Genomic DNA, 48,489 nt, shown 5'->3' on the forward strand with positions numbered 1-48,489 from the left:
AGCGTGCGCGAGCTGTGCGCGGCGGCGGCCGAGGCGGCCGAGCGGCGCGGCTATACCCCCATCCTCCTGACCGATCAGCTCGACTGTGAGGCGCGTGAGGCGGGGCGCTTCCTCGCGGCGATTGCCCGTACGCACGCGCACGCGGGCTCGTTTGCCTATATCGCGGGCGGTGAGACGGTGGTACAGCTGAAGGGCATGGGGCGTGGCGGCCGCAATCAGGAGATCGCGCTCGCGGCGGCGGACGGTATTGCCGGCATCCCGAACGTGGCGGTGTTCAGCGTCGGGAGTGACGGGACGGACGGCCCGACGGATGCAGCGGGCGGCTACGTGGACGGCGGCACGGCGGCGGCACTCGCGCGGGAGCGGCGGAGTGCGGCGGAGGCTCTCGCGGAGAACGATGCCTATCCCGCGCTGAACGATGTGGGCGGGCTGATTGTGACGGGCCCGACGGGGACGAATGTGAACGATGTGTCGGTGCTGCTGATTCGCGGCTGAGAGCAGAAAGGGGGCAGTATGACGGCGTTTGAGGAGATCCTGGCGGCGCGCGCGGCCGAGGCGGGCATCCCGCTGACGGCGGAGCAGATTGGGCAGTTTTCGGTCTACCATGAAATGCTCCTCGACTGGAATACGCGCATGAATCTCACGGCACTCACCGCGCCCGAGGATGTCGTGGTCAAGCATATCATCGACAGCCTGATGGCGTACGACGCCGCACGCTTTGATGGGGCACGGACGCTGATCGATGTGGGGACAGGTGCGGGACTCCCCGGCATCCCGCTCGCGGTCTATGCGCCGCATCTCACGGTGACGCTCCTCGACTCGCTCAACAAGCGCGTGCGCTTTCTCACGGAGGTGACGGCGGCGATGGGGCTCCAGAATGTGCGCTGCATCCACGCGCGCGCGGAGGAGGCGGCACGTACGGCGGAGCACCGTGCGGCGTACGATATCGCGGTGAGCCGCGCCGTGGCACGGCTGCCCGTTCTCCTCGAGTATACGCTGCCGTTCGTGCGCGTCGGCGGCACCCTGCTCGCGCTGAAGGGGCGCGCCTATGCCGCGGAGCAAAAGGAGGCGCGGCGCGCGGCGGAGGTGCTCGGCGGCGGCCGCATTATGGCGCGCCCCGTGCATCTGCCCGGGCTCGACGATGTGCGCGTGGTTCTCACGGTGACCAAGGAGCGACAGACGCCCACCGCCTATCCGCGCGGCGGGGGAGCACCGACGCGGCGACCAATTTTATAGTGTGACTGCTGTACGAAGTTGGAAAATAACGTGCAGCAGTATCTTTTTATATTGAGGTGTGATACAATACCCGTACTTCTAGGGAATCGCTGATAAAATGAAGTCCGTCAGATTGGCGTAGATTTTTTCGTCCGATTGAGGAGGCAAACCGGACGCATAGCCAAAGCTATGTGGAGGATCGCGGGCAAAAAGCGGGCAAAAAAGATGCGCTAAGATGGCGGTGCTGAATTTATCAGTGCTTCCCTAAAAAATCCTGCCTTTTTTATAAAGGGTTTATGCAGTTCGTGTCGAAAATAATTAGAATGACATAAATAAGCTGATGCACCATGTACGCTACCCGTGGGGACGGGCACGGCGGACACGATGATGAATGATGACAGGAAGGGCGGGACGACGAATGACGAGATATTGGAAGGGAATCGCGCTCGGGACGCTGATGGCGTTTGCCGTCGGCAGCGGCGTGAGTGCCGCCGCGTCAGGGGACGCACAGGCTGTGGCAGCACAGGCGCAGGGCACGGCGACGGCAGAGACGGCGGATGCGCCGATGGGGCTGTCTGCGCGCCTCGCGGCGAAGCGCTCCGCAGCGGACGCCAAGGCGGCGCAGAAGGCGGCGCGTGACGCGAAGAAAGCAGAGGAAAAACGCGAGAAGAAGGCACGCTACAAGACCCTCTTTGTGGACAACGGCTTTACCTATTATCTGGATTCGAAGAATTCGCGCTGGGTTCTGCGCCCGAACAGCGGAAGGGAGCGCATGATCGAGGCATGGGTGCGTCTTGTGGAGAACACGACGGGCAGCACGGTTTCCGAGGATGGCAAGGTACGCCCGAACAAGTACTTTTTGGAGCATTACTACATCAGCCCCGAGCGGCGCGAGATTATGTTCATCTCCGAACTTGAGGTGACGGGACGCCCGGAGAACGCTGTTAAGGAGCGCCCCTATGATGCCGCAAACTGGGAGCAGCTGGTGCCGGGCTCGATTGAGGACGATCTCTTTGACGCCATCGTCGCCAAGATGAAGCAGGCTCCAGGGGAACGCTCGGGCGTGCTCAGCGGCACGAGCGGCATGAGCCTGCGCGACATGGTCGAGGAGTTCGCGCGTATCTCGCTCTGAGAAATCACAGATCCAGACTTTCCCGTTCGGCTGCTGCATCATACCGGGCATATCGCCGCAGCCGGGCAGCGACTGCTGCACAGAAAACGGGGAAAGACGACGTGGGGGTGACCGTGATTCCTTAGAGGGGTAGGTGAGGTGAATATGGGAACAACATTACTGGAAAACTATAGTAAAAAAGAGGCCTGCCCTGTGACCGGCCTTCTCAATATGATGCAGTTCATGCGGCATGCGTCGCTCCATCTGCAGGATCCGATGACGCGGCCGCTCACGTTCATTTATTTTGATATTGAAAATTTCAAGAGCTTTAATCAGCGCTACAGTTTTCAGCAGGGCAACCGTTTCCTGCGCTATGTCGCGGATCTCCTGCGGGAGACGTTTCCGGGGGATCTGCTCTCACGGTTCAACGACGATCACTTCGTCGTGGCGACGCCGATCGAGCAGCCGGATCGACAGGTGCAGTTCATCCACGATCACGTCCGCATCTACGATACGCATCTTCCGCTCGAGCTAAAGGCGGGCATCTACCGCCCCGATGCAGATGTGACGGATGTCGCGCGCATTGTGGATCGCGCCAAGATCGCCTGCAACACCATCAAGAACACCTATGATCTCGTGTGGGCGGTGTTCGACCCCTCGATGGAGGAGGAGCTCAACTTCCGCAGCTACATCGTCCGCAATTTTTCCAAGGCAATTATGGGCGGGCACATCATGGTCTATTACCAGCCCGAGATCCGTACGATGACGCGTGAGATCTGCGGATTCGAGGCACTCGCGCGCTGGCATGATCCCGTCTATGGTGTCATCTCGCCGGGCGTGTTCGTCCCTGTGCTGGAGGACGCGCATCTCTCGCCGCAGCTTGACCTCTGCATCATTGATCAGGTCTGTGCATCCATCGTACAGATTCAGCGTGATATACCGGATTGGAGCCTTCTGCGTGTCTCGGTGAACCTCTCTCGGGCGGATTTTCGCCTGATGGATATGGTGCAGGCGGTCGAGGATGTCCGCCTGCGCCATGGCGTGGCACGGAAGATGCTCAACATCGAGGTCACGGAGGGCGTGCAGGGCGACGATGAGACGTTCCTGCAGGGCGAGATCGCGCGCTTCCGTGCGCTGGGCTACGAGGTCTGGATGGATGATTTCGGCAGCGGTTACTCCTCGCTGAACAACATCAAGGACTATGTCTTTGACGTACTCAAAATCGACATGAACTTCCTGCGCTCGTTCGAGACGAACCCGAAGTCGGCGATTGTCATCCGCTCCATCGTCAACATGGCAAAGGAACTCGGGATGCACACGCTCGCCGAGGGCGTCGAGACCGAGGCGCAGTTCGAGTTTCTGCGGGAAATCGGCTGCGAAAAGGTGCAGGGATATCTTTTCAGCCCGCCGATTCCGTATGCAGAGGCGATTGCCTACTGCCATGGCCCCACGGCGCGGGTCAAGGTGGAGCCGTTCCGTCTCGGCAGCTACTACGCGCGCGTCGGCGCGATCAATGTGCTCTCGAACACACCGCTTGAGCGGCGCGGCTCACCTGAGATCGGCGACTCGCTCGCGCTCGCCATTCTCGAGGACTGCGACGGCTCGTTCAAGTACCTCTATCAGAACCACATGTTCCGCCTGTTCATGAAGAGCATCGAGCTCGACGATGGGAGTGTCGACACACCGCACTACGAGCGCCGCCTCGAGCAGAACCGGCGCATGATCGCGCGCATGATCGAGGAGGCGGACCGCACAGAGCGCGAGGTCTATACGGATTTCGTCACGCGCAACTCCTTTAACAGTGTCCGCCTGCGGCTCATCGCACGCGACGCGGACGACACGCGCGCCGTCTTCCTTATGGCGACTGTGAATATCTCGCGCTTCAGTGCCGAGGCAGGCTCCACACAGGAGGCGATGAACCAGATCATCGAGCTCTACGACCGCGTCGATCTTCTCGACCTCAATCGGCGTCGGCTTACGCAGGTGTACTGCTCCGTCACCGAGCCGAGCTATCTCAACAAATTTGATCCATTTGAGGAGTTGCTCGACCGCTACGGCAAGGCGATGGTGCTCCCCGCCGAGCTGCCGCTCTATCAGCGCTTTTACAGCACAGCGCATCTGCAGAGCCTCCTCCTCCACGCGGATGCGGAGAGTACGATCCTCCTGCACAAGCGCCTGCCCGATGGCACGCGCGTCCTGCGGCTGCACCACCTCATCCCGTTCCACATGGAGAACCGTGACTACATCATCTCCTGCATCCAGCAGGTCGACGAGAACGTCATCAGTGCATCCCTTGCGTCGCTCGCGGCGCCTGAACTGCCGTAAGAAAATTTTGCGTATGCTGCATGGGTGAAAAAACCCATCGAAAAAATATCTGCCGCAGAGAAATCTGCGGTTTTTTCTGCCATCACAGGGATGATGCTTTTGCAGGGCGTTCATCGAGCTGATATACTCCAGATAACAAAACAAATGTTTGAAGGAGGAGTATCAAATGGTATTCGATGGAAAACGAAGGTACGCGCCCCTAACGAAGGTGGAGGAAGACGCTGTCATCATGCGCGCCGTGCGCGGTGAGGCGGGCGCCATGGCGGAGATGACGGTGCGCTACCGCGGGCTGATCGTTGCGGAGGCGTATGCGCCGTATCTGCGCGGGACATCGCTCGCGGCAGAGGCGGAGAACGTCGCGGCGCTCGCCTTTCTCGAGGCACTACATGACTACGACGCACAGCAGGGTGTCCCGTTTGCGGGCTTTGTCAAGGCGCGCGTCCACCATGCGCTCATCGCGGAGTTCCGCCGTGAGCTGCGGCGGCGGGCGCGCACCTGTGCACCGCCGGAGGAAGCGGACGGTCAGGAACTGTGGCGGGGGTGTGCCGCCGACCGTCCGATGGAGCGGACGGAGGAGCGGCTCCTCGCCGAGGATATCCTCACGCGCGCGATGCACCGCCTCACGGCGCGAGAGAAGGAGGTGCTCGATCTCCACTACTTTCGCGACCTCACCCTGCGCCGTATCGCAGTGCTCCTTGGCACGAGCGCGGGCGCACTCTCCAAGAGCAAGGCAAATCTCCTGCGAAAACTGCGTGCCTGTGCGGCTCTCCCTATTGCAACGGCGCACGAAATATGATATTCTTAGAAGAAAGTGTGAACTTGTAAAGGGGATGGCATACATGGCACAGACCAGCATTAGTATCCGCATGGATGCCGAGCTCAAAAAGAGCTTTGAGCAGTTCTGTGGTGCGGTCGGGATGAATATGTCGACGGCGATCAATATGTTCGCTATTGCGTGCGTGCGCACGCAGAAGATTCCGTTCGAGATTTCCGCGCAGCGCGCCCTGCCCGGAGAGTCGCTCGATCTCTTCACGGATACCTCGTGGGGGGAGAGCGAGGAGTAAGAGGCGACGAAAAAGCACCGATCAAGAGATTCTTGATCGGTGCTTTTTGCTGCGGAAGCGTGCGTTATCCATGAAAACAATAAATAACGATAAATATAAATAAATTACGATAAAATCAAAACAATTAGGAAAAATAATCCAAGCCCTGTACGCTATTTTTTGCACGGCGCTCCGTCAGCCATGCCTTCAGCCGTGCGGGATCATCGTTGAGCGCAAGCTCTGTGGGGAATCCGATCTCATCGAGAATGGCGTGTGTATAGCCGTGTTCCCCGACGTCTGCGTCGATGTGCGCATCACTCCCGAGGAGGATATGTGCGCCGTGACGGCGGCAGGCGGCGAGCAGATCGCGTGCGAGGCGATCACTGCCGGGGCGGCTGCCGTGCGGGTCGTGGGAGGAATTGTTCATCTCGATGAGGACGTGCTCCGCTGCGGCAGCACGCGCCAATGTGTCAAAGTCGACAGGGTAGGAGGGATTATCGGGGTGACCGATGATATTGACGTAGGGATTTTTCATTGCGCCGACGAGCGCCGCCGTATTCTCCGCCGTGCTGCCGGGGGCGATCACGAGATCGTGCAGGCTCGCAATGCCGTAGTGGAGCTTTTTCAGCACCTTTTCGGGGAGATCGACGCGCCCCGTCTCATCCATGACGTTCAGCTCTGCCCCCATCATGATCTCGACGCCGTACGAGGCGTGACCGATCACCTTGAAGTTGTGAAAGTAGATCTCATGGAACGTCCCGGGCATGGCGGGCGCGTGGTCGGAGATGCCGAGGAGGGAGAGACCCTTCTCCTTTGCGGCTGCAGCCATCTCGCGGATGGTGCTGTATGCGTGCATGCTCGCGACGGTGTGGGTGTGCAGGTCGATGATATCCGTCATAGGGCTTCCTTTCTGCGGTGAGATTTGTCTTGCGTGCAGGTGCGGGGTCTGTTATAATAACAATAGAAAGAACGCCCCAGGCGGTGTTTTTCCAGTATCATAGGTTATCTTTTTCTAACCGCTCCACCGGTCAAAGCAGGGGCGGTTATTTCTTTTTGTTTATCGCAAGAATGTAGCCTGTTGCCACGACAAGAAATAAGATCGCGCCAATCTCGCTCATTATTGCTCATCCCCTTTCGGGGGAAAAGACACCGCCGTTTGTCTGGGGTCGTTCTGTGGTTATTATACCGTGAATTCGGTGAAAAGCAATTGTTTCTTACGAAAAGAGGGCTGTTGCACGAAGTTTGCAGCTTCGCGCAACAGCCCTTGTTTCATGCGGGATTTAGAATCTAAACTTCTGCGTCGTATTCTGCAGGTCGGTGGCGAGGGTTGCGAGTGCCTGTGAGGCAGCGGCGATCTCCTCGCTCGATGCGGACTGGCTCTCCGAGGCGGAGGCGATGGTCTGCATGTGTGTCGCCGTGGTCTGGGAGATGTCGTCGGCGGCATCAGTGGCGCTGACCACATTCTCCGCACCGCCTGTGACGTCCTGCATCGCCGCATTGATCGCTGCCATCTCCGTATTGATCGCATCGACCTTGTGCATGATGCTGTCGAACTGCTCACCGACGGCGTGGATCGCACCTGCACCGACCTGTACCTCCTCAGTGCCTGTATGCATGGCAGTGACAGCATGCGTCGTGTCGCTCTGGACGGAGGTGATGCGCTCCTTGATCTGGTCGGCGGCGTCGCGTGACTGTTCCGCCAGCTTTCTGACCTCCTCGGCGACGACAGCGAAGCCGCGTCCCGTCTCGCCCGCGCGTGCCGCCTCGATGGCAGCGTTGAGCGCGAGGAGATTCGTCTGCTCGGCGATGGCGGAGATGGTCTCGACGATCTCGCCGATCTGCTGGGAGCTCTCGCCGAGTTTCTCGACAACCTCCGCCGAACGCTGGACGCTCTGCTCGATGGCAGTCATTTTGTCCATGGCGTCGTTCATCAGGGATGCGCCCTTCTTGGCGGCTTCGGCGGTCGCAGCGGACTCATCTGCGACGGAAGCAGACTTCGCAGACATTGCTCCGATATCGTCCGATACCTTGTGGATGCTGCTGCGCGCTGCAGAGAGTGAGGTGAGCTGTTTCTCTGTGCCGTTCGCGACGGAGGAGACCGTGCCCGCGATCTCCGTGGCGGACTCTGCCATCTGATGTGCACCTGCCGTCAGCTCCTCGGAGGAAGCGGCGAGCTGCTCGGCGGTCGATGCGACCTGTTTGATGAGATCACGGATGTTCTTCGTCATGGTGTTGAAGTTCGCGGCGAGCCGTCCGAGCTCGTCGTCCGAGTTCACAGGGAGATCGGGGAGGTTCAGCCGTCCGTGGGCAAGCGCATCCACATGACCTGTGAGTTCCTCCGTTGCCGTTGTGATCGTCGCGGCAAAGCGCAGCAGGGCGATGATGATGCCGATGACGAGCAGGATGCCGACAATGGTCAGCCCCGCATAGGAGATGCGCAGATCCGCGAGCTGAGCAAATGCCACGCGCTCGGGAACAGCAATGGCGATGATCCATCCCGTTTCGGGGACGGTTGTATAGGCGATGATCTGCTCCTCATCATCCATGGGGGCGACGAAGTGTCCCTGTTTTTTCTCCTGCATTTCCGCGAGATGATCCTTGAGGACGGGATCATCCGACGCTTTGCGCAGGGTATTGCCGTCGGCATCCGTGATAATGGTACCTGTACGGTCGATGATGACGCCTTTCCCTTCGCCGTGGTATTTCAGTTCCTGTACGCGTGCGGAGAGCGTGTCCAGTGTGACGTCGGCGCAGACGGCACCTGCGAAGGTCCCGTCTTGTGTTCGGTAGGGAGCGGTAGCCGAGATGATCAGCTTTTTGTTCAGCGGATCCTGGTACACTGAGGTGAAGCCGGGGGCATCCGCTGCCTTTGCATCTTTGTACCAGTCACGCGTGCGCGGATCCATCTCGGCGGTGATATCTCCATCCACCCAGCTGATGAAAGTACCGTTTTCGGCACCGTGACTGAGGTCAAGGATCGCCTTGTCGCCGGCGGCAAGACTCATGAGACTGCGGTCATGTTCCATGGGATTGCCCGCCATGGCGGTGAGCAGATTTGCCGCGCTCTGAGCGAGCTGCTTTCTTTCCAGCAGCCAGCCGTTCAGCGATGCAGCTTCGACGTTCAGCGCAGCGTCAATCTCGTTGGAGGTGCTCTCAGCGAGGGCACTTTGTGCCCTGTGATAGCCAACCGCGCAGATCACGCCGACAAGGATCGCCATGACGGCGCCCATAAGCAGCAGCTTTTGTTTGATGGACATGGTATTCTTCCTCCCCGATCGCCTGCATATCCTGCCATATAAAAAGAGTGTAGCGCATTTTTCTCAAAGAATCAAGGAAATTTCACATTTATTTTAATCTACATAAAATAAATTATTGCCGCGGTACTTTAGGAGCTGCTGGTACAATGAAGTCTGTCAGATGGGCGTAGATTTTCCGCCGAAGTGCGGGCAAGAAAGATGCGTCAAGAGACGCGCGCTGAATTTATCCGTGCTTCCTGTATTTGCGATGCGATGTGAGATGTGTTAAGATGAATCTCGTGCCGCAGGCAGGATATGTCCGCCTGACGGCGCGCCTGCGGCATCTCGTGGGAGCGTGTTTGCGCCGCTCCATACGATGCGCAGAAGGGCTTTAAGGAAGTGCTGATAAAATAGAGCCTCAGATTGGCGTAGATTTTTGTTCGGACGAGAGACCCCAATCGGACGCATCGCTAAAGCGATGTGGAGGATTTGCAGGGATTGAGCGGGCAAGAAAGATGCGTCAAGAGACGCGCGCTGAATTTATCCGTGCTTCCTTAGTATCAAGGAGGTTCATCATGCAGGATGAAAAATGGGCAGACGCCATCAGCCGTGAGGCGAGGCGTACTGCGGCGGTGGGCGTGCTCTTTGCGCTCATCTGGATCATGCTCGGATTCGGGCTGTCTGCCGTCTCCGTGACGGTCATGGGACTGCCGCTCTGGGCGGTTGCGTCGTCGGTCGGCGTGCTCGTCACGGGCGCGGTGCTCGCCGTCTGTCTCGCACATACGGCGGAGGATATTCCCCTCGACGATGAGGCGGGAGAGGGGGGGGCGCGATGAGCGGGAATCTCATGGTACTCCTGCCGCTCCTCGGCTTTATGGCGGGGATGCTCGCGCTCGGTTTCTACGTGCGGCGGCAGAGTGCGGCGGGCGGCTTCCTCTCAACCTACTTCGTCGGCGGGCAGTCGCTCGGCGGCTTCGTGCTCGCGATGACGATGGTCGCGACCTACAGCTCGGTCAGTTCCTTCGTCGGCGGTCCCGGCATGGCGTATGAGATCGGTTTCGGCTGGATCTACATGGCGGTCATCCAGACCATGACCATCTTCCTTGTGCTCGGGATCTTCGGGACGCGTGTTGCACGACTCGCACGGCGGATTCACGCCGTCACCATCGTGGACATCATCCGTCACCGCTATCGGTCGGATGCGCTCGCGGCAGTCGCGGCGTTCGTGATCGTGCTCTTTTTCGCTGCCTCGATGGTCGCGCAGTTCGTGGGCGGGGCGCAGCTCTTCGCCGCAGTGACGGGCTACTCCTATGAGCTGGGGCTCGTGCTCTTCGGCATCGTGGTTGTCATCTACACCTCGATCGGCGGGTTCCGTGCGGTTGCGCTCACCGACACCTGCTGTGCGATCGTGATGATGCTCGGCATCGTCCTGCTGTTCTACTACGTCCTCGCGGCGGGCGGCGGATTCACAGCGATCTTGGAACAGCTGCGCACGGCGCATCCCGCGATGCTGACCCCAACGGCGGAGGGGCGCATGCCCATCTCGCTCTATGTCTCGCAGTGGCTGCTCGTGGGGGCACTCACCATCGCCCTGCCGCAGTCCGTCGTGCGCGGCATCAGCTACCGCAGCAGCCGTGATATGCACCGCGCCATGATCATCGGGACGGTGGTCATCGCCTTTATGAACATCGCCGTCAACCTTGTCGGCGTACTCGGACGCGGCGTGCTCGGCGTGGAGGCAAAGGCACTCGGGGGCGTCGACAGCGTGATCCCGCAGCTCATGGCGCACGTCATGCCGCCGGAGCTGCTCGGCTTTGCGATCATCGGGCCGCTCGCCGCCTCCATCTCAACCATCTCGGGCGTACTCATCGTTGCGTCCTCCGCCGTGGTGAAGGACGTCTACCTCCACCACGCACAGAAGCACGGCAGGGACGTTCCCGAGGAGCGTCTGCGCCGTCTCTCCATGGGGGTCACTGCCGTGCTCGGCGTGATCGTCTTTCTCCTGGCGGTGTCGCCGCCGTCGCTCATCTGGCTCATCAATATGTTCGCGTTCGGCGGCCTAGAGACGGCGTTCTTCTGGGTGCTCGTCTTCGGCCTCTTTACGCGCTGGGCCAACCGCACGGGCGCACTCGCCGCGATGGCGGGCGGCACGGTCATCTACTGCGCCGCGATGGCACTCGGGATCAAACCGCTCGGCCTGCATCCGATCTCTGTCGGCATCACCGCCTCCCTCATCCTATTCCTCGCGGGGAGCTATGTGGGGCAGCACAGCGAGCGCACTTGACAGGATTTTGTGGGGAGAATATAATAGAGATAGAAAAAGAGTGGCTGACGCGTCGGAACGTCGGTCTCTCCCTATATCTTCAGTACTTGAAGAAGGAGCCTTCGTTACCTTACGTAAGGTTCTTTTTTCTTGTCTATTTTACAAGTAAGAATATGATGTTGACCGCGAGCGTTGCCGCCGCTAGCACGAGTGAAAGTACTTCGTACAGACTCATGCACATCACCTCCCTCGCGGGAGAAAACCTACGGGCGTCAGTCACTTATTATCAAGGAATCACTGATAAAATGAGGTCTGCCAGATTGGCGTAGATTTTTTCGTCCGAACGAGGTGGAAAACCGGACGCAGAGTGGTGCTCTGTGGAGGATTTTCCGCCGAAGTGCGGGCAAAAAAGATGCGTCAAGATGGTTGTACCGAATTTATCAGTGCTTCCTCAATACAACACAGATGTTCCGTTAGGAAAAGGTCTCGGTTGACTTTTTCTTTGCCGAAATCTATAATAGAGACATAAAGGAGCGGCTGATGAGTGGTTGCGTCGGTCACTCCTCTAGAATCATTAGATTTTTGAAGAAGGAGCCGCTGCGAACCGCGGGCGGTTCTTTTTTCTGTCAAATAAAGATTGAGCAGAATAGAAATGATGCTGCTAACCAGCGTTGCCGCCGCGAGCACGAGCGATAGCTTTTCGTAAAGCGTCACGCACATCACCTCCCTTGCGGGAGACCGACCCTCATCAGCCGTTATCTATATGATAGCACAGATGATCGAAAAGAGGAATAGGCGATTTGCCTATTCCTCTTTTGCTATGCGATGACCAATGGGACGAAGAAAGCCTCTGTCCCCGCGATCTCCTCGGGGGAGAACCGTGCGCCCACGGCGGACGGGGCGCCGAAGAGCATGAAGCACGAGAGCGTCAGACAGCCCGTGAGGCTGCCCGAGTCGACCGTATGCGTAAAGCGCGGCTGACGGACGAAGTCCTGATACATTGCCTTCTTGCTCGCGCGGCAGATGATCTCCTCGGGGCTGTCGGGCTGCCGCTCGTAGACCATCTCTTCGCGCCCGCCGCGCTTCTCGACGAGGCGGACGTTCTTCCCCTCGCGTCCCCAAATCTCCTTGCGGATGTAGGTGCCGTCCCGCAGCGCATCGAAATCGTCCTCGAAATAGGACGGCGTGAGGTAACGCTCCACCAGCGCACATTCCTCGGGCGTCAAGAGCTGCCCCGTGCGTGCGAGCGCGTAGACCAGTGCCATAAAGGACTTGTTTTGCAGGAGAATCGCCTCGGGCGGATTCATCATGGCAAAACTGCCTGCGCGGTAGAGATCGAGGAACATCGTCCCGAGCGGTGCATCATCCTCCGTGCGTTCGTCCACGAGAATCTCCATTGGATGCAGGCGGTAGAGTGCTGATGCGTATGCGTTGTCGTCCAGCGGAATGCCGTGCGCGTCGATCGCGAGATCATAGAACGAGAGAAAGCGGATGTCGCCGTGGGGGACGCCCTCCTGCATGAGCCGCATGAGGTAGAGCGTCGTCCCGAGATCCTCGGGGTAGTCGTCGAACGCAGAGAAGACGAATGGCCGCCGTGTGAGCGCGCGCCGTCCGAGATCGGCGAGGGGGGAGGAGAGACGGTTGTGCACCTCCGTGAGAAAGCCGCGCAGCTGCGCCTCCGCCCCCGCGTTCGGATCGCGGCGTTCGTCGTATGCGGCGGCGACACCGTTCGCGTAGAAGGACTCGATGACGAAGCACGGCGTATCGGCGTTGATCTCCACCATGTGCAGCTGCTGCGCCTCGTCGAGTACGAAGTCGAACCGCGAGAGCCACGTCGGCAGATGAAAGGCGTTCACCGTGTGCAGATAGGGCAGGATCTCGCGCGGCATATCCATCGCGCGTGCGAAGTCGTTCGGTGCACGTTGGAGCACCTCGGCGGCCTTGCAGAAGACGCGGAACAGCCCTGCCGATGCCGTGCGCATCTCCTCATAGAATGATGCCGGGAACGCCTGCACTGTATGCGTGGGGTAGCGATCTGGATAGTCGGCGTATTGAATAAAAGGGAAAATCGAAGAATCGAGCTGATCAATATAGGTGGCTGGATGCATCATGATGCTCCCGAGGAGGAGCGGATGCCTGCCCGTCCAAAGCCGGACTGCTTGCTGATGTCCTTGATGCGGCGGCTCTTGTTCCGCTCATAGTTGTCGTTGTCGCTGTTTCCTCCGCGACCGCCGCCGCTATTGATGACCGTCGTGTGATGATGCCGGCCCGACCGTACGGGGATGGCCTCGGGCAACGGTGTGAGCGCCCCGTCGATGCGGTAGGTCATCTGTGCGAGCTCCATGTGACCGCCGGGGTAGGAGAATCCGTGAAAGGCGAAGTAGTTTGCCGCCAGAGGGGCGATCATGCTCGCTGTGCCGTACAGCCAGACGAGGTCGCCGCCCTCGTCGCGCCGGAAGGTCACCGCCGTATCGTTGTCGTAGAGCACGGTCTCCGTGCCGTCGCCGTTGTTGAGGAGGCTGCAGCGGCGATCGAGATCATCCGTGAGCCGTGCCTCCCCCTCATTCCATTCGGGATGTACGATGTCACATATTTTATATATAATGTCGTTACGGTAGTAATACCCTGCCCCAAGAGCGCCGACGGCCGCGACGGCAGCGGCGAGGATGGCAGCCTTGCGTCCCATATTTTCCATGCGTCCGCTCCTTAGTGCACTGCTCCGCTGATGACGAGGGAGAGCCCGACGAATACGCCAAAGAGGAAGATGCCCGCTGCCGTGTTGCCGCGCATGATCTGCTCGGCGAGTGCGTATTTTCGATGCCACATCTTGATGATGAAGAAGCCGAGAACGAAGAACACGATGCCGACCGCCGCGTAGACGATGCTGAGCAAGACGCCCTGCAGGAAGTCGGGCGGGACGGCGTCGTAGGAGGGGGAGAGGATCACGGCGCGCAGGATCTGCCCGATGCCGATGAAGGAGCCGGCGGAGAGCCATGCGACGGCACAGTTGCCGCGCTTGATCTCAGCGGCGAAATCGCCGGGGACGAAGAAATCCATGATCGTATTGGAGACGATCATCAGCAGGATGCCAAAGAGCGCATAGAACGCGGTGAGCAAGAGGGTGGACAGATCAATCATAGCGGTTCTCCTATCGTCAGTGGACTGCATATTATCAGCGATTCCCTAGTGTGCGAGATGCAGGGATGGCTTTACCGCTCTCCCATCGGACGCCGCCTGCATTTTCTCAACCCATTCGGCACGTGTCATGATAGATGACTTGTCCTGTGCCGCTGCCGCATCAGAGGGCGCAGCTGTGGACGCAGGGGCGGCGGGGGCGGCAGGCGGCGTTTTCGGCGGCGGTGCATAGATGGATCGTGGGAGCGGCAGGGGGGCCTCATTCGGGCCGGGCTCGACAACACCGCGGCGGCCGGTCTCACTCCACCCGCGCACCGTCTCGGCATAGTGGCCGAGCGTGCGGGCGGTCACCGACGCCACGCGATCTGCGGGAAGCGGCGCGTGTGAGACGACAATGCGCGCCTTCCCCTCGCCATCATCGGAGATCTGCAGGTTCTCTTTCTCCGCGCGGAGGAAAATCAGCTGCTGCGGCGCATCCGTGTCACTCTCGGCGATCTCATCCACGTACCCGCCCAGCCCCTCGATGAGATCGAGGGCAGCGGCGTTCTTGTCGATACTGGCACGGTAGACCTGAGCATCCCCCTCCGCCGGCTCCTCCGTGTAGTATGGCGCATCCGAGAGGCGCTCATGAAGTGCATACGGGAACCCGAACGTGCGGCGTATGTCGTGGATGGAGTTGATGTCCAGGTCAACATCCAGCATGATGACGACGAGAAATATGGTCACCCCCCATACGGCACTGCTGGAGAACAGCTTGCTTAGGATGGCCTTCTGTTTCTTGGTCAGGAACCCATGGCGCTTTTGGGGGCCGGGGTCAAAGGATTGAATCAGATGTGCATCGATTCTCACCCCGCGCGACCCGTATTTTGACCCGTCCCAGTCCTCAAGGAAGAAGTATTGATTGTCGTCAATCTCGTACTGCTCGTAGGCCGCACAATCGCCGTACGAGGCCTCTGTGTCGCCGAGTGCGCTCGTGACGACCTCGATCCCCGCATCGATCAGACGGTAGGACTTCGCCGGCACGACACGCGCGACGGGGGTGGAGAGCGTGCACTCCGCGCCGTCCGCGCTGATGCTCAGCCACATGCGCGCCTCGCTGTCCTTGTCCTCCTCCAGGGTGAGCCCGTACTCCGTCCATGTGTCGCTCCCATTCTGCTCGCGGTAGCAGATCTTTTCCACGATGATGTAGCGTATACCGCCGATGATGATGCCGGACCAGCAGTCAAACTCGATGGACATCCCTCGCCTCCTTTCTCCTGATACAGCTTCTCGTTCATCAGTTTATCAGCGATTCCTTAAAATAAATAAAATTTTAAAAAATTTCCTCATCGAAGGGCGCAGTGTGTCCCTAAAATCCAATCACAAGCCCCTCGACCACAAAGACCATAATGCTCGCTCCCGCCGCACAGCGAAAGAGACTCGCGTCGTTCCACGCGAGAAAGAGGGCAAAGACGAATGCCGCGCCGCCCGCCAGAGGGGTGCGCGTCGCGAGCACGATGGCGGGGAAGGTCATGACGGCGAGCGTCACGTAGGGGACGTAGAACAGGAACGAGCGGACGAAACGGCTCTTGATCTCGCTGCGCAGGACGAGCGGCGGGATGAGGCGGATGGCGAGGGTCACGATGCTCATGACCGCGATGTAGATCCATACGTCACGCATCGGCATCCTCCTTCTGCTCCGTGATGGGGAACAGCCACGCACCGACGCCCGCGATGAGCAGCGTCAGGATGATCGTGCGCGTGCCGCCCGAGAGCTCACACGTGATGGGGGCATACGTCGCCGCAAGCGAGAGCGCGAAGCTCACACCGACCATCCCCGCGATGGGACGGCTCCTCTTTGCGGGCGGGAGGATCACCCAGACGAACATCCCATAGAGCGCGACCGAGAGCGCGGAGAGTGCCGCCGCCGGCAGAATACCGCCTGCGAGGATGCCCGCCGACGTGCCGATCGCCCATGCGGGGACGGCGATCGCCATGGCACCATAGTTGTAGTAGGGATTGACCATGCCGCCGCGCGCCACCGTGATGCCGAAGATCTCATCGGACACACCGAAACTCACGGCGAGGCGGTGGAGGAGGGAGGTATCGGGCGCAAACCGCTGCGTGAGCGCTGCCGACATGAGGAAGTAGCGCGCATTCGCGACGAGGGTCAGCACCGCGATCTCAAGATAGGGCGCCTGTGCCGCAATCACCGTAAAACCCGCGTACTCGCCCGCCGACGCGAGATTGACAAAACTCGTGAGAAAGCCCTGCCACGGCGTCAGCCCTGCCGTCTTGGCGAGAATCCCGAGCGTAAACGCCACGACGAAATAGCCGAGTGCAATCGGCACGCCGTCATGCACCCCCGCGAGAAAAACTGCGCGCCGCGACGCGCCGATGCTCTGCTCCATGAATCCTATCACCTTGCCCATTACTGTCATTTGATTCTCTTATTGTAAGATAAATCACGCCATTTGTAAATCGTCGATCATACAAACAACGACGCTAAAAACGGTCATGCAGGAGATGTTCCTACATGACCGTTTTTTGTCCTCTGTATGTCCTCTGCGATCAGCCCAGTTCGTAGCCCGCGTCGTCGAGGACGGCGGCGTACTCGCTGTCGGGGATGTCGCGGCTCGTCTTAAAGCTCGCCGTGCCCGCCTCGAGGCTGACGACAACGTCCGTGACGCCGTCCATGCCGCTGAGTGCCTTCGTGACGTGCTTGACGCAGTGCGGGCAGGTCATGCCCTTGACGTGAATGGTCTTTTCCATGAGATTTGCTTCCTTTCTGTCGGCGGCAGATTCTGCCGCGGCTTTGGTGATGGATGGGGACGGTGCGTCCGGCGCGCCGTCGCTGTCGATGGGGGCGATAGTCGGTGCGGCGGGAGCTGACTCCGTGCGCTCTGCCGTCTCCTTCGTGATGGAGAAAAAGCGCAGGCGCAGGGCATTCAGCACGACGCAGATGCTCGACAGGCTCATCGCCGCCGCCCCGATCATGGGCGAGAGCTTGATGCCGAATGCGGGGTAGAGCACGCCCGCCGCGAGCGGGATGCCGATGACGTTGTAGAAGAACGCCCAGAAGAGGTTCTCCTTGATGTTGCGCATGACACTGCGCGACAGGCGGATCGCACTGACCGCGTCGAGGAGATCGCTCCGCACGAGGACGGCGTCCGCACTCTCGATGGCGACATCCGTGCCCGCGCCGATGGCGATGCCGAGATCTGCCTGCACGAGGGCGGGCGCATCATTCACACCGTCGCCGATCATGGCGACACGGTGTCCCTCAGACTGCAGTCTCTTGACGTGCTCCTGCTTATCCTTTGGCAGGACCCCGGCGATCACCTCCGTGATGCCGAGCTGATTGGCAATCGTGCGCGCCGTGCGTGCGTCGTCGCCCGTGAGCATGACGGGGGTGAGCCCCATCGCCTTCATCTGGGCGATCGCCGCTGCGCTCGTCGGCTTTTCCGCGTCGCGGACACCGAGGAGTCCGACGATCTGTCCCGCACGGACAACGATGAGTGCCGTCTCGCCGCGCCACGCCATCTCGGCACGCACCGTCTCGATGGCGGGCGGCAGGACGATGCCGAGCTCCGCAAGGAGCGCCGCATTGCCCGCCGCGCAGTCCGCGCCGCCCACGCGGGCGCGCACGCCCTTGCCGAATACGGCGTGAAAGTCCGCCGCGGCAGGGATGCTCTGCCTCTGCGCCGCCGCGTATGTCGTGATCGCCGCCGCGATGGGGTGCTCGCTGCCCGCCTCAAGGGCGGCGGCGAGTGCCGTCAGCTCGTCCGCGGTGACGCCGACGGGGCGGATGCTCGTGAGCTGCGGACGCCCCTCGGTGAGCGTCCCCGTCTTGTCCATGAGGACAGTGTCGATGCCGCCCGCCGTTTCAAGTGCCGTGCCCGACTTGATGAGGATGCCGTGCGCCGCCCCCCGCCCCGTGCCGACCATGATCGCGACGGGGGTTGCGAGCCCGAGCGCACACGGGCAGGAGATGACGAGGATGGAGATCGTGATGGAGAATGCGAACTCAAGGCTCGCGCCCATCATGAGCCAAACGCCGCCCGCGACGAGCGCGATGGCGATGACCACGGGGACGAATACCCCCGCCGCGCGATCCGCCAGACGTGCGATGGGCGCCTTTGATCCGCCCGCCTCGTCCACGAGACGGATGAGCTGACGGATGGTCGTATCCTCACCAACGCGCGTCGCCGTGAATCGGATCGTCCCCTCGATGTTCTGCGTGCCCGAGGTGACCGTATCCCCTGCCGCCTTGCTGGCGGGCATCGACTCCCCCGTGACGGCGGACTCGTCGACGCTCGTCGTGCCCTCCGTGACCGTGCCGTCGACAGGGATGCGTGCGCCGGGACGCACAACGATGGTATCGCCCGCGGCGAGGGCACTGACGGGAACGGTCAGCTCCACCCCGTCGAGGAGAACGGTCGCCTCCTGCGGTGCGAGCTTCATCAGTGCGCGCAAAGCGTCCGTCGTCTGCCCCTTGGCGCGCGCCTCCAGATATTTCCCGACCGTGATGAGGGTGACGATCATGCCCGCCGACTCAAAGTAGAGATTCGTACTGTACTCCGCGGTGAGAGCGAGGTCGCCGTGCCCCAGACCGTAGCTCATGCGCAGCATCGCAAATGCGCCGAAGAGAGCGGACGCCATCGAGCCGATGCCGACGAGGCTGTCCATGTTCGGCGCCCCGTGCAGGAGATTGCGAAAACCGTTGACATAGTATGTACGATTGACATACATGATCGGTAAAATAAGCAGGAATTGTACGAGTGCAAAGGTCAGCGCATTCTCCGCGCCCCAGAAGATATCAATAAAAGCGGGCGCGTAGGGGATCCCCCATGCCGCGAATGTATGGCTCATCGAGATGGCGACCGTCGGCACGAGAAAGAGGATGGAGATGAGGAGACGCGTGCGCATCGCACGGATGGCCTTGCCCGCCGCATCGTCCTCCGCGTTTCCTGCCTGTGCAGCAGCGGGGGCGGCAGTCTGCGCCGTCTGCGCAGCGGATCCGCCCTTGACGCTCGCACCGTAGCCCGCCTCCTCCACCGCCGCAATGATGGCGGCGGGGCTCGTGACATTCTCGTCGTAGGCGAGACTCATCGTATTTGTGAGGAGATTGACGGAGACATCCGCCGTTCCTGCCATTTTCGCCACCGTGCGCTCAACCCGCGCCGAGCACGCCGAACAGGTCATGCCTGTGATATTAAAACGTTCCTTTTGCATTCGATCTCCTTCCTATTGAGAACTGTTACACTCATTATATAATTGTTGTCAAGAGATAACAGCCACAGTCTTTTGGTGCGATATTTGCGTACGGATGCGGGCAGCGTCCCTCGATTCAGCGGGGGCGAGCCAGCGCATCGGCAGGATCCTCATCGTGGTCGATGCAGTATGAGACAAAATCCGCTGTTTTCGGTATGTTTTGGAACGTATCTGTTTTGCGGAAATCCGCTAAAATCTCCTCGCACAGTCGGCGCATATCGGCGCATTGCCTCTCCATGTTGTCCTGATAGCGCGCGATGAGTTCCTCCTCCTTGAACAGTTCTGCCTCTGCGATATCCGTATACGTCCAGTCGCCGGGGTTATAGCGCAGATTCGCGGCGGCAGACGCATCCGTGCGATCGCTCGCGCCACCCTCTTGGTATTCCCTCAGCGTCTTTTGGAACGCCTCCTCTGTGTTCATCCCGACAAGAAACTCCGCATACTCTGTATTGCAGTCAAACGCCAGCGCGTAAAATCTCTCCCGGGGATGTGCGCGGAGAAACTCCTCCATCGCGGCAGAAATCTGCGCGACAAGATCCTTTTTATTCATGTGGTACATCACTTTCTGGGGAATTACTGATAAAATGAAGTTCGTCAAATTGGCGTAGATTTTTCGCCGAAGTGCGGGCAAAAGATGTGTCAAGATGGTAGTGCTGAATTTATCAGTGCTTCTCTAGGACATCTCGATAGGCGTCCTTTCTCTGCAGCATCATCTTCGCAGCGTAGGAGCAGACGGGGACGATCTTCCTGCCTTCACGGCGTGCCGCCGCGATGATCTCCTCGATCAGACGGCGGGCGATGCCCTGTCCCCCGTAGGCGGGATCGACCTCCGTATGCGGGATGACCCAGCGGCCGCCCCTCTCCTCGATGACGGCATAGCCGATACATGAGGCTCCGTCGTACGCCGCGCTGCGGCAGCGCTCTTTTTCAAATACAATGTTCATGGGGATTTCCTTCCTTCATATACTGCGCAACAAAGGCGGCAATATCTTCCCGCGCATGCAGCGCTGTTTTGCACCGTCTGTCATGACAATGCCATACTCCTCCGTGCAGTTCGGCGCAGAGAGCGCCTCCTGCGGCAGGAGGGCGGCGGTGAGCAGAGCTGCAGCGAAGAAGTGCATCATGGGGACGGGATCATGTATCTATCTCCTTTCTATCGTTATAGCGCAGAATGGGGCATGGGTCAAGATGCGCGCGAAAAGCCTCCCCCGTGAGGTCGGGAGAGGCTTTTGTATATAGAAGGAAGTTGACCAAATGGAAATCGTTTAGAAGAAGAACTCGACGCGGCCGAAGAGTTTCGATGCCCTGTCCTTATCCGAGCCAAGATAGCGCGCATAGAGATCCTTGCCGCGGAAATACTTCGCGGAGAGCACGACGTTCGGCAGCAGCGTGTAGTCGGCACCGATCTCGACGCCTCTTGCCCCCTCCATCGCACCATCCGTCGTCGGTGCCACGGAGGCACCTGCGATCTGGCGGTAGGCGACGTATGCCCCCCACGAGCCGCGATCCTCAGGCTCTGCACCCCTGTACTCGTACGCGATCTGATAGGATTTGTCAGGCATATTTCCCATCTTGAAATCCTTGCTGTATGCGTACGCACCAGAGAGGAAATTATACTTGTCGAAGCGATAGGCGAGGTTCACCCCGAAAATCTGCATCGTCTTCTTGTTGTTCTTGAGCATCGCTTGGAGATCTTCTGCATTGAAGCGGTAGTAGCCGAGCCCTGCCGTCAGGCGTCCGTTGTACTGGAGCTCTGCGCCCTGATAGTTTGCCGCCTTGTCATACTGGAACTCGTCACTGCCCATGCGTCCTGCCTGCAGCTTGACACGCAGATCCTTGCCAAAGTTGACCTCAGCTCCTGAAAACTCGCGGTCGAAGACGATCGCACCCGGCTTGGCATACGCCTCTGCCGAGAGCATCTCCAGCTTGCCGAGCTTGACGTTGAAATTGCCGTAGTCGCCCTGTGCCCATGCGCGCTGGAGCGTTACCTTGTCGTTGTCCTCTTCGCCCGCGTCCTTGTTCACCTTTATCGAGGCATCGAGGCGTGCATTGACGTGCCAGTGGCTGTTGATCTCGGCAGACGGCTCAAGACGGAACAGCAGGTTGTTGTCGTTGACTTTTGTCGCTCCTGAGGGCGTACGCGATACTTCCGTGCGGTCGCTCGTGTAGGTATACTCAACTTTGCCGTTCCACTTCACCATGTCGGCGTTGCGCTCGAGGTTCGATACGCGCACGCCGAGATTGTTCAGCTCGTCGGCGAACTCGGCGGCGAGGCGATCAACGAGTGCGCGGTCGGAGGCGGATAGGTCGCCCTTTGCCATCGCCTTGGCGACCATCTGTGCCATCTCGTAGCGCGTGATGTTGCGGTCGCCGCGGAACGTCCCGTCGCCGTAGCCCTCAACCACGCCGTCATTGGCGAGCTGCGTTACGGCATCATACGCCCAGTGGTCGCGCGGCACATCACTGAACGGATTCGCCGCCGCGAACGTTGTTCCTGCCGCTCCCACGACGAGAGCCGCCGCAAGTGCGGACACCAGAGTTTTCTTCATCGGAAAATCCTCCTTTTCGGATCATGCGAATCGGCACAGCCCGTCTATGTTTCCCATCGTGGATGGTGTCCGTGACGTTTGCTGCATCCATTCGCATAAATAATAATAACCTCTCTCATTATATATGAAACTAAGATGAGACGTCAAGCATAATATTCTAAATACAGAGAATAAACATGACGAACATGATTCGTATCATTAGAGCGGGAATCTATGGTATAATAAAAATACAGAACTACTTCAACGGACGGAGGAGGAAATCGTATGAATGAATCAATCAAGGCGGCACATCTCACGCATGATGCAGCGCCGCAGGCAGATCTCACGCCCTTCAGTGCAGAGGCAGCAGCGCGTGTGGAGGCGTTTCATCGGACACTGCCGACGTACGAGCCGACGCCGCTCGCCGACCTCAGGCATCTCGCACGGTCGCTCGGACTGGCGCGTGTCGCCGTGAAGGATGAGAGCAAGCGGTTCGGGCTGAACGCGTTCAAGGGGCTCGGTACGAGCTACGCCGTGGCGCGCTATCTCGCGCAGTATCTGGGCATCCCTGAGGAGGAGATGACCTATGAGCGCCTGCGCGCACCGGAGAACCGCGAGCGGCTGCGCGGCGTCACCCTCGTCACTGCGACGGACGGCAACCACGGGCGCGGTATTGCGTGGGCGGCGAAGCTGTTCGGGATTTTTGCGCATGTCTTTATGCCGAAGGGCGGCTCGCCCGAGCGTCTGGCAAACATCCGCGGACTCGGCGCAGAGGCGTCGTTCACCACCTACAACTATGACGATACCGTGCGCTATGCCTCGCAGATGGCGCAGGAAAAGGGGTGGGTGCTCATGCAGGACACGGCGTTCGGCGGCTACACGGAGCGGCCGCAGTGGATCATGCAGGGCTATTCGACGCTTGCCCATGAGGCAATGGAGCAGTACGCTGAGATGCCGACGCATATCTTTTTGCAGGCAGGTGTCGGGTCGCTGCCGGGGGCGATCACGGGATACTTTGCCGCGCACTATGGGGCGGAGTGTCCCGTCATCACCATCGTCGAGCCGAACCGCGCCGACTGCATCTATCGGACGGCGGCGGCGAACGACGGGGAATCGCACATCGTGACGGGGGAGATTAGTTCCATCATGGCGGGGCTCTCGTGCGGCGAGCCGAATCCCCTCGCATGGGACATCTTGCGGGACTACGCCGATCACTTCGTCTCCGTCCCCGAGTGGGTCGCGGCGAAGGGTATGCGCATCCTCGGCAACCCGCTGGATGACGACCTGCGCGTCGTCTCGGGCGAGAGCGGTGCCGTCACCACGGGACTCGTCGCCGAGCTCATGCAGAACGCGAGCCTCGACTACCTACGCGACGCTATCGGCCTCACGAAGGACTCCCGCATCCTCTGCATCTCCACCGAGGGCGACACCGACCGCACGAATTACCGCCGCGTCGTCTGGGACGGCTTGTATCCGAGTTTTTGACACTAAATAGATACAAAATGCCCCTGCATCGAAATGGTGCAGGGGCATTGTCATAGGCGAAAGCACTCTTGCCGCATCATATCAAATAGTGATGTGTACGCCACGTGAAAATGACGTGCGATATCGGGAAGTTTCGGATTGTTCGAGCTCGTCGTTATGCGACCTGCTGACTGCTCGAAACTCAGAATCGTGTAGTCGTAGGCTGCAGCAACGGCGATCAGCCACGGGTCAGCAATATTTTCTCGCGACCAGAGACGAAGCGCGGCTTCGCTGTATTGATCGCTTTGCTGAATAAAGCTCAGAACGTCTCTATACATTTGAATAATTTGTATATCCTGCGTCGACAGAATACATTCGTTCGGAAGATCGCTTATCCATGCGGAGAGTTCGTCTGTTTCCTTTAGAATCTCATCGCGCACCTTATCCAGAACGGCTATTTTATCCAATGAAATTTTAGGATGCAGCTGCTGCCAGAAAGATGGGGCGAAATCAAAAGGATAGTATGCACGGGATGGGCGTATCAGGCTATTGGCATCGATGAGGTATTTTTTACTCAACTCAGACGCCTCCCATCCGCTCAAGCGCCCCTCTGTAGGTCTTGCGATTGGTTGCTGTCAGCCGGTAGGCATCTGTATCCTGTGTGTTTCCCTGAATTACACTCCGTTCAAGGGCGGCGAGGAAACGATGATCAAGGTTTGAGAGCAGAGTGTTGTAGAAATCTCCGCCGCTGCTTTTCTTTTTTTGTGCCTTTGCATGCTCCCAGCGCTCCTTTTGCAGAGCTAGCATACGCGCATATACATCCCGTGGTATTCTTTTCATCCCATAGGCGCGCCGCAGAATTACGGCTTCACTGCATCGGAAATGACGTGCGGCCCCTTCTATCATATCTTCAACAGGAATGGACGATTCCCATATCTCGGAAAAATCTGCTGCAGGGACGAGCAGTTCTGCTGCAACGGCATTGCACTTCTGTTCGAGCAGACTTACGTGTTCATCCGACCATTCGGAGTTGTTGAAGAGACTGTTTTTGCCGAGCCATACATGAGCCGTTTCGTGCAGGAGGGAGAAGAGGCGTCCGTTTGCTGTGTCTGTTGTGTTTATAAAGATGAGTGGCGCGTACGCATCGACGAGAGTAAAAGCACGAAATTCATTCACATCGAGTGGACGATGTGTATTTGCTCCGATCTTTCCACCCGTAAAGATGAGAAGTCCATGCTGTGCGAGTGTACTGCGGAGGCGATTGAAATTATCTTCCGCATTTTTTCCCCCTCTGTACCAGTTCGTTTTGAGTGCAAGATCATCTCGTATCCGTTGTGCAATCTCACTCGTGGAATCGCGGAGGCTGCAACTCCCGATAAAAGTAGCGGCGTCCGATTGTTCCCGTTTGAGGTCATCCCTTATCCAATCCTGAATTGCCGTCATCTGATCCAAAATGTCGATGAGCTCACGGCTCGGCTTTTGATGTTTTTTACTCCCAACCGTGCGATATTCGGCAAGCGCAATATCCTCGTCAGGCGGTGTCTGTAAAAGGAAATAGCCGAATGGAATACGTGTCTTCCTGCTCATCGCTTCCAGCTGTTTCAGCGTAGGCTGCTTCTCGCCGGTCTTCCATGCGTTCAGCTGGTCGAGCGCATCAGGGGTGACCTGATCTTCATGGATGTTCTGCACAATCCAGTCGATCACAGGTGCATGAACCGGTACGGTAACTCCCGCCATACGGCTCACCTCCTTTTGCCTGTTTCTTTTATGATAGCATATTTATGAAGTGAGTTCTATAGAAAACAACCTGTCGGCTGCCGAAATGCAGAATTTTATCAGGGCTGTAGTTCCGTTTTGTTGAAAAACGGAACTACAGAGAAGATGATAGGCGTGAAAAGTTTCGTTCGACTAACGAAAAACAGGGATGATGTCATTTTTTCTATAGATAGGCGATTATTTTCTTTGATTAAAATATTATTTAATTGTATAATATTCTGTATAGTGATTCTCTACAAGTTTTGATGGTTAGGGAGCGTGTTCTCTATGAATGACTTGAAGTTTTTTACGAATATGCCGGAGCGGGATCTTTATAGCAGATTTTCTACAATCTTACGGAATCATACGCAGTTCTTCGACATTCTCGTTGGATATTTTCGTACGAGCGGATTTTTTCGCCTGTATTCAGCGATGAAGGATATCGAGGAGATTCGCGTGCTCGTTGGGCTGAATGTGGATCGGAAAACAGTTGAAATCATCGATCGCGTGAATGGTCAACCGACAATCAAACAGGCAACCGAGGTCTTTTCTGATGCTGTTGAGGCGGAGTTTGAAGAGGCGCCGACCTCTGCGGATGTTGAAAAAGGCGTGCGGTATTTTATCGAATGGTTGAAAACCGGGAAGCTGCAACTCCGTATGTACGTTGAAGCGCCCCTTCATGCGAAGGTCTATATCATGCGGAAGGATCCAAATTATGCAGATTATTATGGAAGTGTCATCACGGGATCTAGTAATTTCTCGGAAGCAGGGCTGGTGAATAACCTAGAGTTCAATGTTGAACTCAGAGATTGTGCAGATGTAACATTTGCCTTAAAGCGTTTTGAGGAGCTGTGGCAGCACAGTGTACCCGTTGAAGATGCCTATGTGCAAGCGATTGAAAAGCGCACATGGCTTCGGGGGGATATAACACCGTATGAAATTTACTTGAAAACCCTGTATGAGTTTTTTCGTGAGGAGATCAATGCGGATAAGGAGATGCTTGGGCAGAACTTGCTCCCCGATCACTATATGCGTCTGCAATATCAACTGGATGCCGTCGTACAGGCGAAAAAGATATTAGAGGCTTATGGCGGTGTGTTTATCTCCGATGTCGTGGGCCTTGGAAAGACATATATCTGCGCGATGCTTGCAAAATCTCTTGGCAAGGGGAAGAAGCTTATCATCTGTCCACCGGTACTGGTCAGCTACTGGGAGGAAGTCCTACTTGAATTTGATACAGCAGCGAAGGTTGTCTCCCTCGGTAAGCTGGATTCTATACTGGATAGTCATATCCATTATGAATATGTCTTTGTTGATGAGGCGCACCGTTTTCGTAATGCTGATACAGCGGGTTTCAGCAAACTGCATGAAATATGTTATGGCAGAAAGGTTATACTGATCTCTGCTACACCGATCAATAACTATACAAGTGACATTGAAAACCAAATTTATCTATTTCAACCGAAACACAATAGCAATATCGTTGGAACAAAGAATCTGGCGCGATTTTTTGCAAATTTGAACAAACGGCTAAAGGGACTGGAAAAAGGAAGCCCGGACTACATTGCACAAAGTCGGGCGAATTCAGAGATGATTCGAGATAAGCTCATTCGTCATATCATGATACGGCGAACGCGCAGGGAAATTGAAGAGTATTATCATGAGGACTTACAGAAACAGGGGCTTGTTTTTCCAAAACTTGGCGCACCGGAGCAGATTATTTACGCATTCGATGATACGACGGATAAGGTTTTCGGAGAGACCATTGCGGCGATCAAAGAGTTCAAGTATGCACGTTATAAGCCACTCACCTATCTGAAGAATGGGAAAAAATATGCGGCGATGATGACGGCGCAGCACAATATGGGTGGCTTTATGAAGGGCATTTTGGTAAAGCGTCTGGAGAGCAGTTTTTATGCATTTCGTATGACACTTTCCAGATTTATTGAGTCCTATGAACGCTTTATCGAGATGTATAAAAATAGGGGTGGCGTTTGGATCAGTAAGAGTGTGGATGTATATGATTTACTGGACGCAGGTGAGATCGATCAACTGATGAAGATGGTGGAGGATGAGAAAGGACTGCGCATAGAGTCTGGAGAGTTCAGTCCAAACTTTATCATCGATCTGACGAAAGACCTGGCAAAGCTGAAACTGCTGTACGATCTATGGCACACGATAGAGAATGACCCGAAACTGGATGCGTTCAAAGAGGCTCTTGCACGAAATGAAAAGCTAGGTGGGAAGAAGAAAATCATCTTTACCGAGTCCCGTGAAACGGCAGAATATCTGGCCAAAGAACTGGAAGCACAGTATGGTACACGCGTGATTGCATACTCGGGACAAAGCAGCGCAAAGCAGAAGGCAGATATCGAGGATAGCTTCAATCCTAAATACGCAGATCGGCAGCATGACCTCTATGATGTCCTGATTACGACGGACATCCTCGCAGAGGGCATCAATCTCCATCGCTCCAACATACTTATCAACTATGATCTGCCATGGAATCCTACGCGCATCATGCAGCGTGTTGGACGTATTAATCGTGTCGGTACGGAGCATGAGCAAATCTATGTGTTTAATTTCTTTCCGACGGCACAATCCAACGCGCATATGCCCCTCAAGGATCGCATTTTGGAAAAACTGCAGGCGTTTCACGACACGTTAGGAGATGACTATCAATATCTTTCCGATGCCGAGATCGTCAGCTCACAGAAACTGTTCGAGGACTTGACGGCACGGATGGATGGCGAGGAGGAGTCCGGCAGTCCGGAACTCCGATATTTGGCGGTGATTCGGCAGATCAGAGATCAGGATGCAGCACTTTTTGAACGTATCAAGCGTCTGCCAAAAAAATCTAAGACCGGCCGCTACAGTACGCGCGTGAAAGAAAAGGCAACCATCACCTTTATTCGTAAGGGGGCGTTGAAGGACTTTTATATGACGGGGAAGGAGACCAAACAGATCTCCTTTATCGAAGCTGCTCAGTATATGGAATGTTTGCCGGAGGAATCCCGACTGGATGTCGGCAGTGCCTATTACGATCATTATGAGCGAAATAATGAGGCGTTTGACCAAGCACTTGTTCAGGATGAGGTGATTGAGTCGGCAAAAGCTCCCCTAGGACGCAACGATGCCACGATTGTTAAATTCTTGCGCGCAGCAGGGCGAGATCCGTCGTTGACGGAGGATCAGGAGATGACAATCTATCGAATGCTCAAGGCATTTGAAAATGGAGATATCCCGCAGAATATCAGCAAGAATATCGTAAAAGGATTAGCGACCTATAAGGATATTCCTTCTGCGTATTTCTTTGTAGCCGGCGAAATCCCCAAGCAATACCTCTATGAACGCAAAGACGCTATACGACAGAACCCTGGTGAAAAACAGGTGATTCTTTCCTGCTATCTAAAGGAGAGCGCAAAATGAACGACAAGAAGCGAATGATTTTTGAGGAGACTTTGACACAGGCATACTCATATGAGAGATATCGGAGATTTCTGGGCGAATTACTCAATCATGTGCAGTTCAAACCGCAGATTGCAAAGGAACCCTATAATACGTTTTCTGCCGCCATCAAGAATTATGTGCATATCGGAGACTATGAAGATGGAGAGCATCAAAAAATAGCACTGTTTTCCGTTTGTCTGAAAAATAATAAGAGCATTGAAAACGCACGCAGTATGCAGCGTTCCTTCGTCAAATCTCTTTTAGAAAGCAGTAATTATTGTGCAGGGGCGTTAGTGGCCTTTTACACGGATGCTGAGCCATATAGATGGCGGCTTTCGTTGGTCCATATGGACTACAATTTCTACAAGGGGAAAATACGAACGGAGCTGACGCCGGCAAAGCGTTACTCCTATCTGGTTGGTGAAGGTGAGCCCTGCCATACGGCAAAAGAGCGCCTTTACCCGATTTTTGCAGAGGATGATGTCGACCCTGGACTGGATGATCTCGAAGAGGCATTTAGTGTCGAAGCTGTAACGAAGGAGTTTTTCGCGCAGTATCGGGAAAAATATCTCTCTGTGAAAGAGTTTTTGGAGCATAATACGGACTTTGTGCGGGAAGCGGCTTCCAGAGGCTTTAACAGCGAGCAGTTCGCCAAAAAGCTCATGGGACAGCTGGTCTTCCTGTATTTCATACAGAAAAAAGGATGGTTGGGGGTTAATGCATTCCCAAAAACACTGAGTGAGAGCGCGTATAAAAGAGCTTTCTATCAGCCGGGACAAAAACCCAAAGAACTCATGCCGTATGTCTATCGCAGAAATGAGGCGGGAGAAATCCGCCTGGATGCATCAGCTCTGCGCGAACTCAGTGATGATGATGAGATCGCCCTGTCAAAGATTGTACAAGGCGGGGCCTGGGGCGACGGACCCAAGGACTTCATGCGTCAACTGTTCAACGACTGTAAGAAGCGTGGAAAGAACTTTTTCGACGATTATTTAGAGCCTCTTTTTTATGAGGGGCTCAACCAGAATCGTGGAGACCAAGCATTTTTCCTGCCGCTGCACAGCCGCATCCCCTTTCTCAATGGTGGTTTGTTCGAGGAGCTGGAGGGGTACGATTGGAAGAACAATGACTTCTGTATCCCGGATGAGCTGTTTTCTAATGCGGATGAAAACGGCAGGGATGCGGATGGTATCTTGGATGTCTTTGATCGTTATAACTTTACCATGGTAGAAGATGAGCCGATGGAGCGCGAAGTTGCCGTCGATCCGGAGATGCTCGGCAAGGTATTTGAAAATCTTTTGGATGTGAAAGACCGAAAATCCAAGGGGGCATTTTATACGCCGCGCGAGATCGTTCACTATATGTGTCAGGAAAGCCTAATTCGTTATCTCTCCCACAAGACAGGTATTGCGGATGGCGATATTCGTAAGTTCATCCTATATGGGGAGTATTTCAGAGAGGAAGACGTAAAGAAGACGCAGTCCGTCTATAAAGATGGTAAAATACATCACAAGGTTTTTGACAAGAACAAAGCGCTTGAAATGCCGGAGACCATCTTTAGTTATCGGAAAGAAGTGAATCGTCTACAGGAGATGGACGACCTTCTTGCAAATGTTAAGGTCTTAGATCCCGCCGTCGGGTCGGGGGCATTTCCACTTGGTATGTTGACGGAGATTGTGAAGGCGAGAGAAACACTGACCTCGTATATGGGGATCGAACTCAATGGGCTTCAGAGATATGCACTTTACTCAGATCGTAGAGCCTATAACCTGAAACGGGAAACGATAAAAAACTCGATCTTTGCCTGTGATCTTGAAGCCAGTGCTGCCGATATCACAAAACTGCGTCTCTGGCTCTCCCTCGTCATTGACGATCAAATTCGTACGAAGGAAAATGAAGAGTTTGGAGAAATGACAAAACCTCACGAGTTGCCGAATCTCGACTGCAATATTATCTGTGGCAACAGTCTGGTTGATGCATTTCATGGCATCAAGCTGATTACGGAGAACAGCGCTCTGGGTAATCTATCCGCGATGCGGCAGGGAGCGCTTCTTTATGATGAGCATTTTACAACGCAGACTCATCGGCTCATTTCCATGCAGGATCGTCTGTATGATGAAAAAACACGTGTGGAAAAGGAGCGGATCAAAAAAGAGATTCAAGAAATTTATGACGAGACCATTCTGACCAACCTGAACGGTTCTCAACCGGCGATGGATGCCTACTATGAATGCAAGAACGACGTGACGAAGCCGTTCATCCTCTGGCAGCTCATGTTTCCTAAAGTGTTTCGCGACAATGGCGGATTTGACATTGTCATCGGGAATCCGCCATACATTCAGCTACAAACGAAGATTGATGAAAATACAGGCGAGAAGTTGGGGGATCAGTTTGCGGAACTTGGATTCCAAACCTTTGCGAAAACGGGAGATATTTATTGTCTGTTTTACGAAAAAGGATATCAGTTGCTTTCCCCTGGCGGTGTCTTAACGTACATTACAAGCAATAAATGGATGCGAGCAGGCTACGGGGAAAAGCTGCGTTGCTTTTTCGCTAAAAAAACCAATCCTCTCCGATTGATTGACTTCGGAAAACAGAAAATATTTGCGTCGGCGACCGTCGATGTTAATATATTGATGTTCACAAAAAGTGAAAATGAAGAACGTACTCTTGCGTGTACGGTAGGAGAGTCGTGTTCAAGTAATTTGAGCGTTTATATTGAACAGAATAGCTGTCGTACGTCATTTTCTTCCGATGAAAGTTGGGTAATACTTTCATCGGAAGAACACCATATTCGCAATAAAATCAACACGTATGGTGTGCCATTGAAAGAATGGGATGTGAAAATCTACCGTGGAATACTGACAGGATTTAACGATGCGTTCATTATCTCAAGTAAGAAAAAGGATGAGCTGATTGCTGCAGACCCGAAATCTGCCGAACTTATTCGACCGATTCTTCGTGGCAGGGATGTTAAGCGGTATGGATTTAGTTTTTCTGATTTATGGTTAATCACAACACATAATGGAATCAAATCAAAAAACCTCCCACCAGTTCATGTAGAAGACTACCCTGCAATTCACAAGCATCTAGATGAATATTATCCCCAGTTGGCAAAGAGAGCAGACAAAGGAGATACACCATATAATTTGAGAAACTGCGTTTATATGAACGAATTTTTTAAGCAGAAAATTATATGGGGGAATTTGGCTTTATCGGCACAATTTGCATGGGCAGAAGAAGGCTATTTTATCAATGCCCCCTCATCTATGATTGTGCCCGGAAATAAATATCTTTTAGCTATTATCAACTCAAAACTAGCTGATTGGTATATTAGGCAGTTAGGCGTTACAAGGAATGGAGGCTATTTTGAGTATAAGCCAATGTTTGTTGAACAACTCCCTGTTCCCGTGCTGGATGAGGAAGCACAGATTCCATATATTCGTCTAGTAGATAAAATCCTTGAAGAAAAAAGGGCTTTGAATGATACGCAGCATTTAGAGAGTGAAATCAATCAACGAGTTTATGCTCTTTATCATTTAAGAGAGGAAGAAATTCTGTATATAGAATCACAATAAGTCTCCTATAAAAGGATATATTGACGTTCTTCTCCGGATAGCTCATATAATGAGCAGAAAATCTCATCAACACATCTATCAATCTCCTCTTCATCAAGAGCGGAGTTTCCTTCCATACGCTTATGATAAAGATCATGAAGTCGTTCTTCCGTCTCAGTTGAAGGGCGAACTAAAGAAATCTTACTTAAAAAAGCCTCACCTTTTCCACCAACGGAATTTACCTCAGGAAGAATTATTTTGGCAAAGATTTTGCTGTTTAGAAATGAAAGGATATAAATTAAATGGTCTCCTGTAATTATATAGCATTTGTTGTTCAACATGATGCCTGATTCAACCATACAGGCATTTATGTTATCGCTGATTTCACGATATACTATTTTCTGCTTAAAAAATTCGTTCCAATAACTGATGCTATCCTGTGTCTCAAACCATTTGTTGTTGGTTTTCTTTCTTGATTTTACAGGCACACCATCAATGATATGCGTTGCTCCCGTCTGCTCAAGACGTTCTATCCCGAAGGAAAGAAAATATTGTTTTATCGCCGGATACTGGTCTATATCATATTTGCAGCTTGGAAAAGTAGCAATAATCCATTGATCAGAAAAACTAAATCCATACCGCTTAACATCCCTGCCACGAAGAATCGGTCGAATAAGTTCGGCAGATTTCGGGTCTGCAGCAATCAGTTCATCCTTTTTCTCACTTGAGATAATAAACGCATCATTACACCCCGTCTTTATCCCATAGTTAATTGCAAGATTCCAGTCACTAAGTGCGATGCCGCATGATTGGATTTTCTTGCGAATATTTTGCTCAATAGGGGACATGATTGTCCAGCTGTCCTTTCCGGTAAACGAGGAGATCAGGTTATTCTGTTCAATATAAACGCTCCTATTAGTTTTGCAAAGGAGCATAAGATGAACTACGGTTATATCAGAGTAAGCAGTGACAAACAGACGGTTGAGAATCAAAGGTTCGAGATTCAAAAATTTTGTCAGCGAGAAGGTCTTACAATTGATGGCTGGATCGAGGAAACGGTCAGTGGGACAAAAAGCTACGATAAGCGAGAATTGGGGGCTTTGCTTGCAAATATTTCAAAAGGAGATTTGATTGTTTGCTCAGAACTTTCAAGGCTTGGACGTAATCTTTTTATGATTATGGAAATCCTGAATCAATGTATGGATAAAGAATGTCGTGTATGGACGATCAAGGCTTCTTACCGTCTTGGGGATGATATTCAGAGCAAGGTGCTAGCCTTTGCTTTCGGCTTATCTGCGGAAATTGAACGAAACTTAATTAGTCAGCGGACGAAAGAAGCCCTAGCACGGAAAAAAGCAGAAGGAGTAATACTTGGCCGGCCAAGGGGGAGAAAGTCCACTAAAGTGAAACTTTCGGGAAAAGAGAGAATCATAAAGGAACTTAGAGGACAAGGCGTATCGATTAGCGAAATTGCGAGAATCTACAAGGTAAATCGCAATACAGTAAGCAGTTTTATTCGCACGCGGATCATAGAATGAGGGTAGGAGTTGTTGATTAAAATAGAGGCGATCAAATTGGTATGACAGAAGGTGAGACTCAGCATGGATGAGAATGAACGCTATATCGCGATGGTAACCGTGAATGATGTGCCGTGGCACCGACTGACGACGCCCTATGGGCGTGCAGCGGAGTTTCCTCGGTACTTTGCTGTGCTTAAGTCCATGGACGATCTTGCGGCGGTGGAGGATGCCCTCTGCGAACTGACCATCAACACGGAGCATCAGAGCACGCTCTGGCACGCAACGCCGTTTGCCATGATCTTTCTTGTGCGGATCTTTCGACGTGCCCGCGCCGCGCAGCCCGAGAACGAAATCGCTCGAATGATTGCAGGGCGACTGCTCGAACACTTCCGGCTGATCGCGGAATGTGTCCGCATGGGGGAGGAGATGGAACACGCCGAACCTCTGCCGCGCTTCTCCGATCTGCTTCGGGAGGAATATCTCTGGTCGGAGGTCTATGACGAGGAGGCGGACGAGCTGCGCTGGGAGGCGGATGATGTTTTCCCCGCAGATCTCTTCTATAGCTTTTACTACTACTCTGCTCAGGTGCTTGCTTCGTGCGAGGGCGAACTCAAACAATAGACCTCGGGCAGTCTGAGATGATGGGGCGCGTCGAATCGTATACAAAACGTGAAAACACCTCTGTACGACCAACGTGCAGAGGTGTTTATCATGGGACTGTGCGAGAGTAAAATGCAGATTTTATCATAGGATCAAGGATTCGTTTCGCATCATATTAAATTGCAATATCAAGATTCGGAGGGATCAATCGGTGCAGAGACTTTTCCTGCATTCAGATTGCGAATCAATTCATCCATCATCTGCAGTGTGTGTTTCGATATTTCAGCTGGTCGTATCAATATTGTGCAATTCGACGCGGGGAAGATGCGTCGTATCCGTCTATGCTGGGAGAGAAATGCTGTTGCTCGGATGTGCGAAACGTTCCTCTCTAAATGAGATGAGTTCCTTTCAGTTATCGTTATTCATCCATGGCGGGACATCCAGCGACTGCAGATCCTCTTGTGTGATGGGGGATTGCACCGTTCCGCTTGGCATATAGAATATCTGGTCTTTTTCTTTGATTTGGACGACATCGTCAACAATAAATTTGATCAAAGGGAATATTTCTGACATATTGGGAGGGATAATAGGGCTCACCTCGTATTCTCTGGGCACACGACCATCAATTTTTAGATAGTATCTATGCCCATCCAGCCCAATAATACGATCAACGAAAGATGATCCCCAATCTGCATTTATGACGGCGTTGATAAGTGACATATCGTGTTCTTTCAGTACCTTCTCGTTTACCGGAGTAAACTGCTTCACGTAGCGAATAAAACCGTTATCATGTTCTGCCATTGTGACAGCTTTGTTTATTTTCATTTTGGATAGAGCATCTCCCATTCTTGGGGAGTAGTAATCCACTATTTTGTGAAAGTAGTCGATAGAGGTCAGCCCTACGTTCCAGTATATCCTGTAGTCATTATTGCCCATCTGATATACTTGGGCGCAAATTGCAGGGGGCCGCTGAGAACAGACGATTTTCAATTCAAGGAGTCGCTGTCCATTTTCGACACAGAAGGAAAAACAATCTTCATAATTACTCATTGCAAATATTTCCTTGGTAGTCGCATCCGTCCATGCTAGGGGACGAATGTTGTTGCTCGGATGTGCGAATTATGTTATTCTGAGCATGTCAAAGAATGGATGAGCAAGGGTCAGCTCCACTTTCCCTACTCGTTTTTGCAGTGATGCATAATGGCTGTGCCGCCAACAATAGTGGAGCCTCTCGCGAGTTGTGCGGACGGCCGTTTTCTTTGATGCGCTCGTGCGCGTGATGGGAGGCATTCATTGTGGAGGCCTTGTATGTCTGCGTATGCGTGCCCTTGTCCCCGTCCTGAAATGAGGGGACAGGGCGGCCCATCACAAAACGGAATGTCGGCACCTGCTGTTATGGTAGGTGCTTTTTTGCTGATTCGTATCTCGTGTTTACCTTATGATGATTGTTTCTCCTGCTCCTTTGTGTGCGGCGCGTTGCTCTCATCCGGCGGGATGCGTGCGCTGTCGTGTCCGTCCGGGCGGGCGCGGTCCTTTGGCAGCCAGAAGCCCCACACGTTGTTGGAGAATTCGCCGGCGGCGAAGCGGTGAACGCTGCCGTCCACGGTGATTTCGTATACGTTCATGGTGTAGGGCTGCCCGTAGAGCGGATCATGGACACGGATGCATTTGCGTGTGTTCGTCCATTCGTGGGCAAATACGTCCACGCCGAAGAGGAAGCATTCCTCGCCGATGGCGGTGGCTGCGTACTCAAAGTCCGATGATTTCTCCACGCGGTACTTTATACCGATGGCGGTTGTTATGTACTCTTGATCTGCTGATTTTGTCATGGTGTCACGCCTCGTTCCTGCTGAAAATCCCCCGCAGAGTATCTGCGGGGGATTCGTGTTTCGGAAGTATTTCCTTTACTTCTTCTTTCCGTCGAGTTCGTTGATGTCGACGTTGCTGCTGGTGGAGGAGAGTCTGTTAAACTCCTCGATGACGTTGTTGAACTTCTTCGGGTCGGGGCTTCCGGAGGTATACTCACGCACCTGACCGATGAAGCTGTTGACCTGGCTCTTGTAGGAGGAGAGGAAGCCGGTGCCGGATGGGAGCTTTTCGAGAAGGGCGCTGATCTCGCCGATCTTCGCCTCGGCGGCGTTCTTGTCGACCTGCTCGCCGTCGAGCATCTCGACGAGCTCTCGTGTCTTGCCGTTCAGCTCGAGGAAGGAGGCGGCATTCTCCTTGCCCTCGCTGCGCAGCGCATCGATCTGGGCGAGGCGGAGTTCCTTGTAGCGGTCGGTGACGACGGCGTCGAATTTGTCGTAGGCGGCATCGAATTTGTCATAGAGCGGGAAGAACTGCGCGACCATCTCGTCCGACTGCGCATAGTTGTCGGTCATATAGGTCTTGGCGGAGTAGTAGCTCTTCAGCTTTGAGGCGAGCGGCTCGAGATCCTTCAGGACGGCGAGCAGGTCATCTGCCGCTGCGTCGATGTCGGGATAGACACCTGCGGCCTTCGGGTCGGAACGTGCCGCCTCAAGGGCACTTTTCAGATTTTCAAAATTCGGCAAGGAGATATGCTCCTTGTGCTCTCCTTTGCGGAGACTGTCGAGGGACGGGGCGATGGAAAAGTTAAAGGTGACGATGTTGTGGTTGTAGTCGTTCGTTGCCTCGAGGTAGGGGGTGAGTGCCGTCTCGCGCGACTGTGCATTGCTTGCTGTGGTCTGCTGTGATGCGGCGCTGTCGCTGCTGCTGCCGCAGCCCGTGAACAGTACGGCAGGGGCGGCGAGCAGGCTGCACGCTGTGAGGATGGAGAGGGTACGTCGGATCGTGGAACAGATCATGAGGAGCCTCCTTCTTGAAAATATCTGAATATAAGATAAATAGTCACAACAAGTATAACCCAGGTGATAATTTCTGTCAAACATTACGTGCCTTTCATCCGTGGATCTTCGTTGTGTGTCATGGGGGAATCGTGTACGGGACGAGATTATGTTGATCGGCACGCAAAAACCTCCTGCCGTGAAGTGGGAGGGGTAGATTTATGTTGTGCGCTACTTCTTTTTCGCGTCGAGCGCGTTGACGTCGACGTTGTTGCCCGTGGCGGCGAGACGGTTGAACTCCTCGACGACGTTGTCGAGTTTGTTCGGGTCGGGAGGTCCCGCATTATACGCGCGGACTGCCGCGACGAGGCTGTTGATGCCGTTCTTGTAGGTCACGAGATAACCGGTGCCGGCGGGGAGTTTCTCGATGAGGGTGTTGATCTCGCGGATTTTCGCCTCGGTGGCTTCCGGATCGTGTCCACCGCTGCGCAGCATGCGGACAAGCTCGCGTGCCTTCGTGCGCAGCTCGAGGAAGGTGGCGGCGTTCTCTCTGCCGTCGCTGTGCATCGCGTCGATCTGGGCGAGCCGCATCTCCTTGTAGTGGTCGGTGACGATGGCATCCAGCCGGTCGTAGGCTGAGATAAATCGGTCATAGAGCGGGAGAAACTCTGCCGTCATTTCGTCTGCCTACGCGCAGCCGTCCGTCGTGTACGCCCCGGCGGCGTAGTAGTTCTCCATTTGGTCGGCGAGCGGGGCGAGCTCCTCCAGCGTGCTGCGCAGTTCCTCTGTCGCCGCATCGACGTCGGGATAGACGCCCGTGCCGCCGGGCGCAGCGTGCGCCGCGTCAAGCTCACGGCGGAGTTTTGAGAGCGGCGGGAGCGTGATCCTCGTCAGGTGCTTCCCCTGCCGCAGGTCGCTGACGGTGGTGGAGACGGCGAGGCTCAGGGGGAGCATCGTGCTGTTGTAGGCGGTCGTTGCCTCCATATACGGGCCGAGTGACGCTCTGCGCTCCTCCATGCTGCGCGCAGGCATTTGCTGCGTCGGGACGGGGGATTCCGCGCTGCGTCCGCCGCAGCCCGTGAGCAGTACGGCCGGCGCGGTGAGCACGATGCAGAGGGTGAGGGCAGCGCATACGCGCCGCAAAAATGGGTGCAGCATGGGAATCCTCCTTTACATAAAACCTTCATTATAAAAAGTATATGATAGATGAAAGTCTCTGTCAAGAAAGATTACGGTGCACTGTTACTCTGTTGTACGTTCCTGCTGCATTGCGCCGCGGATGACCTCGGTGATGACGCGCGTCCAGTCGATGCCGCCCCGCGCGCCGCCGTCACCGCGCTCGGCGTGGCGTGCCTCCTGCTCCGCCTTGTGCTCGGCACGGCGCAGTTTCATCCAGAGCTCGTCGTCTGTCTTGTCGGAGGCGTCCCACGCAGTGCGCAGCTCTGCGGCCGCATCGTCGTAGCGTCCCATGTCAAAGTAGATCTGTCCGCGGTAGCGGTGCAGCTGCCAGATGGGATAGGGCGTGTTCGTGTGCGGTGTGCGGTCGGCCGCGTCGAAGTCATTGAGTGCGAGACGGTCGCTGCGGAGCTCGTAGTAGGCGCGCCCGCGCAGGTAGAACGCATACGCACGCGCATTCCCTGTGACGGCGGGATCCTCGATGAGGAGGGAGAGGTCGGCGATGGCGTGCTGCTCGTCACCGCGCTGGATCATGGCGGTCGCGTCGTCAAAGATGCGGCCAAGCTTGTAGCTCTCCTCGAGCTGTGCGCCGATCTCCGCCTTCTCTGTGCCGCGTGCCTGCTCGTAGCGTGCGAGGAGCTCGTCGTTCTGCCGCTTCAGCTCGTCGCGTTCCTTCTGGAGGCGTGCCAGCTCCGTCTTGTTCTGGGCGAGGGCGGCGAGATCGACCTTGGACGTGTCGACCTCGCAGACGAGATGCACGCGGTAACGCCACACGTCGCCGACGAGCTCGGGCGTTACGTCTTCATGCAGGACGCGCAGCACCGTACCCGCGACCATGCGCACCTCATCCTTCGTGAGGGTGAGGTTCTGCGTCTCCGTGTAGCTCTCAACGTAGACGCCGGCCTGCTCCGTCGCGGAGCGCATCGCCTCCTGCCGTGCGGCGTCGCGGGCGATCTTTGGCGAGTCGTTGTCACCGACGGTGTAGACGCCCTCCGCCTCGATGGTCTGCGGGGCGGCGAGTGCCGTACTCGCTGCGGTGAGGAGAAACAGCGCGCAGCAGAGGGCGCGCAGAATATGTTCGATCATGCAGTTCACTCCTTGATGGGCATGAGATGCCCCGAGATGCTGTATCAGCTACCTCGTATTGTTCCAAAAAATTCTTAAAGTGAAGTGAAACGGGGATTAGCTGCAAATGATTCCCGCGGAGAAAAAATATTTGCTGCGGGGTTGACAGGAGCGCGCGGCTCGGGTATAATTCCACTATCGCCTGTGAGGCGGTATGCTGATTTAGCTCAGTTGGTAGAGCAGCTCATTCGTAATGAGCAGGTCGTAGGTTCAAGTCCTATAATCAGCTCCATTTGAAACGCAGAGGCTTCCGAGAGATCGGAAGCTTTTTTTCTTGCCTGTGAGAAGTTCACATATTTTGTCATAATAGAAGAAGGGATGAAAGAGGCAGAGGGAGAAGTAGAAAAGCACAGATTGCGTACGTAAAGGAGCAGTGATGATGCAGGGCCGTGTCTATTTCTATGCCGTCAGCGCAGTCCTCATGTGGTCGACGACGGCGGCACTGGTGAAGAGCCTCCTCACGGCGATCCCGACGTATGAGGCACTCTTTGTGAGCAGTCTCGCGGGCTGTCTCTTTCTCATCGTCATGCAGCTCGTGCGTGACGGCGGACGCGTGTTCCGCGCCTACGATGTGCGCGGTTATGCGGCGATGGCGGGGCTGGGCTTTCTCGGGATCTTCCTCTACTCGGGGCTCTACTACTACGGGCTTTCGCAGCTCACCTCGCAGGAGGCGTGCATCCTCAATTTCCTCTGGCCGATGATGATCGTCCTCTTTGCGGCGTTTCTCCTCGGGGAGCGGATCACCGTTCGCACTGCTGCCGCCCTCTTCCTCTCGTTCTCGGGGGTCGTGGTGCTCACGCTCGGCGGGGAGGGCAGCGCCGAGGGAAATGGAATGCTCGGCGCCGCCGCCTGCATACTTGGGGCACTTTGTTACGGCCTTTTCTGCGTGCTGAACAAGCGGCGGAACATCGATCAGACCGTGATGATGGTCGTGGCGTGGGGCGTGACGGCACTGTGCTCGCTGCCCGTGACGCTCATCATGGAGGAGTGGGTCACGCTCTCGTGGAAGCAGTGGGGCGGGCTTCTCTGGCTCGGGATCTTCATCGATGCCGTGGGCTATCTCTGGTGGGCAATGGCGCTCCAGCAGGCAACGAACTCTGCTGCCGTCGCGAATCTCGCCTACGCCGTGCCGCTGCTCTCGCTCGTCGTCTCCGCCCTTACCCTCGGCGAGCGCATGACGGGGGCGGCACTCCTCGCGCTCGTCCTCATCATGGGCGGGATATTGCTCCAGAATGTGCGGCGGGGGCGTGGGTAGACGAGGTTTACTTTGTATCGATCATGCGCCAACGAACGGATGAGAACATGGCGTCGAGCATATCATCAGTGATCTCGCGGTCATCGGCTCTGTATTCAAACATGACAACCCAATCCTCTGTGTCGGTACAAACGAAGAGATATTCCATCTTAAAAATATGCCACTCCCCGCTTTGAAAGCGATAGGGATACATGACGGAAACACGTTTGACAGGAGTGCTGCCCAGTCGTAATGATTCACTGCGCAAAACGGTCCAATCTGCTGTATCATTTTCGGTGAGGCGATCCAGTGCTTTTTCGATGATCTCCTCTTGGGATGGGCGGGAGAGGGGGGCGTCATTTGACGAAGGAGGCTCGTAGAGGCGGTGGAAGAGGGCAAAAGCGATGTGTTCATTCTTGCTGGTGAGAAAATATTCATCGGAATCTCTATACCTGCGAAAAGGTCTTCTTACATCAAACGGCAGGCTGATGTACAGTGCATGCCCCCGATCCTTGAGCACATTGTCGTGCAGTCCCCATGGCGGGGGAACGTCTTCTGTGCCCTCGCCCGTAAAAAAGAGCACCTCATCGCAAACGTTTTCCGTCTGTGCCGAGACGGTCGGCATGAACAGGAGTACAGCGCAGATGGTCAGCGCATAGATTGTTTTGATGGACATAATAGGCTTCCTTTCGTGTGCCCCGGGAACCACGGCTGAAATGAAGTTGGTTGATCGGCGCAGACGTTTTCGTCCGAATGAGGCAAAAAAGGGACGCACAGCAAGGGCTGCGCGGAGAATTTTCCGTCGAAGTGCGGAAAAATGCGTCAAGGGGGGCTGTCTGAATGTATCCGCCGTTACCCTTGGCGAGCGCATGACGGGGGCGGCGCTCCTCGCGCTCGTGCTCATCATGGGCGGGATTCTGCTGCAGAACGTGCGGCGGGGCAGGAGCTCGAGGTGAGCCGCTCTATGCATGCTGTCTTTGGTGTTGGAGTAAGGATTATTCTTCCGTGTCCGTGCGGATCACTGCACTGTCCAGAAGGCTGGCTGCGTGGTAGGGGATGATCGGATCGCTTGTGTCGTAGATTACCTGAATACACCATACGTCGTTCTTATATGAGAGGAAAAGCACCTCGCCGATCGTTTCCCGTCCGGTTCTAAGAGACCACCACACCGTGAGCCGCCGCGCAGGAAAACCGTTTTGCAGCAGGGCTTCGTTGCGGCGCACTTCCTTCTTGTATCCATTTTGAGATGTCATAACACTGTCGATGAACCCCTCGACCATCTCATCGAGGCTTTGGTTGATTGGTTTTGTCTGCAGGTCGTCCTTTGCCGGGAAATGTAGCAGCATCATCGCCATGGCGAGTGGTGTCTTGTAGTAGTTGGCAAATTGATTGTTGACAAAGAGAGTGTCCCCTGTGCGTACCGTAGATTTGGCAAACGGCGTGTCCGTCGAGGGGATGTCCATCGTTAGGACAGAGCCGCGGTCGTGGAATTCGCCGATTTTGACGGACATAACAGGGATGGTCGGTGCAGGGAGATGACGTACCTCCTCCGATGTTGACTCTGCACTGGCGTATGACTGGATTTCTGCATGCACCGGTGCGCAGGCAAAAAAACATAGGAACGTAAGACACAGCGGCACTATTTGTCGGAACATTTACGAATTCCTTTCTCTAACGAAACGCGGCTGAAATGGAGTCGGTTGATCGGCGCAGACGTTTTCGTCCGAATGAGGTGAAAAAAGAGGACGCACAGTAAGGGCTGCGTGGAGAATTTTTCGTCGAAGCATGGAAAAACGTGTCAAGGGCCGCTGCCTAAATGTATCTGTGATTTTCTTGGCAGGTTCCTATGCGCCGATTTTTATGGAGGATAAGAGAACGGGGACAAGCTCCGCCAGTACCGTGTCCTCTGCATAAAAGGTCAGCTCGGCGATCCATGTATCTGTCTTGCCGCGGATGAGCAGGATCTCGGTGATGATGTTTTGACCTTGATAGTGCGCCTGCACGGTCAGCCGCTGTGCAGGGCAGCCGTTTTGAGATTGGACGTCGTCGCGGAGGATCTTTTTCTCGCTTCCCTGCGGGGAGGTCAGGATGCCTTGGGTCAGCAGCGTCGTTTGTTCGTTCAGGCGCTCCTCCATGGATCCGCTCGTTTGCTCTGCGTCCGTATCGGGCGTATGGATCAGCACGGCGGACAGGGCAAGAGGCGTGTCATCGTGTGAGAATCGGTTGCTGGTGAAGAATGTGCTCTCCGTGCGCGAGGTGTCGACGGAAAACGGCACCCCAGAGGTTGGCAGCTGCATTGTGAGAGCGCTGCCGCGGTCGCGGAGTGTTGTCGTGCTGAGCGCGGGGGAAGATGCATCGCCGTTCTCAGCGGCTCTCTTTGTGAACTCGATGGGCTGTATGCCGTCCATGTGAACGCGAGGCTCTGTCGCCTCGGCAGAGCTGAGTTTGACAGAGGTCAGTATCGTGTCGATACGCCTTTCCTGCTGTGTGCCCGGGGCGTGGCACAATATACTGATGCGCCAGATCCTCCCCTCGTCAGCAATGAAGAGAAAGTCACGCCGCGCAGCACCCCCGTTATAGGAGAGGCTGATCATCCATGCAGGATGTTTGTCCTGTGGGAGCAAATATTCACGGATGATGCGGGGGACGGAATTGGACGCGGGGATGGTGGAAATAAAATTGTGCGCATAGTCGGAGAGCTGATTTATCGTATTGCCGTCCTTGGAAAAGGCGGCATTTTCTTCGCAGGAGATTCCGATGTAGAGAGCATCACGGGCATCCCCTGACGAGAATGTGTTTCCGACAAATCCAAAATCGTTTCCCTCCGATTTCGTCGAAAAACGTCCCAGCTGGCAGTATTCGAGCGGCGGCAGCTCGATTGCGAGGCGTGCGCCGAATCCCTCCAGTGTCGTTGCCTGCAGAGATGCTGCCCCCGGGGTGGTCTCTGCCTTTTCCTGTGCCGAGACAGTTGCTGCAGCAAGGAGAAGAGCACAGACGGTCACTGCGAGAATCTTTCTGATGGACATGGGTGCACCTCGTTCTGTGTCTGTATTGCTGTGTGCAGGGGCGGATCAGCGCGGTTCGGGCAGTGCCGCATGGAGCGTCGCGCCGATCGGTGCGCGGATGACGAGCTCGGCACGGCGGTCGGCACGCGTCTCGCTCTTGTTGATGAGGACGAGATGTTCGCCGCGGAAGTAGTCGATCAGTCCCGCTGCGGGATAGACAATGAGCGACGTGCCGCCGATGATGAGCGTGTCCGCCGCGCGGATCGCCGCGACAGCCCCTTCGATCGTTGCGGGATCGAGACTTTCCTCATAGAGCACGACGTCGGGGCAGACAGTGCCGCCGCAGGAGCAGCAGGGGATGGGCGTGTGCTCCATGATGTAGTCGAGCTCGTAGTGCGCGCCGCAGTCCACGCAGTGTGCGCGGCGGATGGAACCGTGCAGCTCGTAGACAGTCTTGGAGCCTGCCGCCTGATGCAGCCCGTCGATGTTCTGTGTTACGATCGCCGCGAGATGCCCGCGACGCTCGAGCTCTGCGAGCGCGGTGTGACCCGCGTTCGGCGCAGCATCGAGATAGACGAAGCGCCGCCGGTAGAAGTCGAAGAACTCCACCGGATGCGCCATGAGAAAGCTGTGCGATGCCATCTGTTCGGGACTGAACTCCTGATGCAGCGTCTCACTGTATATCCCGCCCGCGCTGCGAAAGTCGGGGATCCCCGACTCCGTGGACATGCCCGCCCCGCCGAAGAAGACCGCGCGGCGGCTGGCACTGAGGATGGTGCGAAGTTTTTCGATGGAGTCCATCATTGTTCTCCTCTCGATATCCGGTATCCATAGATGGGGGTTATTTTTCTGTATCTTCGCCGACGCTCACAGAGGAGAGGAGGCGAGGAAGGAGATCAACCGTATTCGTATCATCGGCATTGCAGTCAAATTGAACGAGCCATGCTCCCGATGAATCGCCAATCCACAGGATTTCGACAATGGTATCTCTCTCGTGTGTGAATACGCTCATCGTCAGGCGCCGTGCGGGAGAGCCATTCTGTTTCAGTGTCTCGTTGCTGAGGATCTTGACATTGCGCATGAGGGGCGATGTCTGGTAAGAGAGGATGGTGCGGTCAGCGTCGTCTTTGAAAGGTTCGGCTGACGTCTGTGCCTTTCCTGCAGGAGCAGGCATATGCGTGAGCAGCGCTGCAAGGCGCAGCGGCACATCGCCGTTTAAAAATTTGTCATTGACAAATAGGGTGATGCCGCCTTTGAGCCTATAGATATAAAATGGACCATTAATGAGAGGTACTGACATCGTGAGGGCGGAGCCCTGGTCACGGAATCTCAGGTATTCTGTCGCCGATGAAAATCTTGAGCGGCTGACCGCATCCTCGGGAACCGGCTGGACTGACGTTGTTTTGGGAAGGGGCTTTTCTGCCTGAACTTGTCCGTACGGGTATAGGAACAGGAGCGGCACGAGCACGAGGCTCGGCAGGAATAATTTTTTCAGCATGATAGATCCTCCCTTATTCACATTCTACCGAAAGTAGGGGCGAAATGCAATGCCAGTCTGCGGCACAAAAAATACCTGCGCCCATGGGGCGCAGGCGAAAAAGGGAGGGCGGAACGATGTTATGCGTCGAGGTCGATGTCGAGGATGCCCGCTGCGTAGGAAGCCGCCTCATAGCGCTGAATGAGTACATGGATGTGTCCGTTGGCATCCATATAGATGTCCTTGGGCGCGGTCTCGAGCTTTTTGAAGTCCTTGGCCGCGCCGTTTTTCGGCTCAGCGAGGCGTTTGTTCAGTGACTCCAGCGTGTAGCGTTCGGCCTGCTTCTTTCGATCCGGCAGCTGCTGTACGTCGTCGAGAGTGAGCGCCTTGCCGTCGGACAGACGGAAGATATAGCCGTGAGCATAGGACATCGGATGCGCCGCGCTTTCCTCGGAGATGAACTGCTCCGTCTTCAGGCTGAGCAGTTCGTCGCTGCTTTTTGTGATCTCGTAGCTCATCTTTGCCGCAGGCGGCTTGCCCGCAACGCGTGCGGCGTCGATTTCCTGCATGAATGCCTTCACATCGTCCTCGATCACCATATTGATGCGCTGCTGTGCCTCAGGCGCATCGGCCTTTACGACGGGATAGGTGAGCGTCGCACCGTCGCTGGTCTCCTGTCCGTCCGTGACGGTTGCCATCGCAAATGCCGCGCCGGAAAGCATCGTTGTCATCGCCGCTGTAAGCGCCGCAGCGCGCAGAGTTTTCTTCATCATGGTTCCTCCATTTGTTCTTCTGTTGATTGCTGACGGATGATAGTGTAGCAAAAGTAATGGGGAACGGCGTAAGGAGGGGATTATATGTTGGTAAAAATTTGCGGATGCATGATTTCTTGATTTTTGCAAGAGGCGTGTCTATAATGAAAAATAGCTGACATGAGCCGCGCGGGGCCTATCGAAAGCGCGGATGATGAACCTTCTGGACGATTTTCTGCGGGGCGGCGCGGTTCCTGTGCCACCTGCGGAGGGAGGACGATGAAATGAAGACGGTCGAGATGCTCATTGATGGTGTACGTGTCGCAGGCGAGGGGACGCTCCCCGTCTATCACAAGGCGACCGGCGAGGTGATTGCGGAGATCTGCACGGCAGGGCAAAAGGAGGTGCGCGCGGCGGTGGATGCGGCGGAGCGCGCCTTCCACACGGTGGAGCTCAGCCCGTACGAACGCTACGAGATCATCATGCGTGCGGCAAATCTCATGCGCGAACGGCGTGAGGAGTTCGCAGAGGCGCTCTCGGCCGAGGCGGGCAAGCCCATCCGCGACGCACGCGGTGAGATCGACCGTTCCTATCAGACCCTTATCCTCTCTGCCGAGGAGGCAAAGCGTCTGCGCGGGCAGACGGTGCCGCTCGCGGGGGCGCCCGGCTGCGGCAATCGGATGGCGTTCACCATTCGCCGTCCGCTCGGCGTGGTCTGCGCCATCACGCCGTTTAACTTTCCCGTCAATCTCGCCGCGCACAAGATCGGTCCGGCACTCGCGGCGGGCAATACGGTTGTCTACAAGCCTGCCTCGGCAACGCCCCTCACGGCGTCGCTCCTCTGCGACGTGTTCGTGGAGGCGGGACTGCCTGCGGGCTGCCTCAACCTCGTCTACGGCGCGGGCAGTGCGGTCGGACGGCTGCTCACGGCGGACGAGCGTATCCGCATGTTTTCCTTTACCGGGAGCGTCCCCGTCGGCAAGGCGCTCCACGAGGCGGTCGGGTTTCGCCGCATCTCGCTCGAACTCGGCTCGAACTCGGCGAACATCGTCCACGAGGATGTTGACGATGTGGCATGGGTTGCGGAGCACTGCGCGCGGCATGCGTTCGTCAACGCAGGGCAGGTCTGTATCTCCTGCCAGCGCGTCTATGTCGCGCGCAGCATCTATGAGGCGTTCTGCCGCGCTGCGGTCACAGCGGCGGAGGATTTCCGCAGTGGCGACCTCATGGACGTACACACGCAGATCGGCCCAATGATCGCAGAACGCGAGGCGGAGCGCATCGAGGCGTGGGTGCGCGAGGCGGAGGCGGCAGGTGCACGCGTCCTCACGGGCGGCACACGGCGCGGTGCGTTCTATGCGCCAACCGTGCTCACCGATGTCACCCCGGCGATGAAGGTCGTCTCCGAGGAGACATTTGCCCCCGTGTTCAGCATCATCCCCTACGACACGATCGAGGAGGCGGTGCACATGGCGAACGACACACGCTACGGCCTGCAGGCGGGCGTCTTTACGCGCTCGCTCGCCGTCGCGAACTACTGCGCCGAGAACCTCGAGGTCGGCGGCGTCATCATCGGCGACGGTGCGACCTTCCGTATGGACAACATGCCCTACGGCGGCGTCAAGGACAGCGGCGTCGGCCGCGAGGGTCCCGCCTATGCCATCCGCGAGCTGACGGAGGAAAAGCTCATCGTGCTGAACGTCGAGGGATAAAGTTTTCATAGAAAAAAGAGCAGCCGTCGTGCGGCTGCTCTTTTTGCTGTCCGTTATTCTTTTCCGACGAGTTCTTTGCCCTGTTTGCCCGTGATATGGACGATGGTCATTTCGAGCATGTGGAATCGTTTCCATGCGCCGTCAATTTCGCGTGTATGCTGCTCCTCCGTGTTGTGCGGAGCATATTTGAGGGCGAGCTTGCGCGCGGTCGCCCGTTTTTCCGCATCATCCTCGACGATGCGGATGCGGCCGAATGCGACGACACTGCGGTATGCCGTGGTGTATTTTTCGGGGATGATCTCGTCGCGGTCAATGACGGCGAAGGAGACATTTTGGTTCTGCTGGAGGGCATCGACCTTGTGTCCCGTCACCGCCGTGTGAAAGTAGATGTGCGTGCCGTCGTAGACGTAGCTGATGGGGACGGCGTACGGGAACTCCTCATCACCCGCGAGGGCGAGAACGCCCGCTGTATTGCGGTGCAGGATTTCCTCGGTCATTTCCTTTGTGAGCTCTTGGCGTTTGCGGCGCATCGGACGGAACATATTTTTACTCCTTATACAAAAATGAGGCATCCGCGTAGATGCCTCTTTGTCATCGAGATGGTGGAGACGAAGAGGATTGAACTCTCGACCCCCAGATTGCGAACCTGGTGCTCTCCCAGCTGAGCTACGTCCCCATGACTGACAGGGGCTATTATAACCCGTGCGGGAGGAAAATGCAAGTGAATTTTTTGCATGGAGAGAGGATGG

General features: G+C 55.8%; 46 protein-coding genes, 2 tRNA genes and 1 pseudogene (1 of these 49 running past the window's edge). 18 read left to right on the plus strand and 31 right to left on the minus strand.

Features of this window, described 5'->3' with window-relative positions; genetic code table 11:
* The 7 genes and pseudogenes from HMPREF9166_RS08330 to HMPREF9166_RS08355 all read left to right on the plus strand — a co-directional run.
* Nucleotides 1–495: the 3' end of a glycerate kinase gene (locus tag HMPREF9166_RS08330; RefSeq protein WP_009753561.1), read on the plus strand. It extends 741 nt beyond the left edge of the window; 495 of the gene's 1,236 nt are visible here — the last part of the coding sequence; its start codon lies beyond the left edge, outside the window; the stop codon is at nucleotides 493–495.
* An 18-nt stretch (nucleotides 496–513) separates the two neighbouring features.
* Nucleotides 514–1,236, plus strand: a complete 723-nt coding sequence (gene rsmG / locus HMPREF9166_RS08335) for a 16S rRNA (guanine(527)-N(7))-methyltransferase RsmG (protein WP_009753562.1) — start codon at nucleotides 514–516, stop codon at nucleotides 1,234–1,236.
* 97 nt (nucleotides 1,237–1,333) lie between these two features.
* A pseudogene (locus HMPREF9166_RS13305) lies at nucleotides 1,334–1,483 on the plus strand (secretion protein HlyD).
* A gap of 150 nt (nucleotides 1,484–1,633) precedes the next feature.
* The gene (locus HMPREF9166_RS08340; protein ID WP_009753563.1) at nucleotides 1,634–2,347 is read left to right on the plus strand and encodes a hypothetical protein; all 714 of its coding nucleotides are present in this window, start codon (nucleotides 1,634–1,636) and stop codon (nucleotides 2,345–2,347) included.
* Between the two features lie 144 nt (nucleotides 2,348–2,491).
* The gene (locus tag HMPREF9166_RS08345; protein ID WP_009753564.1) at nucleotides 2,492–4,651 is read left to right on the plus strand and encodes a GGDEF domain-containing phosphodiesterase; all 2,160 of its coding nucleotides are present in this window, start codon (nucleotides 2,492–2,494) and stop codon (nucleotides 4,649–4,651) included.
* 166 nt (nucleotides 4,652–4,817) lie between these two features.
* The gene (locus HMPREF9166_RS08350) at nucleotides 4,818–5,447 is read left to right on the plus strand and encodes a sigma-70 family RNA polymerase sigma factor (protein WP_039981256.1); all 630 of its coding nucleotides are present in this window, start codon (nucleotides 4,818–4,820) and stop codon (nucleotides 5,445–5,447) included.
* Nucleotides 5,448–5,490: 43 nt separating this feature from the next.
* Nucleotides 5,491–5,715 carry a type II toxin-antitoxin system RelB/DinJ family antitoxin gene (locus HMPREF9166_RS08355; RefSeq protein ID WP_039981258.1) on the plus strand — a complete coding sequence of 75 codons (225 nt, stop codon included), beginning with the start codon at nucleotides 5,491–5,493 and terminating at the stop codon, nucleotides 5,713–5,715.
* 124 nt (nucleotides 5,716–5,839) lie between these two features.
* On the opposite strand, the gene HMPREF9166_RS08360 is transcribed toward HMPREF9166_RS08355, so the two are convergent.
* Together HMPREF9166_RS08360 and HMPREF9166_RS08365 are read right to left on the minus strand one after the other, a co-directional pair.
* Entirely contained in the window at nucleotides 5,840–6,592 is a 753-nt protein-coding gene (locus HMPREF9166_RS08360) for a phosphatase (RefSeq protein WP_009753567.1), read from the minus strand.
* A 382-nt stretch (nucleotides 6,593–6,974) separates the two neighbouring features.
* Complete coding sequence (locus tag HMPREF9166_RS08365; RefSeq protein ID WP_009753568.1) at nucleotides 6,975–8,951, minus strand: methyl-accepting chemotaxis protein; 1,977 nt, start codon at nucleotides 8,949–8,951, stop codon at nucleotides 6,975–6,977.
* A 554-nt stretch (nucleotides 8,952–9,505) separates the two neighbouring features.
* Between HMPREF9166_RS08365 and HMPREF9166_RS08370 the strand changes: the two genes are divergently transcribed.
* The gene (locus HMPREF9166_RS08370) at nucleotides 9,506–9,766 is read left to right on the plus strand and encodes a DUF997 family protein (RefSeq protein WP_039981260.1); all 261 of its coding nucleotides are present in this window, start codon (nucleotides 9,506–9,508) and stop codon (nucleotides 9,764–9,766) included.
* Entirely contained in the window at nucleotides 9,763–11,214 is a 1,452-nt protein-coding gene (panF, locus tag HMPREF9166_RS08375; protein WP_009753570.1) for a sodium/pantothenate symporter, read from the plus strand. The genes HMPREF9166_RS08370 and panF overlap by 4 nt, the downstream gene beginning before the upstream one ends.
* A gap of 396 nt (nucleotides 11,215–11,610) precedes the next feature.
* Here the strand turns inward: panF and HMPREF9166_RS08385 are convergent, their stop codons facing one another.
* The 12 genes from HMPREF9166_RS08385 to HMPREF9166_RS08435 all read right to left on the minus strand — a co-directional run bounded on the left by HMPREF9166_RS08385 (nucleotide 11,611) and on the right by HMPREF9166_RS08435 (nucleotide 22,130).
* Nucleotides 11,611–11,907, minus strand: a complete 297-nt coding sequence (locus tag HMPREF9166_RS08385) for a hypothetical protein (protein ID WP_039981262.1) — start codon at nucleotides 11,905–11,907, stop codon at nucleotides 11,611–11,613.
* A gap of 104 nt (nucleotides 11,908–12,011) precedes the next feature.
* Entirely contained in the window at nucleotides 12,012–13,304 is a 1,293-nt protein-coding gene (locus HMPREF9166_RS08390) for a glutathionylspermidine synthase family protein (protein ID WP_009753573.1), read from the minus strand.
* Nucleotides 13,301–13,888, minus strand: coding sequence for a hypothetical protein (locus HMPREF9166_RS08395; protein ID WP_006690636.1), 588 nt, complete (start codon nucleotides 13,886–13,888; stop codon nucleotides 13,301–13,303). The genes HMPREF9166_RS08390 and HMPREF9166_RS08395 overlap by 4 nt, the downstream gene beginning before the upstream one ends.
* An 11-nt stretch (nucleotides 13,889–13,899) precedes the next feature.
* Nucleotides 13,900–14,331 (minus strand): DUF350 domain-containing protein, encoded by a 432-nt coding sequence (locus tag HMPREF9166_RS08400; protein WP_039981264.1) that lies wholly within the window; start codon nucleotides 14,329–14,331, stop codon nucleotides 13,900–13,902.
* A 45-nt stretch (nucleotides 14,332–14,376) separates the two neighbouring features.
* A complete protein-coding gene (locus tag HMPREF9166_RS08405) occupies nucleotides 14,377–15,567 on the minus strand; it encodes a DUF4178 domain-containing protein (RefSeq protein ID WP_009753575.1) in 1,191 nt (396 codons plus the stop codon).
* A 109-nt stretch (nucleotides 15,568–15,676) separates the two neighbouring features.
* Complete coding sequence (locus HMPREF9166_RS08410; RefSeq protein ID WP_039981266.1) at nucleotides 15,677–15,988, minus strand: AzlD domain-containing protein; 312 nt, start codon at nucleotides 15,986–15,988, stop codon at nucleotides 15,677–15,679.
* Nucleotides 15,981–16,748 (minus strand): AzlC family ABC transporter permease, encoded by a 768-nt coding sequence (locus HMPREF9166_RS08415; protein ID WP_009753577.1) that lies wholly within the window; start codon nucleotides 16,746–16,748, stop codon nucleotides 15,981–15,983. Before HMPREF9166_RS08415 ends, HMPREF9166_RS08410 begins: the two co-directional genes overlap by 8 nt.
* Nucleotides 16,749–16,878: 130 nt before the next feature.
* Nucleotides 16,879–19,542 carry a heavy metal translocating P-type ATPase gene (locus HMPREF9166_RS08420; protein ID WP_009753578.1) on the minus strand — a complete coding sequence of 888 codons (2,664 nt, stop codon included), beginning with the start codon at nucleotides 19,540–19,542 and terminating at the stop codon, nucleotides 16,879–16,881.
* Between the two features lie 115 nt (nucleotides 19,543–19,657).
* Entirely contained in the window at nucleotides 19,658–20,131 is a 474-nt protein-coding gene (locus tag HMPREF9166_RS08425; RefSeq protein ID WP_139062654.1) for a DUF4303 domain-containing protein, read from the minus strand.
* A gap of 112 nt (nucleotides 20,132–20,243) precedes the next feature.
* Nucleotides 20,244–20,525, minus strand: coding sequence for a GNAT family N-acetyltransferase (locus HMPREF9166_RS08430; protein WP_009753580.1), 282 nt, complete (start codon nucleotides 20,523–20,525; stop codon nucleotides 20,244–20,246).
* 15 nt (nucleotides 20,526–20,540) lie between these two features.
* Nucleotides 20,541–20,705: a hypothetical protein gene (locus tag HMPREF9166_RS12740; RefSeq protein WP_009753581.1), complete on the minus strand. Its 165-nt coding sequence runs from the start codon at nucleotides 20,703–20,705 to the stop codon at nucleotides 20,541–20,543.
* Between the two features lie 141 nt (nucleotides 20,706–20,846).
* Nucleotides 20,847–22,130: an S-layer homology domain-containing protein gene (locus HMPREF9166_RS08435; protein ID WP_009753583.1), complete on the minus strand. Its 1,284-nt coding sequence runs from the start codon at nucleotides 22,128–22,130 to the stop codon at nucleotides 20,847–20,849.
* A gap of 264 nt (nucleotides 22,131–22,394) precedes the next feature.
* Between HMPREF9166_RS08435 and dpaL the strand changes: the two genes are divergently transcribed.
* Complete coding sequence (gene dpaL / locus HMPREF9166_RS08440; protein ID WP_009753584.1) at nucleotides 22,395–23,594, plus strand: diaminopropionate ammonia-lyase; 1,200 nt, start codon at nucleotides 22,395–22,397, stop codon at nucleotides 23,592–23,594.
* A gap of 50 nt (nucleotides 23,595–23,644) precedes the next feature.
* Here dpaL and HMPREF9166_RS08445 read toward each other — a convergent pair whose 3' ends face one another.
* The gene (locus tag HMPREF9166_RS08445) at nucleotides 23,645–24,151 is read right to left on the minus strand and encodes a DUF4411 family protein (protein WP_254655026.1); all 507 of its coding nucleotides are present in this window, start codon (nucleotides 24,149–24,151) and stop codon (nucleotides 23,645–23,647) included.
* 1 nt (nucleotide 24,152) lies between these two features.
* Nucleotides 24,153–25,310, minus strand: coding sequence for an ImmA/IrrE family metallo-endopeptidase (locus tag HMPREF9166_RS08450; protein WP_009753586.1), 1,158 nt, complete (start codon nucleotides 25,308–25,310; stop codon nucleotides 24,153–24,155).
* Nucleotides 25,311–25,616: 306 nt separating this feature from the next.
* On the opposite strand from HMPREF9166_RS08450, the gene HMPREF9166_RS08455 reads away from it, so the two are divergent.
* Both HMPREF9166_RS08455 and HMPREF9166_RS08460 read left to right on the plus strand, forming a co-directional pair.
* Nucleotides 25,617–28,757: a helicase-related protein gene (locus HMPREF9166_RS08455; RefSeq protein WP_009753587.1), complete on the plus strand. Its 3,141-nt coding sequence runs from the start codon at nucleotides 25,617–25,619 to the stop codon at nucleotides 28,755–28,757.
* Nucleotides 28,754–32,356, plus strand: coding sequence for an Eco57I restriction-modification methylase domain-containing protein (locus HMPREF9166_RS08460; protein WP_009753588.1), 3,603 nt, complete (start codon nucleotides 28,754–28,756; stop codon nucleotides 32,354–32,356). Before HMPREF9166_RS08455 ends, HMPREF9166_RS08460 begins: the two co-directional genes overlap by 4 nt.
* Nucleotides 32,357–32,361: 5 nt before the next feature.
* Here the strand turns inward: HMPREF9166_RS08460 and HMPREF9166_RS08465 are convergent, their stop codons facing one another.
* Entirely contained in the window at nucleotides 32,362–33,183 is an 822-nt protein-coding gene (locus HMPREF9166_RS08465; RefSeq protein WP_217490363.1) for a TaqI-like C-terminal specificity domain-containing protein, read from the minus strand.
* A 90-nt stretch (nucleotides 33,184–33,273) separates the two neighbouring features.
* Here HMPREF9166_RS08465 and HMPREF9166_RS08470 point away from each other — a divergent pair, with 90 nt between their 5' ends.
* Complete coding sequence (locus HMPREF9166_RS08470; protein ID WP_009753590.1) at nucleotides 33,274–33,873, plus strand: master DNA invertase Mpi family serine-type recombinase; 600 nt, start codon at nucleotides 33,274–33,276, stop codon at nucleotides 33,871–33,873.
* Nucleotides 33,874–33,936: 63 nt separating this feature from the next.
* On the plus strand, nucleotides 33,937–34,476 hold the full coding sequence (locus HMPREF9166_RS08475; protein ID WP_009753591.1) for a hypothetical protein: 540 nt from the start codon (nucleotides 33,937–33,939) through the stop codon (nucleotides 34,474–34,476).
* A 387-nt stretch (nucleotides 34,477–34,863) separates the two neighbouring features.
* Here the strand turns inward: HMPREF9166_RS08475 and HMPREF9166_RS08480 are convergent, their stop codons facing one another.
* From HMPREF9166_RS08480 to HMPREF9166_RS08500, 6 genes are all read right to left on the minus strand, one after another.
* Complete coding sequence (locus tag HMPREF9166_RS08480) at nucleotides 34,864–35,505, minus strand: hypothetical protein (protein ID WP_039981273.1); 642 nt, start codon at nucleotides 35,503–35,505, stop codon at nucleotides 34,864–34,866.
* Between the two features lie 386 nt (nucleotides 35,506–35,891).
* Nucleotides 35,892–36,284 (minus strand): hypothetical protein, encoded by a 393-nt coding sequence (locus tag HMPREF9166_RS11715; protein WP_009753593.1) that lies wholly within the window; start codon nucleotides 36,282–36,284, stop codon nucleotides 35,892–35,894.
* 75 nt (nucleotides 36,285–36,359) lie between these two features.
* Nucleotides 36,360–37,280: a DUF3829 domain-containing protein gene (locus HMPREF9166_RS08490; RefSeq protein ID WP_009753594.1), complete on the minus strand. Its 921-nt coding sequence runs from the start codon at nucleotides 37,278–37,280 to the stop codon at nucleotides 36,360–36,362.
* 210 nt (nucleotides 37,281–37,490) lie between these two features.
* Nucleotides 37,491–37,937, minus strand: a complete 447-nt coding sequence (locus HMPREF9166_RS13120; RefSeq protein ID WP_009753595.1) for a hypothetical protein — start codon at nucleotides 37,935–37,937, stop codon at nucleotides 37,491–37,493.
* Nucleotides 37,938–37,946: 9 nt separating this feature from the next.
* Nucleotides 37,947–38,417, minus strand: a complete 471-nt coding sequence (locus HMPREF9166_RS13125) for a DUF3829 domain-containing protein (RefSeq protein ID WP_009753596.1) — start codon at nucleotides 38,415–38,417, stop codon at nucleotides 37,947–37,949.
* Nucleotides 38,418–38,501: 84 nt separating this feature from the next.
* Nucleotides 38,502–39,521 (minus strand): hypothetical protein, encoded by a 1,020-nt coding sequence (locus HMPREF9166_RS08500; protein WP_009753597.1) that lies wholly within the window; start codon nucleotides 39,519–39,521, stop codon nucleotides 38,502–38,504.
* Nucleotides 39,522–39,716: 195 nt separating this feature from the next.
* On the opposite strand from HMPREF9166_RS08500, the gene HMPREF9166_RS08505 reads away from it, so the two are divergent.
* Nucleotides 39,717–39,792: transfer RNA gene (locus tag HMPREF9166_RS08505), tRNA-Thr, on the plus strand.
* A gap of 144 nt (nucleotides 39,793–39,936) precedes the next feature.
* The gene (locus tag HMPREF9166_RS08510) at nucleotides 39,937–40,815 is read left to right on the plus strand and encodes a DMT family transporter (RefSeq protein ID WP_009753598.1); all 879 of its coding nucleotides are present in this window, start codon (nucleotides 39,937–39,939) and stop codon (nucleotides 40,813–40,815) included.
* Between the two features lie 7 nt (nucleotides 40,816–40,822).
* Here HMPREF9166_RS08510 and HMPREF9166_RS08515 read toward each other — a convergent pair whose 3' ends face one another.
* A complete protein-coding gene (locus HMPREF9166_RS08515) occupies nucleotides 40,823–41,470 on the minus strand; it encodes a hypothetical protein (RefSeq protein ID WP_009753599.1) in 648 nt (215 codons plus the stop codon).
* 40 nt (nucleotides 41,471–41,510) lie between these two features.
* Between HMPREF9166_RS08515 and HMPREF9166_RS13130 the strand changes: the two genes are divergently transcribed.
* The gene (locus tag HMPREF9166_RS13130; RefSeq protein WP_009753600.1) at nucleotides 41,511–41,750 is read left to right on the plus strand and encodes a hypothetical protein; all 240 of its coding nucleotides are present in this window, start codon (nucleotides 41,511–41,513) and stop codon (nucleotides 41,748–41,750) included.
* A gap of 39 nt (nucleotides 41,751–41,789) precedes the next feature.
* Here HMPREF9166_RS13130 and HMPREF9166_RS08525 read toward each other — a convergent pair whose 3' ends face one another.
* From HMPREF9166_RS08525 to HMPREF9166_RS08545, 5 genes are all read right to left on the minus strand, one after another.
* The gene (locus HMPREF9166_RS08525) at nucleotides 41,790–42,449 is read right to left on the minus strand and encodes a hypothetical protein (protein WP_102492911.1); all 660 of its coding nucleotides are present in this window, start codon (nucleotides 42,447–42,449) and stop codon (nucleotides 41,790–41,792) included.
* Nucleotides 42,450–42,638: 189 nt separating this feature from the next.
* The gene (locus HMPREF9166_RS08530) at nucleotides 42,639–43,820 is read right to left on the minus strand and encodes a hypothetical protein (RefSeq protein ID WP_009753602.1); all 1,182 of its coding nucleotides are present in this window, start codon (nucleotides 43,818–43,820) and stop codon (nucleotides 42,639–42,641) included.
* 45 nt (nucleotides 43,821–43,865) lie between these two features.
* A complete protein-coding gene (locus tag HMPREF9166_RS08535) occupies nucleotides 43,866–44,600 on the minus strand; it encodes an NAD-dependent protein deacylase (RefSeq protein WP_039981276.1) in 735 nt (244 codons plus the stop codon).
* Nucleotides 44,601–44,640: 40 nt separating this feature from the next.
* On the minus strand, nucleotides 44,641–45,297 hold the full coding sequence (locus HMPREF9166_RS08540; RefSeq protein ID WP_009753604.1) for a hypothetical protein: 657 nt from the start codon (nucleotides 45,295–45,297) through the stop codon (nucleotides 44,641–44,643).
* Nucleotides 45,298–45,416: 119 nt separating this feature from the next.
* Entirely contained in the window at nucleotides 45,417–46,049 is a 633-nt protein-coding gene (locus HMPREF9166_RS08545; protein WP_009753605.1) for a PdaC/SigV domain-containing protein, read from the minus strand.
* Between the two features lie 263 nt (nucleotides 46,050–46,312).
* Between HMPREF9166_RS08545 and HMPREF9166_RS08550 the strand changes: the two genes are divergently transcribed.
* Entirely contained in the window at nucleotides 46,313–47,740 is a 1,428-nt protein-coding gene (locus HMPREF9166_RS08550) for an aldehyde dehydrogenase family protein (protein ID WP_009753607.1), read from the plus strand.
* Nucleotides 47,741–47,793: 53 nt separating this feature from the next.
* Here the strand turns inward: HMPREF9166_RS08550 and HMPREF9166_RS08555 are convergent, their stop codons facing one another.
* Together HMPREF9166_RS08555 and HMPREF9166_RS08560 are read right to left on the minus strand one after the other, a co-directional pair.
* Nucleotides 47,794–48,312, minus strand: coding sequence for a pyridoxamine 5'-phosphate oxidase family protein (locus HMPREF9166_RS08555; RefSeq protein ID WP_083773708.1), 519 nt, complete (start codon nucleotides 48,310–48,312; stop codon nucleotides 47,794–47,796).
* Between the two features lie 28 nt (nucleotides 48,313–48,340).
* Nucleotides 48,341–48,416 (minus strand) — tRNA-Ala (locus HMPREF9166_RS08560).
* Nucleotides 48,417–48,489: the final 73 nt, after the last annotated feature.

Source organism: Selenomonas sp. oral taxon 149 str. 67H29BP (assembly GCF_000146365.1).
Taxonomy (GTDB): domain Bacteria; phylum Bacillota; class Negativicutes; order Selenomonadales; family Selenomonadaceae; genus Centipeda; species Centipeda felix.

Excerpts from the sequence above, each read along its gene's own strand:
- rsmG (WP_009753562.1), top strand. The coding sequence starts at position 514 with ATGACGGCGTTTGAGGAGATCCTGGCGGCGCGCGCGGCCGAGGCGGGC.
- HMPREF9166_RS08340 (WP_009753563.1), top strand. The coding sequence starts at position 1,634 with ATGACGAGATATTGGAAGGGAATCGCGCTCGGGACGCTGATGGCGTTT.
- HMPREF9166_RS08345 (WP_009753564.1), top strand. The coding sequence starts at position 2,492 with ATGGGAACAACATTACTGGAAAACTATAGTAAAAAAGAGGCCTGCCCT.
- HMPREF9166_RS08350 (WP_039981256.1), top strand. The coding sequence starts at position 4,818 with ATGGTATTCGATGGAAAACGAAGGTACGCGCCCCTAACGAAGGTGGAG.
- HMPREF9166_RS08355 (WP_039981258.1), top strand. The coding sequence starts at position 5,491 with ATGGCACAGACCAGCATTAGTATCCGCATGGATGCCGAGCTCAAAAAG.
- HMPREF9166_RS08360 (WP_009753567.1), bottom strand. The coding sequence starts at position 6,592 with ATGACGGATATCATCGACCTGCACACCCACACCGTCGCGAGCATGCAC.
- HMPREF9166_RS08365 (WP_009753568.1), bottom strand. The coding sequence starts at position 8,951 with ATGTCCATCAAACAAAAGCTGCTGCTTATGGGCGCCGTCATGGCGATC.
- HMPREF9166_RS08370 (WP_039981260.1), top strand. The coding sequence starts at position 9,506 with ATGCAGGATGAAAAATGGGCAGACGCCATCAGCCGTGAGGCGAGGCGT.
- panF (WP_009753570.1), top strand. The coding sequence starts at position 9,763 with ATGAGCGGGAATCTCATGGTACTCCTGCCGCTCCTCGGCTTTATGGCG.
- HMPREF9166_RS08390 (WP_009753573.1), bottom strand. The coding sequence starts at position 13,304 with ATGATGCATCCAGCCACCTATATTGATCAGCTCGATTCTTCGATTTTC.
- HMPREF9166_RS08395 (WP_006690636.1), bottom strand. The coding sequence starts at position 13,888 with ATGGAAAATATGGGACGCAAGGCTGCCATCCTCGCCGCTGCCGTCGCG.
- HMPREF9166_RS08400 (WP_039981264.1), bottom strand. The coding sequence starts at position 14,331 with ATGATTGATCTGTCCACCCTCTTGCTCACCGCGTTCTATGCGCTCTTT.
- HMPREF9166_RS08405 (WP_009753575.1), bottom strand. The coding sequence starts at position 15,567 with ATGTCCATCGAGTTTGACTGCTGGTCCGGCATCATCATCGGCGGTATA.
- HMPREF9166_RS08410 (WP_039981266.1), bottom strand. The coding sequence starts at position 15,988 with ATGCGTGACGTATGGATCTACATCGCGGTCATGAGCATCGTGACCCTC.
- HMPREF9166_RS08415 (WP_009753577.1), bottom strand. The coding sequence starts at position 16,748 with ATGACAGTAATGGGCAAGGTGATAGGATTCATGGAGCAGAGCATCGGC.
- HMPREF9166_RS08420 (WP_009753578.1), bottom strand. The coding sequence starts at position 19,542 with ATGCAAAAGGAACGTTTTAATATCACAGGCATGACCTGTTCGGCGTGC.
- HMPREF9166_RS08425 (WP_139062654.1), bottom strand. The coding sequence starts at position 20,131 with ATGAATAAAAAGGATCTTGTCGCGCAGATTTCTGCCGCGATGGAGGAG.
- HMPREF9166_RS08430 (WP_009753580.1), bottom strand. The coding sequence starts at position 20,525 with ATGAACATTGTATTTGAAAAAGAGCGCTGCCGCAGCGCGGCGTACGAC.
- HMPREF9166_RS12740 (WP_009753581.1), bottom strand. The coding sequence starts at position 20,705 with ATGATGCACTTCTTCGCTGCAGCTCTGCTCACCGCCGCCCTCCTGCCG.
- HMPREF9166_RS08435 (WP_009753583.1), bottom strand. The coding sequence starts at position 22,130 with ATGAAGAAAACTCTGGTGTCCGCACTTGCGGCGGCTCTCGTCGTGGGA.
- dpaL (WP_009753584.1), top strand. The coding sequence starts at position 22,395 with ATGAATGAATCAATCAAGGCGGCACATCTCACGCATGATGCAGCGCCG.
- HMPREF9166_RS08450 (WP_009753586.1), bottom strand. The coding sequence starts at position 25,310 with ATGGCGGGAGTTACCGTACCGGTTCATGCACCTGTGATCGACTGGATT.
- HMPREF9166_RS08455 (WP_009753587.1), top strand. The coding sequence starts at position 25,617 with ATGAATGACTTGAAGTTTTTTACGAATATGCCGGAGCGGGATCTTTAT.
- HMPREF9166_RS08460 (WP_009753588.1), top strand. The coding sequence starts at position 28,754 with ATGAACGACAAGAAGCGAATGATTTTTGAGGAGACTTTGACACAGGCA.
- HMPREF9166_RS08465 (WP_217490363.1), bottom strand. The coding sequence starts at position 33,183 with ATGTCCCCTATTGAGCAAAATATTCGCAAGAAAATCCAATCATGCGGC.
- HMPREF9166_RS08470 (WP_009753590.1), top strand. The coding sequence starts at position 33,274 with ATGAACTACGGTTATATCAGAGTAAGCAGTGACAAACAGACGGTTGAG.
- HMPREF9166_RS08475 (WP_009753591.1), top strand. The coding sequence starts at position 33,937 with ATGGATGAGAATGAACGCTATATCGCGATGGTAACCGTGAATGATGTG.
- HMPREF9166_RS08480 (WP_039981273.1), bottom strand. The coding sequence starts at position 35,505 with ATGAGTAATTATGAAGATTGTTTTTCCTTCTGTGTCGAAAATGGACAG.
- HMPREF9166_RS11715 (WP_009753593.1), bottom strand. The coding sequence starts at position 36,284 with ATGACAAAATCAGCAGATCAAGAGTACATAACAACCGCCATCGGTATA.
- HMPREF9166_RS08490 (WP_009753594.1), bottom strand. The coding sequence starts at position 37,280 with ATGATCTGTTCCACGATCCGACGTACCCTCTCCATCCTCACAGCGTGC.
- HMPREF9166_RS13120 (WP_009753595.1), bottom strand. The coding sequence starts at position 37,937 with ATGACGGCAGAGTTTCTCCCGCTCTATGACCGATTTATCTCAGCCTAC.
- HMPREF9166_RS13125 (WP_009753596.1), bottom strand. The coding sequence starts at position 38,417 with ATGCTGCACCCATTTTTGCGGCGCGTATGCGCTGCCCTCACCCTCTGC.
- HMPREF9166_RS08500 (WP_009753597.1), bottom strand. The coding sequence starts at position 39,521 with ATGATCGAACATATTCTGCGCGCCCTCTGCTGCGCGCTGTTTCTCCTC.
- HMPREF9166_RS08510 (WP_009753598.1), top strand. The coding sequence starts at position 39,937 with ATGATGCAGGGCCGTGTCTATTTCTATGCCGTCAGCGCAGTCCTCATG.
- HMPREF9166_RS08515 (WP_009753599.1), bottom strand. The coding sequence starts at position 41,470 with ATGTCCATCAAAACAATCTATGCGCTGACCATCTGCGCTGTACTCCTG.
- HMPREF9166_RS13130 (WP_009753600.1), top strand. The coding sequence starts at position 41,511 with ATGAAGTTGGTTGATCGGCGCAGACGTTTTCGTCCGAATGAGGCAAAA.
- HMPREF9166_RS08525 (WP_102492911.1), bottom strand. The coding sequence starts at position 42,449 with ATGTTCCGACAAATAGTGCCGCTGTGTCTTACGTTCCTATGTTTTTTT.
- HMPREF9166_RS08530 (WP_009753602.1), bottom strand. The coding sequence starts at position 43,820 with ATGTCCATCAGAAAGATTCTCGCAGTGACCGTCTGTGCTCTTCTCCTT.
- HMPREF9166_RS08535 (WP_039981276.1), bottom strand. The coding sequence starts at position 44,600 with ATGGACTCCATCGAAAAACTTCGCACCATCCTCAGTGCCAGCCGCCGC.
- HMPREF9166_RS08540 (WP_009753604.1), bottom strand. The coding sequence starts at position 45,297 with ATGCTGAAAAAATTATTCCTGCCGAGCCTCGTGCTCGTGCCGCTCCTG.
- HMPREF9166_RS08545 (WP_009753605.1), bottom strand. The coding sequence starts at position 46,049 with ATGATGAAGAAAACTCTGCGCGCTGCGGCGCTTACAGCGGCGATGACA.
- HMPREF9166_RS08550 (WP_009753607.1), top strand. The coding sequence starts at position 46,313 with ATGAAGACGGTCGAGATGCTCATTGATGGTGTACGTGTCGCAGGCGAG.
- HMPREF9166_RS08555 (WP_083773708.1), bottom strand. The coding sequence starts at position 48,312 with ATGCCTCATTTTTGTATAAGGAGTAAAAATATGTTCCGTCCGATGCGC.